The 51,776-nt window shown below is 69.7% G+C and carries 19 protein-coding genes, 1 tRNA gene and 1 pseudogene; 8 read left to right on the top strand and 13 right to left on the bottom strand.

What is annotated here, in order from left to right:
• Window positions 1-116 precede the first annotated feature (116 nt).
• The 6 genes and pseudogenes from NM1_RS16540 to NM1_RS16515 form a co-directional block, all read right to left on the bottom strand.
• Entirely contained in the window at window positions 117-1,142 is a 1,026-nt protein-coding gene (locus NM1_RS16540; RefSeq protein ID WP_373864047.1) for an alpha/beta hydrolase, read from the bottom strand.
• A 199-nt stretch (window positions 1,143-1,341) separates the two neighbouring features.
• Complete coding sequence (locus tag NM1_RS44025) at window positions 1,342-15,570, bottom strand: non-ribosomal peptide synthetase (RefSeq protein ID WP_444980089.1); 14,229 nt, start codon at window positions 15,568-15,570, stop codon at window positions 1,342-1,344.
• A gap of 347 nt (window positions 15,571-15,917) precedes the next feature.
• Window positions 15,918-28,334 (bottom strand): annotated as a pseudogene (locus NM1_RS16530) (amino acid adenylation domain-containing protein); the annotation flags it as partial.
• A gap of 229 nt (window positions 28,335-28,563) precedes the next feature.
• Window positions 28,564-35,967 carry a non-ribosomal peptide synthetase gene (locus NM1_RS16525; RefSeq protein WP_068020495.1) on the bottom strand — a complete coding sequence of 2,468 codons (7,404 nt, stop codon included), beginning with the start codon at window positions 35,965-35,967 and terminating at the stop codon, window positions 28,564-28,566.
• A 263-nt stretch (window positions 35,968-36,230) separates the two neighbouring features.
• Window positions 36,231-37,190: a helix-turn-helix transcriptional regulator gene (locus NM1_RS16520; protein WP_246011572.1), complete on the bottom strand. Its 960-nt coding sequence runs from the start codon at window positions 37,188-37,190 to the stop codon at window positions 36,231-36,233.
• A 77-nt stretch (window positions 37,191-37,267) separates the two neighbouring features.
• Window positions 37,268-38,017, bottom strand: coding sequence for a M23 family metallopeptidase (locus NM1_RS16515; protein WP_084519699.1), 750 nt, complete (start codon window positions 38,015-38,017; stop codon window positions 37,268-37,270).
• A gap of 300 nt (window positions 38,018-38,317) precedes the next feature.
• Between NM1_RS16515 and NM1_RS16510 the strand changes: the two genes are divergently transcribed.
• A complete protein-coding gene (locus NM1_RS16510) occupies window positions 38,318-39,379 on the top strand; it encodes a nitronate monooxygenase (protein WP_174556881.1) in 1,062 nt (353 codons plus the stop codon).
• 57 nt (window positions 39,380-39,436) lie between these two features.
• Window positions 39,437-39,829 carry an SCO5389 family protein gene (locus tag NM1_RS16505; RefSeq protein WP_068020491.1) on the top strand — a complete coding sequence of 131 codons (393 nt, stop codon included), beginning with the start codon at window positions 39,437-39,439 and terminating at the stop codon, window positions 39,827-39,829.
• A 108-nt stretch (window positions 39,830-39,937) separates the two neighbouring features.
• Here NM1_RS16505 and NM1_RS16500 read toward each other — a convergent pair whose 3' ends face one another.
• Complete coding sequence (locus NM1_RS16500; RefSeq protein WP_068020490.1) at window positions 39,938-40,315, bottom strand: DUF2255 family protein; 378 nt, start codon at window positions 40,313-40,315, stop codon at window positions 39,938-39,940.
• A gap of 92 nt (window positions 40,316-40,407) precedes the next feature.
• Window positions 40,408-40,599 carry a hypothetical protein gene (locus NM1_RS16495; RefSeq protein ID WP_068020488.1) on the bottom strand — a complete coding sequence of 64 codons (192 nt, stop codon included), beginning with the start codon at window positions 40,597-40,599 and terminating at the stop codon, window positions 40,408-40,410.
• Window positions 40,600-40,737: 138 nt separating this feature from the next.
• Here NM1_RS16495 and NM1_RS16490 point away from each other — a divergent pair, with 138 nt between their 5' ends.
• Together NM1_RS16490 and NM1_RS42285 are read left to right on the top strand one after the other, a co-directional pair.
• Window positions 40,738-41,310, top strand: coding sequence for an ADP-ribosyltransferase (locus NM1_RS16490; RefSeq protein WP_068020486.1), 573 nt, complete (start codon window positions 40,738-40,740; stop codon window positions 41,308-41,310).
• On the top strand, window positions 41,310-41,459 hold the full coding sequence (locus NM1_RS42285) for a hypothetical protein (RefSeq protein ID WP_157123933.1): 150 nt from the start codon (window positions 41,310-41,312) through the stop codon (window positions 41,457-41,459). The genes NM1_RS16490 and NM1_RS42285 overlap by 1 nt, the downstream gene beginning before the upstream one ends.
• A gap of 21 nt (window positions 41,460-41,480) precedes the next feature.
• Here the strand turns inward: NM1_RS42285 and NM1_RS16485 are convergent, their stop codons facing one another.
• From NM1_RS16485 to NM1_RS16465, 5 genes are all read right to left on the bottom strand, one after another.
• Window positions 41,481-43,097 carry an acyl-CoA synthetase gene (locus NM1_RS16485; protein WP_068020485.1) on the bottom strand — a complete coding sequence of 539 codons (1,617 nt, stop codon included), beginning with the start codon at window positions 43,095-43,097 and terminating at the stop codon, window positions 41,481-41,483.
• 146 nt (window positions 43,098-43,243) lie between these two features.
• On the bottom strand, window positions 43,244-43,714 hold the full coding sequence (locus tag NM1_RS16480) for a YiiD C-terminal domain-containing protein (RefSeq protein ID WP_068020484.1): 471 nt from the start codon (window positions 43,712-43,714) through the stop codon (window positions 43,244-43,246).
• A 108-nt stretch (window positions 43,715-43,822) separates the two neighbouring features.
• Complete coding sequence (locus NM1_RS16475) at window positions 43,823-45,457, bottom strand: long-chain fatty acid--CoA ligase (RefSeq protein ID WP_068020482.1); 1,635 nt, start codon at window positions 45,455-45,457, stop codon at window positions 43,823-43,825.
• 147 nt (window positions 45,458-45,604) lie between these two features.
• Window positions 45,605-46,669, bottom strand: coding sequence for a cation diffusion facilitator family transporter (locus NM1_RS16470; RefSeq protein WP_084519696.1), 1,065 nt, complete (start codon window positions 46,667-46,669; stop codon window positions 45,605-45,607).
• On the bottom strand, window positions 46,666-47,055 hold the full coding sequence (locus NM1_RS16465; protein ID WP_068020480.1) for an ArsR/SmtB family transcription factor: 390 nt from the start codon (window positions 47,053-47,055) through the stop codon (window positions 46,666-46,668). The genes NM1_RS16470 and NM1_RS16465 overlap by 4 nt, the downstream gene beginning before the upstream one ends.
• 465 nt (window positions 47,056-47,520) lie before the next feature.
• Here NM1_RS16465 and NM1_RS16460 point away from each other — a divergent pair, with 465 nt between their 5' ends.
• The 4 genes from NM1_RS16460 to NM1_RS16445 all read left to right on the top strand — a co-directional run.
• On the top strand, window positions 47,521-49,134 hold the full coding sequence (locus NM1_RS16460; RefSeq protein ID WP_068020479.1) for a flavin-containing monooxygenase: 1,614 nt from the start codon (window positions 47,521-47,523) through the stop codon (window positions 49,132-49,134).
• A gap of 94 nt (window positions 49,135-49,228) precedes the next feature.
• Window positions 49,229-50,698 (top strand): flavin-containing monooxygenase, encoded by a 1,470-nt coding sequence (locus NM1_RS16455; RefSeq protein ID WP_068020476.1) that lies wholly within the window; start codon window positions 49,229-49,231, stop codon window positions 50,696-50,698.
• Between the two features lie 100 nt (window positions 50,699-50,798).
• Window positions 50,799-50,871, top strand: a tRNA-Arg gene (locus NM1_RS16450).
• Window positions 50,872-51,487: 616 nt separating this feature from the next.
• A partial coding sequence (locus NM1_RS16445) for an NAD-dependent epimerase/dehydratase family protein (protein WP_157123930.1) occupies window positions 51,488-51,776 on the top strand: 289 nt, incomplete at its 3' end.

The raw sequence follows: 51,776 nt of genomic DNA, 5'->3' as shown, positions 1-51,776 counted from the left end.
CGATCGCCCCTAGGCGATCGGGCGCAGGGTCAGGAAGTCGCGGCGACAGGTGATGGCGGGGAACGACGAAGGCCGCAGCCCGGAGGCTGCGGCCTTGTCTCGAGGCTCGGGCGGGATTACACGCCCAGGCCGCGGGCGAGGACCGGCCACGAGTCGATGAAGTCGTCGTGCCAGTAGCCCCAGGAGTGGGTGCCCGAGTTGCGGAAGTTGTAGGTCGCGGGGATGCCGAGGCCGTCCAGCTTCGTCTTCAGCTGCTGGGTGCAGTAGTTGGTGCCGGCCTCGATGACGCCGCCGATCAGGATCTGGTTGCCCAGGCCGTAGGCGCCGGGCAGCGCGTAGGGGCCGTTCATGGTGTCGTGCATGCCGGGCAGGCCGTTGCCGGTGGAGACGTACATGTCCAGGCCGCGCAGCTGGTCCGCGTGCACGTACGGGTCGTTCTCGACCCAGGCCGGGCCGTTGTCCGGGCCGTACATGTTCTCGACGTCGCCGCCGCCCCACGTGTTGACCGTGAGCTTCACGAATTCACGGCCGGTCGGGTCGCTGGTCATCGCGCAGCCGGAGTAGGCGGCGACGGCCTTGTACAGGCCCGGCTTGTGAATCGGCAGGTTCAGCACGGTGGTGCCCGAGGTGGACAGGCCCGCAACGGCATTCACGCCGTTGGTGCCCAGCGCGCCGTCGATCAGCGGGGGCAGTTCCTCGGTGAAGAACGTCGTCCACTTGTTGCGGCCCAGCGTCGGGTCGTCCTTGATCCAGTCGGTGTAGTAGCTCCACTTGCCACCGATCGGCTGCACCACGTTGACGTTCTTGTCGCCGAGGAAGCCGTTGACGATATCGGTCTTGCGCTGCCACGAGGCATCGTCCTGGCCGCCGCCCGCGCCGTTGAGCAGGTAGAGCGTCGGCCGCGGCTCCGAGGTGTCGGCCGGGCGCTGCACATCGACCGGGAAGGTCTGGTCCATCGCGGCCGAGTACACGTACAGCCGGATGCTGCGGTCGTCCTTGTAGGTCGCCTTGGAGATATAGGACCCGTCGGGCGCCTTCGGATCGCCCAGCAGGGTCTTCGAGGCGATGATCGGGTCTTCCGCCGAGGCGGTGGGTGCGCCGACTCCGGCAACAACGCCAGCGAGAACTCCGGTGGCCGCAATTGCGGCGGCGGCACGCAGACCGCTACGCCGGAAGTGTCGACGAATCAATGTTTACACCTTCGCTATCTGATCGATTTTCGGTCCAGCGATTCCCGTCGGCGCCCCGTGCCGACACCCGTGGGCCGGTCGGCGCCGCGCCCGACCCTACGGCCTTTCTAGTCGTCCGACCAGAGGACATCGTTACGTCACGACCGCCTCATCATGCCCGATCCGTGTCCGCCGCAGCGTCATCGGCCCCGGTCGAGAGCAGAATTCTCAGTCGCGGGCCGATTTGTGCCAGGGCCTGCGGGGTGGTCATCTCCTCGTGCACGGCGTTCACCGGGTAGTCGGCGATCTCACCGTCGACGTAGGGGTACCAGTTCTCGGCGCCGGACGGGCGGCCCTGCGCCGAGAAGTAGTCGACCCGGCCGCGGAACACCGCCGGGCGATGCTCGACGATCAGCTCGGCCGAGCGGACGGCGCCGCGATAGATGCGGCGCAGCCGTTCCGGGGTGAGCGCGGCCAGCTCCGGCGGGATGGCGGCGTGCAGGGTGGCCAGCGCCTCGTCGTCGAGGTCGTAGACGTCGCGGTGGGTTTCCGCGGAGCCGTCGCCGATCAGCGCCTCGGCGCCGATCCCGATCTCGGCCAGGACCTCGCGGATCGCGGCGCCGAAATCGGTCAGGTCGATGTCGAGGCGGCTGTCGAGCATGGCCAGGAGTTCCACCCGCTCGCCGTCGGCCTGCAGCACGGCGGCGATCTCGTGCGCCAGCACGCCGCCGAGCGACCAGCCCAGCAGGTGGTACGGGCCGTGCGGCCGGACCCGCCGTATTTCGTCGACATAGCGAGCGGCCATGTCCCGCACGGACTCCGGCAGGGCACCGTCCTCCGTCAGCACGGGCGACTGCAGGCCGAGGATCGGCCGGTCGCCGGCGAAACGCACCAATCCGGCGTAGCACCAGGCCAATCCGTACATCGGATGGATACAGAACAGCGGGGCGCCCGCGCCGTCGGCGCGGATCGGCAGCAGTACCTCGAGGGCGGCGTCGGCGGCCGGGGCGGCGTCCTGCGCAGCCAGGATGCGCTGTGCCAGTCCCGCGACGGTGGATCCGGTGAAGAACCACTGCACCCGCACCTCGGCGCCGGTGGCCGCGCGCAGGCGGCCGACGGCACGGGTGGCGCTGAGCGAATTGCCGCCCAGCTCGAAGAAGTCGTCGTCCAGGCCGACCTGCGCAATCCCCAGGACCTCGCCGAATACGTCGGCGACGGCCTGTTGCAGCGGCGTCGACGGGGCTCGGTACGGGCGGGCGGCGAGCCGCGGCATCGGCAGCGCCGCGCGGTCCAGCTTGCCGCTGGCGTTGAGCGGCAGCTCGTCGAGCACCACCAGCGCGGCCGGAATCATGTAGCCGGGCAGCGACTCCCGCGCATGCTCGAACAGCGCGGCCTCATCGATACTCTCGGCAGCGGGTACGACGTGCGCGACGAGGCGGTCGCCGGAACCACCGCGCACCAGCGAGACCACCGCATGCCGCACACTCGCGTGCCCCGCGAGCACAGCCTCGATCTCACCCAGCTCGATGCGCTGGCCGCGCAGCTTGATCTGGAAGTCGCTGCGGCCCAGGTACTCCAGGGCACCGGCTTCGGGACCGGCCGCTGGATCGGCCACCCAGCGGACGATATCGCCCGTCCGGTACAGGCGTTCGCCGCCCTCGTGCGCCACGAACCGCTCGGCGGTCAGGGCGGGCGCACCGAGGTAGCCGCGGGCCAGCTGCACCCCGGCCACGTACAGTTCGCCCGGCGCTCCCGGCGGCACCGGCCGCAGGTGGCGGTCCAGCACGTGCACCCGGGTGTTGGCGACCGGCGCGCCGATCGGAACGGCCACGGCGGCAGCGCGATTCGCCGGATGGGCGGTGACGACGGTGGCCTCGGCCGGGCCGTACCAGTTCACCAGCTCGGCGTGCTCGAGCAGTGCCGCACAGGTTGTCGCGGTCTCGCCCGACAGCGCCTCGCCCGCGGCGAACACTCGCCGCAGCGACGGATACCCCTGGGCAACAGCGGGGTTCGCGTCCGGGTCCAGGAACGTGTCCAGCATCGACGGCACGAAATGCACGGTGCTGACCGACCGCTCGTCGATCAGCCGGGACAGGTAGGCCGGGTCGCGGTGGCCGCCGGGTTCGGCGATCACGAGCGCCGCCCCGGTCTGCAGCGGCCAGAACAGCTCCCAGGTGGAGATGTCGAAGGTGATCGGGGTCTTGTGCAGCACCACGTCGCCGGTGTCGTGCGGATAGGTGCGCTGCGCCCAGCGGAATTGGTGGGCCATCTGGCGGTGCGTGGTCGCCACGCCCTTCGGCCGCCCGGTGGAGCCGGAGGTGTAGATGGTGTAGGCGATGCCGTCCGGGCGAACCGCCGGGAATTCCCACATCGCGTCGACGCCGGGCAGATACAGCCCGTCCACCTCGACGATCGTTGTGGCCGTACCGGTTTCGAAGGCGTCGCGGCTGGTGGTCAGGACGCACACCGGATCGGCGTGGTTCAGCACGAATTCATTGCGTTCGGCCGGATGATCGGGATCGACCGGGACGTAGCCGCCACCGGCCCGCAGCACGGCGTAGACGGCGATGACGAGGTCGAGGGAGCGCCGCATGGCCACGGCCACCAGCGTTTCCGGTTCGACACCGCGCTCGATCAGGTTCCGGGCCAGCGCCCGGGAGCGGGTGTCCAGCTCGCGGTAGGTCAGCGTTTCGTCGCCGAAGTGCAGCGCCGGAGCATGGGGTGTCCGGGCTACCTGGGCGTCGAACAGCGACAGCAGCGTCGAGTCGTCCAGCAGGTCGGGCGACGCCGTGGCATTGCGGGCGTCCAGGGCGCCCCGCTCGCCGGCGAGCAGCGCATCCACGGCGGCGACACGGGCCTGCGGAGCGAACGCGAAGTGGCCGATGAGCATCGAAAGCCGTTGTGCCAGCGCCTCGGCGGCCGATTCGTCGAAGACGTCGCGCAGGTACTGCAGCGAGATCCGCAGCCGATCGTCCAGCGAGGCCAGCACGGTCACCGGATAGTGCGTGCCGGTGATCGAGCCGATGCCGGTGACGCGCATGCCGTCGATGGAACTCGCCCGGTCCAGCGCCACGCGATCGATCGGGTACGACTCGAATACCACCAGCGAGTCGAAAAGTCCCTCCACCCCGAGGGTTTCCTGAATATCGCTCAGGCCCAGATAGTGGACGTCGAGCAGGTCGGCCTGCTCGGCCTGCAGCCGATGCAGCAGCGCGCCCAGGGTCTCGGTGGGATCCAGGCGCACGCGGACCGGGATCGCGTTGACGAACAGGCCCACCATCGTTTCGACGCCGGGCAGCACGGGCGGGCGGCCCGAGACCGTGGCGCCGAAGACCACGTCGTCGCGATCGATGCTGCGGCCGATCAGCAGTCCCCACGCCGCCTGCACCACCGTATTCACGGTGACGCCGAGGTCCGCCGCCAGCCGGGTCAGCTCCGCGGTGTCGGCGATCGACAGCTCGAAGCCGGTTTCGCCGGTGCCGGAGGCGATTTCACGGCCCGGATCGACCGGGGCCAGCGGGGTCGGCTCGGTGACCCCGGCCAGCGCCCGCCGCCAGGTCTCGCGGGCGGCGCCCGGGTCCTGGGCGACGAGCCACCTCAGGTACTCGGCGTAGGAGCGGACCGGGCCCAGGTGTTCGGACCGCGGGCCGAGCGCGTACAGGGTCAGCAGGTCCTGCATGAGCAGCGGTGTCGACCAGCCGTCGATGAGGATGTGGTGGCTGGTGACGAGCAGCTGATAGGACTCGTGCTCGATGCGGATCAGGGTGAAGCGCAGCAGCGGCGCCGTGCGCATATCGAAGCCGTCGGCATAGTCGGTGTACTCGATCCGGGCCAGCTCCGCCTCCAGCGCCTCGTCGTCGAGGTCACCGAGATCGACGGTGCGCCAAGGCACCTCGACCCGATCGAGGACCACCTGCACCGGCTTGCCGTCGGCATCCTCGGCGAAGGCCACCCGCAGGTTGGCGTGCCGATCCAGCACGGCCTGCGCGGCCTCGCGCAGCCGCGGGCCGTCCACCGCACCGGCCAGATCGACAGTGAACTGGGTGGTGTAGGCGTCGACCGAGGCGTCGGCGAGCAGGGCGTGGAACAGCATTCCCGACTGCAGCGGGGTCACCGGCCAGACGTCGGACAGGTCCGGATAGCCGCGGTGCAGCCGGTCGATATCGGCCTGCGCCAACCGAACCAGCGGGAAATCGGACGGTGTGAACCCGCCCGCGGGGGCGCGGGTGCCGTGCTCGGCCAGGCCGCCCAGCGCCCGCACCCAGTGTCCGGCAAGCTCTTTCACCTGCTCGACGGCCAGTGCGGCGGCCGCGTAGTCGAATCGGGCCAGCAGTCCGTCGGCGGTGGCCTCGACGGTGATGTCGAGAAGCAGATCGGGGGCCGCGATATCCGGGAGGGCGCGGGCGGGCCGCAGGTCCCGGTACCGGAACGCGGTGCGGCCCTGGGCGAGTGCGGCCAGTTCGGCGGCCGCACCGGGGTTCAGGTAGCGCAGCAGTCCGTAGCCGACACCCTGTGCGGGGACGTCCCGGCGCTGCTCCTTGATCCGGGCGATCACGCTCCCCGCGGCGGGCCCGCCGAGCAGGGCGTCGTCCACATCGATGCCGTCCAGCCCCAGCACGAACGGGTGCGCGGCGGTGAATCCGCCGACGGCGGTGGCGGACTCGGGCTCGGCGAGCACGCGACCGTCGGCGAACAACTGCACCACCGGGCCGAGAACATCGGCGGCCGAGGCGCCCTCGATCGTGCGCGGGAGCAGCGGGGTGCCCTCGTCATCGGTCCGATCGCCCGCCCGCTGCCTGCGACCGGGCTCCAGGGCCAGCGCCAAAGCGGCGAGCAGCACGTCCTCGAGCGGAGCGCGATAGGCCGACGCCACGGCGGCCACCGCGGCGGCGCCCTCGCCGGTGATCGTCAGCGATACCCGGCCGCGCGCGGTCAGGTCCATGCCGTCCAGTGCGGTTTCGCCCGGCACGTCGGACAGGGTCCGCTGCCACCAATCGATTTCGTCCACGGTGGCGGGTTCGGTCGCGCGGGCGGCCAGCGCGCGGGCCACGCTCGCCGCACCGGCGTCCGGCGCCGCAGGGGCGGTGTGATCGCCGGACCACGCGGCGGACAGTTCGTCGATGATCGTGCACCAGGAGGTGTCGTCGACGACCAGGCCGTTCGCCACGATCACCAGGCCGTTCGGAATATCCTGTGTCGCATCGGCTTCGGTGGGATCGGTCGGCGCGATCAGGCCGAACGCCATGTTGCGTCCCGCCGTCGGATCCAGGTCGGCGGACAGCGCGCGCACGGCGACCTCGGTGGCGTTCGCGGACGGCACGAATTGCCGCAGCGAAACCTCGGGCACCGCATCGGGGACGACCAGGCATCGGGCGAGCGCGTCCACCGGCGCCGCCGACCCCGCACCCGGGTCCCGCTCCCCCGGTTCGTTCCGGGTCGCGAGGACGGGAAGGAATTCGGTGGCCGCCTCGAATGCGGTGCCCGTCAGGAACTCCGGGCCGCCGCCCGCCGTCGCGACGGGCAGGAACTCCGTCGGAGGATCGGCCCAGGTGTCGAGGTCCACCTCGGTCTCCCCGGCGGCCGCGTAGGCGGGGATCTGCACGCCCACCGGCGGGCCGAACGGGCTCCCCGCCGTGGCGGTCGCGAGAGCCGCTCCGGGAAGTTCTGCACCGTCGGCGGTTTCGAGACTCGCGGACAGCATCGGGTGCCGGTCCAGCACGGCCTGCACGGCGGCGCGGACCCGGTCCGGTTCGCTGTCGGCGGGAAGGTCCACGACGATGGCGCGGCGATCACCACCCGTGGGATCGCCCTGCAGCAGCCGAACCGCCATCGGAGGCAACGGAACCGGGCCGGTCAGCGGTTCTTCCGCGGCGACCGGCGCCACGGTGGCGACCGCGGCCAGCGCCTCGACGGTCCGGAATCCGAAGACGTCGCGCGGCGTGAACGTCACCCCCCGCGCATGCGCCCGCGACACCAGCTGGATCGACATGATGCTGTCGCCGCCGAGGGCGAAGAAGTCGTCGTCCAGGCCGACCCGGTCCAGGCCGAGTATCTCGCCGACCACCTCGGCGATCACCTGTTCGGCCGGCGTCTGCGCGGGCCGGTACGCCGTGACCTCCGGGGCCGGTTCGGGCAGCGCCCGGCGATCGAGCTTGCCGTTGGTGTTGAGCGGCAACGCATCCAGCACCACGAACGCGGCGGGAATCATGTAGTTGGGCAGCGCGCCGCCCAGCGCCGACTTCACTCGTGTCGTATCGATGTCACCGGCCGCGGGGACCACGTAGGCCACCAGCCGGGCACCGGCCCGCCGATCCTCCCGGGCGAGCACCGCGGCCTGCGCGACCTCGGGCAACGCCAGCAGCGCGGCCTCGATCTCCCCGAGTTCGATCCGGAATCCGCGGACCTTCACCTGGAAGTCCGTGCGGCCCCGGTACTCCAGCTCGCCCGCCGCGTTCCGCGCCGCCAGGTCGCCGGTGCGATACATGCGCCCGCCACCGGCCCCCCTATCCGCGAAGGGGTCGGCGACGAAACGGTCCGCGGTCAGGTCCGGGCGGCCGAGATAGCCGCGCGCCAGCTGCACGCCCGCCAGATACAACTCGCCGGTGACGCCCGCCGGGACCGGGTGCAGCCGCGAATCCAGCACGTACACCTGGGAATTCCACTCCGGCACGCCGATCGGCACCGACGCCTGATCGGCATCGGTCACCCGGTGGCTGGTGATCGAGACCGCGGCCTCGGTCGGGCCGTAGAGGTTGAACAGATCCACGTCCGGATGAGTGGTCCGGAATCGCTGCGCCAGCGCGGCGGGCAGCGCCTCGCCGATCGCGAGCACGCGCCGCAGGGCGTTCGGGGCGCGGCCGTCCCCGCGCGCGGAGGCCTCGGTGAGCAGCGTGTCCAGCATCGACGGGACCACGTGCAGGGTGGTCACGTTCTCGCGGGCCAGCAGACCGTTCAGATAGGCGGGATCGCGGTGACTGTCCGGCATCGAGATCACCAGTCGGCCACCCGAGACCGCGGCGGACCAGAACTCCCACACCGACAGGTCGAAGGTCGCGGCGGTTTTCAGCAGCACCGCGTCATCGACGCCCAGGCCGAATTCGGCCGTCTTCCACAGCAACTGATTGACGACCGCCGCGTGCGGAACCGCCACGCCCTTCGGTCGGCCCGTCGAACCCGAGGTGAAGATGACGTAGGCCGTGTGCTCCGGGCGCAGTGGCGCAATGCGATCCGCGTCGGTCACGGGCGCATCCGACAGGTCCGACAGATCGAGGCGGTCGAGCAGTATCGGACCGCCCGTCGTGGACGCGCTTCCCCTCGTTCCGGCGGACGTGCCACCCGTCATTCCAGCGGATGCACCTCCCGTCATTCCGGCGGATGCCGGAACCGCACCTCGGCGCGGAAGCCCCGACTCGATCCCGGCGTCCGCCGGGAGGACGGGTGAATCCGCAGGGGTGTGGGGTGAATCCGCGGAGATGGCAGGGGAGTTCGCTGCAGCGACGGCGGCGTTACCCGAATCCGATTGGGCGACAGCGAAAGCCGGGATGGATTCGGAGCGACCGCGCCAGTCGAGAGTCCCACCGTTCCCGGCCGGAACCGGATGGGACGCCGCGACGGCGGGCTCGGCGGAGGTCGAGCGCCCGGCCCCGACCAGCCACCCGAGGGCGCCGTTGGTGAGCACGCACACGGGGTCGGCGGTCCGCAGGATGTAGTCGATGCGGTCGGCGGGCTGATCCGGATCGATCGGAACGTACGCACCGCCCGCCTTGGCGACCGCGTACATCGCCACCACCAGATCCACCGAACGCGGCAAGGCCAGCGCCACCCGCGACTCGGGACCGACGCCCTGCGAGATCAGATGTCGCGCAAGGCGGTTCACCCGGGCATCGAGTTCGGCGTAGCTGAGCTGGTCGCGTCCGGTCTCGGCGTCCGGCAGGTCCGCCACCAGCGCCACCGCCCCGGGTGCGGCCGCGACCGAGCGGTCCAGCAGCGACACCAGCGTCGCCACGTCGCCCACGGGATGCGCGGTGCCGCTGCGCCCGGCGAACTCCGGAGTGCGCTCGGCCGGGGTGAGAATCTCGATGTCCCCCACCGGTTTCGCGCCGTCCACGATCACCGCGGAAAGGATGCGCGACAGCCGGTCCGCGAAGCTCGCCACCGTCGCCGCGTCGAAAAGATCCGTGGCATAGGTGAAATACCCGCCGATACCGGCGGGGTGGCCGTCCTCGTCGTACCCGTCGGCGATGATCAGGTGCAGATCGAACTGCGACACATTGAGATCCGCGGGCACCCCGTCCACGCTCAGCCCGGGCAGCTCCAGCGCGGTGCGCGCCAGATTCTGGAACGACAACCCGACCTGGAACAGCGGATGATGTGCCGTGGACCGCGGCGGATTCAGTACCTCCACCAACCGCTCGAACGGAATATCGGCGTTCGCGAAGGCCTGCAGGTCCGTCTCCCGCTGCCGCGCAAGCAGATCCGCGAACGACTCGCCACGATCCAGCCGCGTCCGGAACACCACCGTGTTCACGAACATCCCGATCAGATCATCGAGTTCCGCCTCGCCACGGCCCGCGACCGGCGTGCCCACCGCGACGTCGTCGCTCCCGGACAGCCGCGCCAGCAGCACCGCCAGCGCGGTGTGCACAACCATGAACAGGGTCGCGCCGTGCGCACGCGCCAACTCGCTCAGCCCGTGGTGCGTGGCGGCGTCGATGCGGAAGTCGACCCGGCCACCCCGCAGGGTGGCGACCGCGGGCCGCGGCCGGTCGGTCGGCAGCTCCAGCAGATCCGGCAGCCCGGCCAGCTCCCGGCGCCAATACGCGATCTGCTGCGCCGCAATGGAACCCGGATCCGATTCCACGCCCAGCACCGCACGCTGCCACACCGCGTAGTCGGCGTACTGCACCGGCAGCGGCGCCCATTCCGGCGCGGCGCCCGAGGTCCGCGCCGCGTAGGCGGTCATCACGTCCCGCACCAGCGGGCCCATCGACGATCCGTCCGCCGCGATGTGGTGCACCACGACGGCCAGCACGTACTTGCGCGAACCCGGCAGACCCGCGATATCGAACAGCCGCACTCGGATCGGCACCTCGGCGGTCACGTCGAACGGGGTCTGGGCGAGTTCGTACACCGCCGCCACGATGTCGGCGGCCGCCACCTCCTCGGGCGTCACGCCGAGCCGCGAATCGGCGGGAAGCACCACCTGCACCGGGCCCTCCGGCGTCTCCGGGTAGACGGTGCGCAATACCTCGTGCCGCGCCACCACGTCGTCCAGTGCCTCCGACAGCGCCCGCACATCCAGCTCACCGGTCAATCGCAGTGCGAAGGGCAGGTTGTACGCCGACAATCCGGCCGTCGCCGCGCCGTCCGCCTGATCGAAGCGGTTGAGGAACCACATCCGCTGCTGCGCGAGCGACAGCGGCAGCGGCTCCGGGCGGGTCAGGGTGCCCAGCTCCACGCTGTGCCGGGTGTGGGCCTGCGATTCCACGGTGGCGGCCAGAGCGGCGACCGCCGGGGTCTCGAACAGCGCCCGCACCGGCACGCGGCCGCCGATGGCGGCGCCCAACCGGGCCACCACCTGGGTGGCGATCAGCGAGTTGCCGCCGAGGGCGAAGAAGTCGTCGTCGGCGCCGACGCGTTCGAGGCCGAGTACGTCGCCGTAGATTCCGGCGACGATCTCCTCGACCGGCGTTGCGGGAGCCCGGAATTCGCGACCGGTGTAGGTCGGTTCGGGCAGCGCCCTGCGGTCGAGCTTGCCGCTGGCGTTCAGCGGGAAGGCGTCGAGCGCCACCACGGTCGCCGGAACCATGTACGCCGGAAGGGTGTCCGCGAGCGTGGACCGGAGCCACTCCGGATCGATCTCGTTGCCCGGTGTCGGTACGGCATAGGCGACCAGCTGGTCCCCCAGCGCCGAACCCCTCACCAGCGCCACCGCCTGGCTCACCATTGGCAGTGCCAGCAGCGCCGCCTCGATCTCGCCCAGCTCGATCCGCTGCCCGCGGAACTTCACCTGAAAATCCGTGCGCCCCACATACTCCAACCGTGCGGGCAGCTCCCCCTCGGCACCGCGCCACACCACGAGGTCGCCGGTGCGATACATCCGGCCGCCTCCGGCTCCGCCCGCGCCTTCTGCGGCTCCGCCCGCGCCAATATTCCCGAAGGGATTGGCGACGAACCGATCCGCCGTCAGGTCGGGGCGGCGCACGTAACCGCGCGCGAGCTGATCACCGGCCAGGTACAGCTCGCCCGGGACCCCGGCGGGCACCGGATGCAGTCTGCCGTCGAGCACGTAGACCTGGGTGTTCCACTGCGGCAGCCCGATCGGCACACTCGGCCGCTCCGTCCCCTGCACCGGCCAGTAGGTCACCGAGACCGCGGCCTCGGTCGGGCCGTACAGGTTGTGCACCCGCGCATCCGAGACCGCACGCACCGCGTCCACCGTCTCCGGCGGCAACGCCTCACCGATCACGAAGATGTCCTGCAGCGTCGGGCAGGTTCCGGCCGCGGTGTGCGCGGCGAAGACGGAAAGCATCGACGGGACGAAGTCGGTAACCGTAACACCCTGTGCGGCAATGGTTTCCGCGACATAGACCGGATCTCGGTGCCCGTCGTGGGTGCCGATCACGAGCTGTGCGCCGGTGCGCAGCGGGAGGAAGTAGCCCCACAGCGACACGTCGAACGTCGTCGCGGTCTTCTGCAGATACACGTCGCCGGTGCCGAGCGGGTAGGCGGCGAGCATCCAGGTGATCTGGTTGTGGATGGCCGCATGCGAGACGGCCACGCCCTTCGGGCGACCGGTGGAGCCGGATGTGAATATCACGTAGGCGGGGTGCTCGGGACGCAGCGGGCGCAGCAGTTCCCCGGGCCGTACCGGGGTGGGGTCGAAGCCGCCGAGATCCATGGTGTCCAGGCGCAGCACCGTCGTTTCGACCGGTACCGCAACGGCGTCGGCGACCGTGGTCACGACGCACGCGGGACGGGCGGTGCCGAGAATGTGGGCGATCCGCTCGGCCGGATGGTCGGGATCCAGCGGGACGTACGCGCCGCCCGCGGTGACGATCGCGTACATGCCCACGACCAGATCCAGCGACCGTCGAATCGCCAGCCCGACCAGCGATTCGGGGCCTACCTCGCGCGAAATCAGCAGCCGTGCCAGCCGATTCACCCGGGCGTCGAATTCGGCGTAGGTCAGTTCGGCGCCCTCGTAGGACACCGCGACCACATCCGGATACTGCTCGACCGCGCGCCGGTAGCCGTCGAGGAGCAGCTCCGGCGCGATCGGGTAGCGGGTGTCGTTCCAGTCCCGCAGGATTCGCGCGCGCTCGTCGGAGCGCAGCAGGTCGATGTCGCCGACGGGGCGATCCGGAGCGGCGGTGACCGCGTCCAGGATCCGCGTCAGGCGGTCGGCGAATCCGGCTATCGTCGACTCGTCGAAAAGATCTGCGGCATAGGTGAACTGGGCCGCCAGGCCGCCGCGCTCGTCGCGCGGGACGATCGTCAGCTGCAGGTCGAATTTGGCGACCGCACCGTCGAACTCGACCGCGGCGGCGCTGAGTCCGGGCAGTTGCAGTCGCGGCTTGTCCATGTTCTGGAAGAACAACGCCACCTGAAACAACGGATGATGCGCCTGCGAACGCACCGGATCCAACACCTCGACCAACCGCTCGAACGGCAACTCCGCATGCGAAAACGCACCCAGATCCGTCTCCCGCACCACAGCAACCAAATCCACGAACGACACCGACGAATCCACCCGCGTCCGCAACACCAACGTATTGACGAACATCCCGATCAAATCGTCCAGCTCACGCTCACCACGACCCGCCACCGGCGTCCCCACGGCGATATCGTCGGTCCCGGAAAGCCGGGCCAGCAACACGGTCAGCGCCGCGTGCACGACCATGAACAGCGACGCTCCCGAGGCCTGCGCCAGTCCCACCAACCGGGCATGCACCGCGGCATCGATGTCGAACGAGTACAGCCCGCCGAGCCCGGAGGCCACCGCGGGCCGGGGCCGGTCCGCCGGGAGGTCCAGGCGATCGGGCAGTTCCGCGAGAGCCGCACGCCAGTAGGCCAATTGGGTCGCCGCGATCGAATCGGGATCGGCCTCGTCGCCGAGCACCGCCCGCTGCCGCAGCGTGTAGTCGGCGTACTGCACGGGCAGCGGCGACCAGGCGGGTTTGGCGTGATTGCGGCGAGCGAGGAAGGCCACCAGCAGATCTCGCATGAACGGTGCGATGGACGCGCCGTCGGCGGCGATGTGGTGCACCACCACCGCGACCACGTGGTCGCCGGCGCCCAGTCGCGCCACGGCGATCCGCAGCGGCACCTCGGCGGCGACATCGAATCCGCGCAGCGCCAGCTCGGCCAGCCAGCCGGGGATCTCGTTCTCGGCGAGCGACTGCGGCTCCAGGTCCACCACGGTCTCGTCCATCGACAGGACGACCTGGTATCCGGTGCCGTCGACGGCCGGGTAGACCGTGCGCAGGGTCTCGTGCCGCTCGATCACGTCGGCGATCGCGGCCTGCAGCGCGGCCACGTCGAGGCGCCCGGTGAGCCGGATGGCGAACGGGATGTTGTTGGCGGCGGAGTCCGGATCGAACTGGTTGAGGAACCACATCCGCTGCTGCGCGAGCGAGAGCGGGATATTGTCCGGCCGCGGCAGGGGCACCAGGGGCGGCCGCCCGTCCCCACCCTCCAGAGATTCGAGGCGTTGTGCCAGGGCGGCCACGGTGGGCGCCTCGAACAGCAGCCGGGCCGGGACGCGGGCGGAGAGTTGCGCGCCGAGGCGGGCCGCGACCCGGGTGGCGATCAGCGAGTTGCCGCCCAGGTCGAAGAAGTCGTCGTCGGCGCCGATCGGGGTCGCGGGACCGAGCAGCTCGGCGAAGACGGTCGCCACCAGCTCCTCCCGCGCGCCCGACGGCGCCCGGAACTCGCGGGTGTGCAGGACGGGCTCGGGCAGTGCCGACCGGTCCAGCTTGCCGACCGGGGTCAGCGGGATCTCGTCCAGCACCACCAGGGACGTCGGCACCATATGCGACGGCAGGCTGCGACCGGCCGCGGCGACGATCTCGTCGGTGTCGATCGTCGCACCGGGCGCGGCGTGTACGTAGGAGGCGAGAATCGTTGCGCCACCGTCCAGCCGGTGTCCGATCGTGACCGCGAAATCGACCGACTCGTGAGCCGCCAGCACCGCATCGATCTCACCCAGCTCGATCCGGAAGCCACGAATCTTCACCTGAAAATCGTTGCGGCCCAGATACTCCAGATCACCCGACGCCGTCCAGCGCACCAGGTCGCCCGTGCGATACAGCCGGGAACCATGGGGATCGAAGGGATTTGCCACGAATCGCAGTGCGGTCAGGCCGGGTCGTTCGTGGTACCCGCGAGCCAATTGCGCGCCGGTGATGTACAACTCGCCGACGGCACCGTTCGTCACAGGTGCCAGCCGTTCATCGAGCACGTACTCGGTAACCCCGCGAATGGGCCCGCCGATGGTGACCGTATCCCCCGCGGCCAGCGGCGAGCTGATATTGGTCATGATCGTGGTCTCGGTCGGACCGTAACCGTTGAAGAACTCCCGGATGCCGTAGTCGACCGGAATCACCCAGCGCCGCACCAGATCCGGCGGACACGCCTCACCACCGGCCACCACCACCCGCAGATCGTCGAGCCCGGCGGGATCGACCGACGCGAGCGCGGCCGGAGTGATGAACGCATGGGTGACCTCCTCCCGGACCATCAGCGCCGCGAGCTCGTCACCCCCGTACACCGACGGCGCGACCACCACCATCGTCGCCGCACCACCCACCGCCAACAACAACTCCAACACCGACGCATCGAACGACGGCGACGCGAAATGCAAAGTCCGAGAATCATTCCCGACCCGATAACGCTCACGCTGCTCATCACAAAAACCCGACAAACCCGCCTGCGTGACGACAACACCCTTCGGCAACCCCGTCGAACCCGACGTATAGATCACATACGCCGGATGCTCGGCACGCAGCGGACGGAGGCGGTCGGCATAGGTGACCGGATCGGCGGGGAACCGCGCGAGTTCCGCGGTGACCTCGGCGGCGTCGATGGCCAGCCATTCCACCTCGCCGGGCAGATCGGCGCGCACCTCGTCGACGGTCAGCCCGAGCACCGCGTGCGCGTCGGCGACCATATGCGCCACGCGCTCGGCGGGGTACTGCGGATCGACCGGCACGAATCCGGCGCCGGCCTTCGCCACCGCCCACACCGCGACCACCGAATCCACCGACCGCGGAATACCGACCGCGACCAGATCCTCCGGCCCCACCCCACGCTCGATCAACAAACGAGCCAACCGCGTCGACCGCTCATCCAGCTCCGCGTAACTCAACTCCGCCAGCGTCGCCGACGCATCGGCGAACACCACGGCGGTAGCGGTCGGGTCGACCTCCACGGCGGTCGCCAGCAGCTGAGGCAGCGTCGTGACGCGCGGACGGCGGGTGCGGACCGGGCGAACTCGGGCCGGGCGGGTCATGCCGTAACCGCTTCCGAAGCCGCTTCGTGCTGCCCGACCACCCGAAACACGTCTATCTCACCCTGCCTGCTGTTGCTCATGCGCCTGCGCGGCGCCACCCCCTTCATCCATCGAACGCGGCCTGGGCGTGTTACGCGACCACGGGAAACTCCGGGACGATGGGGGCGAGCCGCACCGGAATTAGACCATTGTCCGGTACCGGAGCGATACCGGCACGGTGGGGCGCGGGCCCCCGGTCAATGACCGTCCGGGGCCAGCAGCGCGGCCAGCGCCGGGCCGATCTCGGCCATCGCGGCAGGGCCCGCCAGTTCCTCGTGGCGCGCCGGGACCGGGCGGTCGACGACCGCGCCGTCCACGTACGGCTCCCAGTCCGCGGCGGCCAGGCCGCGGGCGGCATTGCTCGCGTCGGCCGCGGCGCGGAAGAACTGGACGGTGCCGCGGAAGACCGCCGGGCGATGTTCGGCCACCAGCTCGGCCGAACGCACCGCGCTGCGATAGATCCGGCGCACCCGCTCGGGCGTCAACGCGACCAGGTCGGCGGGAATGGTGGCGTGCAGCGCGGCCAGCGCCTCGTCGCCGAGATCGCGCAGCTCGCCCGGCGGCAGCGCGTCGGCGCCGATGCCGAGCTCCGCGAGGGCATCGCGCACCGCGGTGTGGAAGTCGGCCACATCCAGACCCGGATAGCCGTCCAGGATGGCCAGCAGCGACACCTGTTCACCGGCCGCCTGCAGTTCGGTGGCGACGATATGTGCCAGGACCCCGCCCAGCGACCATCCCAATAGACGGTACGGGCCGTGCGGCCGCACCGACCGGATCTCCTCGACGTAGCGGACGGCCATATCCCGCAGCGATTCCGGAACGTAGTCCTCGGCCAGCGCGGGCGACTGCAGGCCCCACAGCGGCGCCGAGACGTGCTGGGCCAGACCGGAATAGGCCCAGGCGAGTCCGTACATCGGGTGGATGCAGAACACCGGATCGCCCTCGCCGGAGCGCAACGGAAGCAGCACCCCGAAGGCCGAATCGTCCTGGCCGCCGGCGGTTTGCGTATCGATGCGACGGGCGATCCCGGCCACCGACGCGTCGGTGAAGAACCACGCCACCTCGGCCCGCGCTCCCGTGGCATCGCGCAATCGCGCGACCGCCCGGGTGGCGAGCAGGGAATTGCCGCCGAGCGCGAAGAATTCGTCGTCGGCCCCGACCGCGTCCACGCCCAGCAGTTCCGCGAATACGTCCGCCACCGCCTGTTCGGTGGCGGTCGCCGGCGCGCGGAAGGTGGTGCCGCCGTGGAATTCCGGGGCGGGCAGGGCGCGGCGGTCGAGCTTGCCGTTCGGGGTGAGCGGCAGCGTGTCCAGCACGGTGATCGCGTCGGGGACCATGTACCCGGTCACGAAGTCGGCGACCTCGGCGCGCAGGCCGGTGGGGTCCGGCCGCGAATCGCCGTCGCCCACCACGTATCCCACCAGCCGGTCACCGGCCTGTGGATCGGTGTGCACAACGACGACCGCCTGTCCGACACCGGTGCAGCGCAGCAGCGCCGCCTCGATCTCACCCGGCTCGATGCGGAATCCGCGCAACTGCACCTGCTGGTCGCTGCGCCCGGCATACTCCAGGTTCGGGGTAGCGCCGGATCGGCGACGTCCCATGTCACCGGTCCGGTACAGCCGGGATCCGGGCGGTCCGAACGGATTCGCGACGAACCGGGTCGCGGTGAGCCCGGGTCGGCCGAGGTAGCCGCGCGAGAGCTGGTCACCGGCCACGTACAGCTCGCCCGGCACCCGCTCGAGGACCGGGTGCAGGCGCTCGTCGAGCACGTACGCTTCCAGGCCGGGCAGCGGACGACCGATGACTCCGGCCGATTCGCCCAGCGCGTCGTCGTCCAGCTCGAGGTACGAGACGTGCACCGTGGTCTCGGTGATGCCGTACATGTTGACCAGCCGCGCCTCGCGATGCCGCTCGCACCAGGGCGCGAGCCGCCGCGCGTCCAGCGCCTCACCGCCGAAGACGATGTGGCGCAGCGCGAATGGCTCCGGCGGCGCGGCCCGGTCGGCGGCGATCAGCTGATAGAACGCCGACGGCGTCTGATTGAGCACCGTGACGCCCTCGCGGATCAGCAACTCCCGGAACCGCTCCGGCGAGCGCGAGGTCAGGTAGTCGATCACGACCACGCCGCCGCCGGAACTCAGCGCACCCCACAGTTCCCACACCGAGAAGTCGAAGGCGAAGGAGTGGAACAGCGTCCACACGTCGGATTCGCCGTAGCCGAACAGCGGCCGCGCGTTGGCCAGCAGCTGCAGGACATTTCGATGCGCGACGCCCACGCCCTTGGGCGTGCCGGTGGACCCGGAGGTGTAGATGACGTAGGCGAGGTGGTCCGGCCGCAGCGGTGCGAGGCGGTCGCGGTCGGTCACCGGAGAGTCGTCGAGATCCGGCAGCTCGTCGAGCGCTACCTGCGGGATTTCGGTGTCCGGCAGCGTCTTCCGTTCATGCCCGGTGGTGATCAGGCAGGCCGGTGCCGCGTCGGACAGCAGGAACCGCAGGCGCTGTGCCGGATAGGCCGTATCGATCGGCAGGTAGGCCGCCCCGGCCTTCAGCACGCCCAGCAGCGCGATCGGAAGGTGCTCGGTGCGCGGAACCGCGACGGCCACCAGCGATTCCGGGCCCACCCCCTGTGCGATGAGCGCCCGGGCGACGCGGTTGGCGCACCGGTCCAGCTCGCCGTAGGTCAGCGTGGTGTCACCGGCACGGATCGCCGTCGCCTCGGGGCGGTGGCGCACCTGCTCATCGATCAGCGCGACGAGAGTCGGTTCCGTCGCCGTGCGCGGTGCGGCGAGGGGCGTGTTCCACCGGCGCAGCGCCCGATCCCGGTCCTCGCCGGTCAGCAGCTCGATATCGCCCACGGCCGTGGCGGAGTCGGCCAGCGCGGCGAGGACGCGCCGGAAGTGTTCGGCGAACTCCTGCACGGTTTCCGCGTCGAACAGATCGGTGGCATAGGTCAGCGCGGCGGAGATACCCTGTGCCGCACCGGAATCGCCGATGCGCTCGGCGAGGGTCACCTGCAGGTCGAACTTCGCCGGCGGTGCCGCCGCGGGTACCCCGGAAACCGTCAGCCCCGGCAGGCGCAGGTCGGTCGGCGCCAGATTCTGGAACGTGAGCATCACCTGGAACAGCGGGTGCCGACCGGCCGAGCGCACCGGATCCAGCAGTTCCACCAGTCGCTCGAACGGCACGTCCGCGTGGGCGAAGGCGGCGACATCGGTGCGGCGCACGGCGCCCAGCAGCTCCCCGACGGTGGCGGCCGGATCGACCTCGGTGCGCAGCACCAGGGTGTTGACGAACATGCCGATCAGATCGTCCAGCGCGGCGTGGCCGCGACCGGCGACGGGGGTGCCGATCGCGATATCCCTGGTGCCGGACAACCGCGCGAGTACCACGGCCAGTGCGGTGTGCACGACCATGAACAGCGTCGAATGATGGTCGCGGGCAACCCGGTTCAGCTCCGCGTGCAGCTCTGAATCGATCTCGAACTCCAGCGTGGCGCCACGGTAGGAGGCCGTGTCCGGACGCGGACGATCGGCCGGAAGATCCAGCTGCTCGGGCAGGGCCGCCAGCTCGCGCCGCCAGTGCGCCACCTGCTGTGCGAGCAGCGAGTCCGGATCGTCCTCGGAGCCGAGGGCGCGGCGCTGCCAGAGCGCGTAGTCGGCGTACTGCACCGGAAGCGGCGCCCAGGCCGGTGCCTCGCCACCGCTGCGGGAGGCGTAGGCCAGCATCAGGTCCCGGGTCAGCGGTCCCATCGACCAGCCGTCGGTGGCGATGTGGTGGGCGACGAAGACCAGCACGTACTCGTCGGGAACATCCTGTGCCGCAGACTCTTCCGGCTCCGGGTGCAGCAGGGCGATCCGGAACGGCACCTCGGCGGTGACATCGAAACCCCGAGTCATCACCCGCTCCACCGCCGCGGCGAGATCGGCCGCGGGCACCGGCGTCGGCGTCACGTCGATATCGATCGCGTGTACCGGCCGGATCTCCTGCACCGGCCCGTCGCCGGTCAGGGGGTAGACGGTGCGCAGGATCTCGTGGCGCGCCGCCAGATCCGCGACCGCTTCCCGCAGCGCGGCCGGGTGCAGGGTCCCCGACAACCGGATGGCCGCCGGGATGTTGTACACGGCCGCGGCCGTGTCGAACTGGTTGAGCACCCACATGCGCTGCTGCGCGAACGACAGCGGGATGTGGTCGGGGCGCGGCTGCGCGGTCAGTGGCGGCAATGCCGTTCCCGCGGACTGTTCGGCGGCGACGGCCAGGGCCGCCACGGTCGGCGCCTCGAACAGGCTGCGCACCGAGACCCGGGAATCCAGGGCCGCACCGATGCGGGCGGCGACCTGGGTGGCCAGCAGCGAATTGCCGCCGAGCGCGAAGAAATCGTCGTCGACGCCGACGCGCTCCTTGCCGAGGACCTCGGCGAACGTGCCCGCCACGATCTCCTCGATCGGAGTCGACGGCGCCCGGTAGACCGCGGTGTCGAACTCCGGATCCGGCAACGCCTTACGGTCCAGCTTGCCGTTCACCGTCAGCGGCAGCGCCTCCAGCACCACGAAGGCCGACGGCACCATGTAGGACGGCAGCCCGGCGCTCAGGGCCGACTTCGCCTGCGCCACATCGAGTTCGCCGGTGCTCGCGACCAGGTAGGCCACCAGGCGATCGCCGATCCTCCGGTCGCGCTTGGCCAGCACCGCCGCCTGCCCGACCTCCGGCAGCGCCAGCAGCGCGGCCTCGATCTCGCCCAGCTCGATGCGGAAGCCGCGGACCTTCACCTGGAAATCCGTGCGGCCCCGGTACTCCAGCTCCCCGCCCGCATTCCAGGCCGCCAGGTCGCCGGTGCGATACATCCGCGCGCCGGGGACGCCGAACGGGTTGGCCACGAAGCGATCCGAGGTCAGGTCCGGGCGACCGAAGTAGCCGCGGGCCAGCTGCGCTCCCGCCAGATACACCTCGCCGGAGACCCCCATGGGCACCGGGTGCAGGCGCGAGTCCAGCACGTACACCTGGGAATTCCACTCCGGCACGCCGATCGGCACCGACGCCTGGTCGGCGTCGGTCACCGGGTGGTTGGTGATCGAGACCGCGGCCTCGGTGGGGCCGTACAGGTTGAACAGGTCGATATCCGGATGCGCCGACCGGAATCGCTGCGCCAGCGCGCCCGGCAACGCCTCGCCGATCGCCAGCACTCGCCGCAGCGACTTCCACAGCGCCACTACGGAATCGGAGATGCCCAGCCGTTCCGTCGCCTGCCGGGCGCCGGGCACGCGGTAGGCGTCGCCGGGTCCGCGGGCGGCCGCATCGGCCAGCAGCGCGTCGAGCATCGACGGCACCACGTGCAGCGTGGTCACCGATTCCCGGGCCATCAATTCGTTCAGGTAGGCGGGGTCGCGGTGGCCGTCCGCCGCGGCGATCACCAGGCGCGCACCGGACACCGCGGCGGACCAGAACTCCCAGACCGACAGGTCGAAGGTCGCGGCGGTCTTCAGCAGCACGGCGTCGTCGGGGTGCAGGCCGAATTCGGCCTTCTTCCAGAGCAACTGGTTGACGATCGCGCCGTGCGGCACCGCCACACCCTTCGGGCGACCGGTCGAACCCGACGTGAAGATCACGTAGGCGGTGTTCGAAGGACGCAGCGGGGCAGTGCGATCCGCATCCGTCAGTGGGGCGGCGGACAGGCCCGGCAGGTCCAGCTCGTCGAGCAGGACGACCGGCGCCGTCGTCCCGGAAAGATCGGCGACGGCGGACGTCGACAGGACGCACACCGGATCGGCCGTCTCGAGGATGTAGCCCACGCGCTCCGGCGCCTGATCCGGATCCACCGGCACGTACGCACCGCCCGCGACCGAGACGGCGTACATGGCGACCACCAGGTCCACGGAGCGGCGCAGCGCCAGCGCCACCCGCGTCTCCGGGCCGACACCCAGTGAGATCAGGTGCCGGGCAAGGCGATTCACTCGCTCGCCGAGCTCGGCGTAGGTGAGGGTGACCGGTTCGCCGGAGTCGGCGACCAGCGCTACCGCATCCGGATACGCCGTGACGCTGGCGGCGAGCAGCGCGTCCAGGGTGTGCAGGGCGCCGCCGTCGGCCCCGATCGCGCTCAGCGCACCCGAATTCAGCGGGTACCCCGTGGCATTCGGGGCGACGAGGACGCGGTTGCGCTCGTCGCGGTCGAGCAGCGGCAGGTCACCGACCGCGGTGGTCGCATCGGCGATCACCGCGGACAGGATGCGGGACAGCCGATCCGCGAAGCTCGCGACGGTGGCCGCGTCGAAGAGATCCGCGGCGTAGGTGAAGAACCCGCCGATTCCGGCCGGATGGCCGTGCTCGTCGTAGCCGTCGGCGACGATCAGATGCAGGTCGAACTGCGACACATCGAGGTCCGCGTCGACGCCCGCGACGCTCAGGCCCGGCAGCTCCACCGCGGTACGCGCCAGATTCTGGAACGACAACCCGACCTGGAACAGCGGATGGTGCGCGGTCGACCGCGGCGGGTTGAGCACCTCGACCAGTCGCTCGAACGGAATGTCGGCGTGGGCGAACGCCTGGAGATCGGTCTCTCGCTGCCGCGCGAGCAGATTCACGAACGACTCGCCACGATCGACCCGAGACCGGAATACGACGGTATTGACGAACATCCCGATCAGATCATCGAGCTCGGCCTCGCCACGGCCCGCGACCGGCGTGCCCACCGCGATGTCGTCGCTTCCGGACAGCCGCGCCAGCAATACCGCCAGCGCCGTATGCACCACCATGAACAGCGTCGCCCCGTGCGCACGCGCCAGCTCACTCAGCCCGGCATGTGCCGCCGCGTCGATACGGAAGTCGACCCGCCCGCCCCGCAGCGAAGCGACCGCGGGCCGCGGCCGATCCGTCGGCAGCTCCAGCAGATCCGGCAGTCCCGACAGTTCCTGGCGCCAGTACGCAATCTGCTGTGCCGCAATCGAATCCGCATCCGATTCCACGCCCAGCACCGCACGCTGCCAGAGCGCGTAGTCGGCGTACTGCACCCGCAGCGGCGCCCATCCCGGCGCCGCACCGGCGGACCGCGCCGCGTAGGCGGTCATGACATCGCGCACCAGCGGAGCCATCGACGAACCGTCCGCCGCGATGTGGTGGACGACGACCGCCAGCACATACTCGGGCGGCGCACCGGCCGCGGTATCCGCGATATCGAACAGCCGCACCCGGATCGGCACGTCGGCGGTCACATCGAACGGCGTCCCCGCCAGCTCGTACACCGCCGCGGCCACCTCCGCGGCGGCGATCGGCTCCGGTGCCACGGACATCCAGCCGCGCCGCACCGCGGCCGTATCTTCGTGGTGAGCGAAGTCCGACACGGGCAGTACCACCTGAACCGGCCCGTCCGGCGTTTCCGGATAGACGGTGCGCAACACCTCGTGCCGCATCACCACGTCGTCCAGCGCCGCCGACAGCGCCCGCACATCCAGCTCACCGGTCAACCGCAACGCGAACGGCAGGTTGTACGCGGCGGATCCGGCCGTGGCCGCATCCTGATCGAAACGGTTGAGGAACCACATCCGCTGCTGCGCCAGCGACAGCGGCAACCGTTCCGGGCGCGCGAGGGTGCCCAGCCGGACGCCGCGGCGGTCGTGGGTGCGGGATTCGATCGCGGCCGCCAGCGCGGTGACCGTGGGCGTCTCGAACAGTGCCCGGACGGGGATCCGGCCGTCGACCGCCGCGCCCAGTCGCGCCGCCACCTGGGTGGCGACCAGCGAATTGCCGCCGAGGGCGAAGAAGTCGTCATCGGCGCCGACGCGCTCCGCACCGAGCACATCGGCGAAGATCTCCGCCACGATCTCTTCGATCGGTGTTGCGGGAGCGCGGAATTCGCGACCCACGTATTCCGGCGCCGGAAGCGCCCTGCGGTCGAGTTTTCCGCTGGCATTGAGCGGGAAGGCATCCAGCGCCACGATCGTGCCGGGGACCATGTAGGAGGGCAGGATCTTCGCCACCGCCGCAAGCAGATCCGCCTGCTCGATCGACTCGCCCGGCGCGGGCACGGCGTAGGCCACCAGCTGATCGCCGAGCGCCGACGGCACCACCGCGGCCACCGCCTGGCTCACCGTCGGCTGCCCCAGCAGCGCCGCTTCGATCTCCCCGAGCTCGATCCGCTGTCCACGGAACTTCACCTGGAAATCCGTACGCCCCAGGTAGTCCAACCGTGCGGGCAACTCGCCCTCGGCGGCCCGCCAGACCGCCAGGTCGCCGGTGCGGTACATGCGGGAACCGGTGGACCCGAAGGGGTTGGCCACGAACCGATCCGCCGTCAAATCCGGGCGCTCCACATACCCGCGCGCGAGCTGATCACCCGCCAGGTACAGCTCGCCGGGCACACCCGCGGGCACCGGGCGCAGCCGTCCGTCCAGAACGTACGCCTGGGTGTTCCACTGCGGCAACCCGATCGGGACGGTCGGGCGGTCCGCGCCGTCCGCGGGCCAGTAGGTCACCGAGACCGCGGCCTCGGTCGGACCGTACAGGTTGTGCACCCGCGCATCCGAGACCGCACGCACCGCATCCACCGTCTCCGGCGGCAACGCCTCACCGATCACGAAGATGTCCCGCAGCGTCGGGCACGCACCGGAAGCGAGCTGGGTCGCGAACACCGTCAGCATGGACGGCACGAAGTCGGTGACCGTGACGCGTTCGGCCGCAATGGTTTCCGCCACGTACAGCGGATCCCGATGCCCGTCGTGGGTGGCCACCACCAGCCGGGCTCCGGCCCGCAGGGGCAGGAAGTAGCCCCACAGCGAGACGTCGAACGTCGTCGCCGTCTTCTGCAGATACACGTCGCCGCCGCCGAGCGGATACTGTGCGAGCATCCACTCGATCTGGTTATGGATGGCCGCATGCGAGACGGCCACGCCCTTCGGGCGACCGGTGGACCCGGACGTGAAGATCACATAGGCGGGGTTGGTAGCGCGCAGCGGCGCATGGCGCTCGGCGTCGGTCACCGGAGCATCGGAGAACTCGGACACGTCCAGCTCGTCGAGCAGGACCACGCCCTCCGTCGTTCCGGCGGACGCACTCGTGTTCGCGGGAGCCACATCGAGAACACCGGCGATCGGCGCCGTCGTCAACACGCACACGGGGTCGGCGGTGTCCAGGACGTGCCGGATTCGCTCGGCCGGATGATCCGGGTCCAGTGGCACATACGCACCACCGGCCGTGATCACCGCGTACATGCCGACCACCAGGTCCAGCGAACGCCGGACCGCGAGGCCGACCAGGGATTCCGGACCGACACCCTGCGAGATCAGGTGCCGCGCCAGCCGGTTCACCCGGCCGTCGAACTCGGCGTAGGTGAGCGTGGCGCCCTCGTAGGTCACGGCCACCGCATCCGGTTGCCGCGCCACGGTGCGGCGGTAGCCGTCCAGCAGCAGCTCGGGCGCGACCGGATGCCGAGTGTCGTTCCAGGCGTTCAGGATTCGATCCCGCTCGGTGTCGAGCAACAGCTCGATGGCGCCGATCGGCCGGTGCGCGTCCGCGGCGGCCGCCGCCAGCACCCGCGTCAGGCGTTCGGCGAACACCTCGACGGTCGCCGCGTCGAACAGGTCGGCCGCGTAGGTGAACAGCGCCGAAAACCCTTCCGGCACACCATCGTTCTCGCGCGGCACGATCGTGAGCTGGAGGTCGAACTTGGCGATCGCGCCACCGGCCTCCACAGCGGTCGCGGTCAGGCCGGGCAGCTCCAGCGGTGGCTTGTCCATGTTCTGGAAGAACAACGCCACCTGAAACAACGGATGATGCGCCTGCGAACGCACCGGATCCAACACCTCGACCAACCGCTCGAACGGCAACTCCGCATGCGAAAACGCACCCAGATCCGTCTCCCGCACCACAGCAACCAAATCCACGAACGACACCGACGAATCCACGCGTGTGCGCAGCACCAAGGTGTTGACGAACATGCCGATCAAATCGTCCAGCTCACGCTCACCACGGCCCGCCATGGGCGTGCCGACAGCGATGTCATCGGTGGCCGACAACCGCGCCAGCAACACCGCCAATGCGGCGTGCACCACCATGAACAGCGAAGCACCCGAATCCTGGGCGAGTTCGACCAGTCGGCCGTGCGTCTCGGCGTCGATCTCGAACGCGTACTGACCGCCGCGACCGGACGCGACCGCGGGCCGCGGGTGATCGATAGGCAGGTCCAGACGCTCCGGCAGGCCGGTGAGCGCCGAACGCCAATAGGCCAGTTGGGCAGCGGCTTCCGAGGCGGGATCGTCCTCCGCGCCCAGCATGGCGCGCTGCCACAGCGTGTAGTCGGCGTACTGCACCGGCAACGGATCCCACCCGGGCGCGGCGCCGCCGCAGCGGGACAGGTAGGCGGTCATGAGGTCGCGGACCAGCGGAGCCATCGAGGCGCCGTCGGCGGCGATGTGGTGGATCGCGATGGCGAGGATGTGGTCGGTGGCGGGCTCGCCCGGGGTGCCGGAATCCAGTGCCAGCAGCACGATTCGCAGCGGCACCTCCGCCGCGACGTCGAATCCCGCGAACGCGAACGCGGTCAGCCGGTCCTCGAGTTCCTCCGGCGCAACGGGTTTCGGCTCCAAATCGGGCACCGCGCGCTCGGTCGGCACGATCACCTGGTGCCCGGTGCCGTCCTCGGACGGGTACACGGTGCGCAGCGTCTCGTGCCGCTCGATCACGTCGGCGACCGCGGCCTGCAGCGCCGCGATATCGAGCTCCCCCGACAGCCGCACGGCGAACGGAATGTTGTTGGCCGCCGACGCTGTGTCGAATTGGTTGAGGAACCACATCCGCTGCTGCGCGGGGGACAGCGGTATGCGATCGGGCCGCGGCATCGGAGCCAGCGGCACCCGTCCGCCCGCGTCGGCGAGCGGCTCGATTCCGGCCGCCAACCCGGCCACGGTCGGCGCCTCGAACAGCAGCCGGGCCGGAATGCGGGCGCCGAGGGCGGCGCCCAGCCGGGCCGCGGCCTGGGTGGCGATCAGCGAGTTGCCGCCCAGATCGAAGAAGTCGTCGTCGGCTCCGATGGCCTCGGTCGCGTGCAGCAGCTCGGCGAAGGTCTCGGCCACCAGAATCTCGAGCCGACCGGACGGCGCGCGAAACTCCTTGGCCTGCAGCACAGGTGCGGGCAGCGCGGCGCGGTCCAGCTTGCCGACCGGGGTCAGCGGGATCTCGTCCAGCACCACCACACTCGTCGGCACCATATGCCCGGGCAGGCTGCGGCCCGCCCAGGTGAGCAGTTCCCCGGTGTCGACCGCGCCGTTCGCCGCATGTACGTAGGACGCGAGAATCGTTGCGCCGCTGTCCAGCCGGTGGCCGATCGTGACCGCGAAATCGACCGAATCGTGAGCCGCCAGCACCGCATCGATCTCACCCAGCTCGATCCGGAAGCCACGAATCTTCACCTGAAAATCGTTGCGGCCCAGATACTCCAGATCACCGGCGACGGTCCGGCGCACCAGATCTCCGGTGCGATAGAGGCGAGAGCCCTCCGGATCCATCGGGTTCGCGACGAACCGCGCGGCCGTCAGCGCGGGTCGTTGGTGATATCCGCGAGCCAATTGCGCGCCGGTGATGTACAACTCGCCGACGGCGCCATTGGCCACAGGTGCCAGCCGTTCATCGAGGACATATTCGGTAACCGCCCGGACCGGCCCCCCGATGGTCACGATCTCGCCCGGCACCAGCGGCGAGCTGATGTTGGTCATGATCGTGGTCTCGGTGGGACCGTAACCGTTGCAGAACTCCCGAGTGCCGTCACCGATGGGAATCACCCAGCGCCGCACCAGATCCGGCGGACACGCCTCACCACCGGCCACCACCACCCGCAGATCATCCAGGCCCGCGGGGTCCACCGAAGCCAATGCGGCCGGAGTAATGAAGGCGTGCGTCACCCGCTCCCGCCGCAGCAGCGCCGCGAGCTCGTCACCCCCGTACACCGACGGCGCGACCACCACCATCGCCGCCGCACCACCCACCGCCAACAACAACTCCAACACCGACGCATCGAACGACGGCGACGCGAAATGCAAAGTCCGAGAATCATTCCCGACCCGATAACGCTCACGCTGCTCATCACAAAAACCCGACAAACCCGCCTGCGTGACAACAACACCCTTCGGCAACCCCGTCGAACCCGACGTATAGATCACATACGCCGGATGCTCGGCACGCAGCGGACGCACCCGATCGGCGTTCGTGATCGGCTCCACCGACCGCTGCTCCAGCCGCGGCCGGTCATCGCCGTCGAGCACGAGCCAGTCGATACCGCCGGGCAGCCCGTCGCGCACCGCGGATACCGTGAGCCCGAGCGCAGCACCGGAATCCGCGACCATGTGCGCCACGCGCTCCGCGGGATAGTTCGGATCCACCGGCACGAAACCGGCACCCGACTTCGCCACCGCCCACACCGCGACCACCGAATCCACCGACCGCGGAATACCGACCGCGACCAGATCCTCCGGCCCCACCCCACGCTCGATCAACAAACGAGCCAACCGCGTCGACCGCTCATCCAGCTCCGCGTAACTCAACTCCGCCAACGTCGCCGACGCATCGGCGAACACCAGGGCGACGCCGTCCGGGTTCGTCTCGACGGCCGTCGTCAGCAGCCTCGGCAGCGTGGTGACGCGTGCGCGCCGGGCACGGGTGGGCCGCCGGCGTTCCGGACGGTTCACGCAGACACCCGGCCCTGTCTCCGGGACCTACCGTCCCGCGTGCTCGCAACGCTGCCGAACATCACCATGCAACCTTTTCCGTGCTCACGCCGAATCTCACCGATCATGCCTGGTTCGCGCACCTATCGCATCTTCCCTGGTTGTGCACGCCCCCGAGTTCGGGGGCACGAGAACTTCAGGGCCGTTCGCTATGACCGGGCAACAGTTCGTCCAGCACCACCACGACCTCGGCGGCGCCGAAGGCGGACGGTGCCGGGCCCCGCTCGACCACCACGGCCCGCAGGTCCTCCATGGGCTCCGGATCCAGTTCTCCGAGCTCGGAGGCATCGCCGAACAGGTGTGTCACCCACTCGTCCGCCAGCGCCTCGCTCGTGACCGCACTCGGCAGCACGATCGACGCGCCCGCGACGCCCGCGGCCGCCAGCTCCAGCAGCATGCCGAAGCCGTCCGCGGTCCCCTGCCGGAACGTCCGGGACTCGAACGTCAGGTCCGTGCGCGTGCGCAGCCGGTCGACGGCCGTCGCCAGCTGGTCGTAGGTCACGGTGCCGTCGGCGGTCGCGCGGGCCGGATCCGCACCGCGCAGCGGCCGCGTCCGGTGGGCGTAGGTGACCGGGCGCGCCGATTCCCCGGCGATCTCGGCGGCCACGGCCGGATCGTCGAGCAGCAGCCAGTCGATGCCGTCACTCCCGGGAGCCGACCCGGTGGTGAGCCCGACCTTGATCTCCAGCGACGCCGGCAGCGCCGCACCGTCACCGACCGGTATCACGGCGGCCCCGGCCTTCAGCACGGCCCAACCGGCCACGGCCGATTCGACGCCGCGGTCGAGCCGCACCGCCACTCCGGTTCCCGGCCCGCAGCCCCGGCCGATCAGCACCCGCGCCAGCCGCGACGACCGCGCATCGAGTTCCTGATAGGTCACCGCGTCATCGCCGAAAGCCAGTGCGGGACCGTCGGGATCGTCCTCCACCACCGCCGTGAGCGCCTGCGGTAGCGCGGTGCCGTTCGCCGACACCCGCTCCACGGGTTCGGCCCGAGCCACGTCGGCCTGCGCCCGCTCCCGCTCGTCCAGCAGGTCGATATCGCCGACGAGCACCTGCGGATCGGCGGCCACCGCGGCCAGGATCCGCTCGAAACGGCCGCCCAGCGCCCGCATCGTCGACTCGTCGAAAAGATCGGCGGCATAGGTGAATACGGTGATCAGCTCGGCGGGTGACCCCGTCTGGTCGTGCCGCGGCTCCACGATCACCTGCAGGTCGAACTTGGCCATCACCGCATCGGTGTCCAGCGCCGCGACGGTCAGGTCCGGCAGCTCCAGCGTCGGCTGCTCGGTGTTCTGGAACGACAGCATCACCTGGAACAGGCTCTGCTCGCCCGAGCGGCCCGGGGAGACGACCTCGGCCACCCGCTCGAACGGGATATCGGAGTTGCCGAACGCGGAAAGATCCGTCTCGCGCGCCTTTTCGACCAGCGCGTCGAAGGTGTCGGCGGTGCTCACCCCCGTGCGCAGCGCGAGCGTGTTGACGAACATGCCGACCAGATCGTCGAGCGCGCGCTCGCCACGGCCCGCGATCGGCGTGCCGACCGTGATGTCGGCGCTGCCCGACTGCCGGGCCAGCAGCGCCGCCAGCGCCGCGTGCACCACCATGAACAGCGACGAATTGTGTTCGCGCGCAATGCGAAGCAGTCCCTCGTGCACCACTGCGGGCAGCTCGAATCCCACCTGGCCGCCGCGCATCGACGGCGTCTGCGGTCGCGGGCGGTCCGGCGGCAGCAGTGCGGTGCCGGAGATTCCGGCGAGCTGCGCCCGCCAGTAGTCCAGCTGCCGGGCGGCGATCGAATCGGCCTCGTCGTCGGTGCCGATCACGCCGCGCTGCCACACGGCGAAGTCGGCATACTGCACTTCCAGTGGCGCCCAACCCGGTTCGCGCCCCTCGAGGCGGGCGAGATACGCGGTCATCACGTCTCGGGCCAGCGGAGCCAGGGAGGCGCCGTCACCGGCGATGTGGTGCAGCACCAGCGCCAGCAGGTGGTCCCCGCCCTGCTCCAGCAGCACCGCGCGCACCGGAACCTGCTGTGTCACATCGAATCCCGCAGACATCAGCGAGGTGATGTGGCCGACCGGGTCGGTGGTGGTCTCCACCGGCAGCCCGTCCGGCAGCGCCTCGGCGGCCGACAGGATCTCCTGATACGGCAGCCCGCCCGGACCCCCGGCCGGGTAGCGGGTGCGCAGCACCTCATGCCGCTCCAGCACGTCGGTGACCGCCCGGCGCAGCGCCGCCACGTCCAGCGCGCCGGTCAGGCGGACCGCCAACGGGATGTTGTAGGACGGTGATTCGGGGTCGAGCTGGTTGATGACCCACATCCGCTGCTGCGCGAGCGACAGCGGAATCCGGTCGACGCGCGGCACGGGCGCCAGTTTCGGCCGCACCGCCCCGGCGGCCGCGCCCGGCACGATCCGCGCCGCCAGCGCGGCGACGGTCGGTGCCTCGAAGACCTCACGGACCACGACGTTCGAGTCCAGCGCCTCGTTGATCCGCGCCACCGCGCGGGTGGCGAGCAGGGAGTTGCCGCCCAGCGTGAAGAAGTCGTCGTCCAGGCCGACCTCACCGGCGCCGAGCAGCCCGGCGAACACATCGGCGACCGCCTGCTCGATCGGGGTGCCCGGCGCCCGGTACGCGGCCGACCCGAGGAACTCCGGCGCGGGCAGCGCCTTGCGATCGAGCTTCCCGTTCGCCGTGAGCGGCAGCACGTCCAGCACCACGACGGCATCCGGAACCATGTAGGCGGTGAGGAATTCGGCGACACGCGTCCGCAGCGCGGCCGAGTCGAGCTGCGAACCAGCTTCCGGCACAACGTATCCGACGAGCCGGTCACCGGCCTGCTCGTCCGCACGCACCAGCACCACGGCCTGACTCACCCCGTCACACCGCAGCAACGCCGCCTCGATCTCCCCCAACTCGATCCGGAACCCGCGCAACTGCACCTGCTGATCACCACGCCCGGCATACTCCAGATTCGCCTCCCCACCGAAACCCGCCCACCGGCCGATATCACCCGTGCGATACATCCGAGACCCCGCCCCACCGAACGGATTCGCCACGAACCGGCACGCGGTCAACCCCGGACGGCCCAGATACCCGCGCGACACCTGCACACCACTGATATGCAACTCCCCCGCGACCCCCACCGGCGCCGGATGCAACCGATCATCGAGCACATACGCATCCAGACCCGGCAGCGCACGACCGATCACACTGGCCGGAATATCGGCCAACCGCTCGTCCACCGCCAAGAACGACACATGCACCGTCGTCTCGGTGATCCCGTACATGTTCACCAACTGCGGCGCATCCGACGCATGCCGCTCGTACCAGCGCTGCAACTGCCGCAGATCCAGCGCCTCACCACCGAAGACGACATAGCGCAGCGCGAACTTGCCCGACCCGCCCGCGTGCGCCGCCCGGTCCGCCTCCGCCAACTGGTAGAACGCCGACGGCGTCTGATTCAGCACCGTGACCTGCTCGCGAATCAGCAACTCGCGGAACAACTCCGGCGACCGCGAGGTCAGGAAGTCGACCACCACGACCGCGCCGCCGTTGGCCAGCGCACACCACAGCTCCCACACCGAGAAGTCGAAGGCGGAGGAGTGGAACAGCGTCCACACGTCGGTCTCGTCGAAATCGAACAGCAGCTGGGTGTTGGCGAACAGCTCCAGCACGTTGCCGTGCGCGACGCCCACGCCCTTCGGCACACCGGTGGAGCCGGAGGTGTAGATGACGTACGCCAGATTCTCCGGCCGCAGCGGCGCGACCCGATCGGCGTCGGCCACCGGGGAGCCGGGGAACTCCACGCTCTCCTCGAACAGAACCACGCGAATATCGCTCGCGGGCAGCGCTTCTCGCTCCGACGCGGTGGTCAGGATGCAGGCTGGCGCGGCGTCGGAGAGCATGAACTCCAGCCGCTGCGCCGGATAGGCGGTATCGATCGGCAGGTATCCGGCACCCGCGATCAACACGCCGAGCAGCGCCACCGGAAGCTCCTCGGTGCGCGGCATGGCCACCGCCACCAGCGATTCCGGGCCGACGCCCCGGTCGATCAGGGCCCGTGCGACCCGGTTCGCCCGCCGCTGCAGCTCGCCGAAGGACAGCGTGGCGTCGCCGAAGCGAATCGCGGTCGCATCCGGACGCCGATGTGCCTGTGCGGCAATCAGATCCACCAGTGTGACCGGCGGCACCTGAGCACCGGACGAATTCCATTCGTGCAGCACCAGTTCCCGCTCGCCGGGCGCCAGCACGTCGATATCGCCCACGACCGCACCGGCATCGGCGGCGACCGCGCCCAGCATGCGCTGGAACCGGTCGGTGAAGTCCTGCACGGTGGCCTCGTCGAACAGGTCGGTGGCATAGGTGAAGGCCGCCGAGATGCCCTGCGGCACACCGCGTTCATCGGTGCGCTCGGCCAGCGCCAGCTGCAGGTCGAACTTGGCCAGCGGCACCGCCAGATCCACGCCGGATACCGCCAGGCCGGGCAGCTCCAGATCGGTCTGTGCCAGATTCTGGAACGTCAACATCACCTGGAACAGCGGGTGCCGCGCCGCCGACCGCGCCGGATCCAGCAGCTCCACCAGCCGCTCGAACGGCACGTCCGCGTGACCGAACGCGGCCACATCCGTGCCGCGGACCGCGGACAGCAGTTCGGCGAACGGCACGCCCGGATCGATCTCGGTGCGCAACACCAGCGTGTTGACGAACATCCCGATCAGGTCGTCGAGCTCGGCCTCGCCGCGGCCCGCGATCGGGGTGCCGATCGCGATGTCGCGGGTGCCCGACAGCCGCGCCAGCAGTGCCGCCAGCGCCGCGTGCACGACCATGAACAGCGTCGAATTATTTTCGTGCGCAAGCTCGTTCAGTGCGGCGTGCACCTGCGCGTCGATCTCGAATCCGACGGTCGCACCGCGGTAGGTCGCGGCGAGCGGCCGGGGTCGGTCGGCCGGGAGATCGAGCTGCTCGGGCAGCGCCGCCAGCTGCCGCCGCCAGTACTCGATCTGTTGCGCCAGGAGTGATTCCGGCTCGTCCTCGGCGCCGAGTGTCTCGCGCTGCCACAGCGCGTAGTCGGCGTACTGCACCGGAAGCGGCGCCCAGCCCGGCCGTTCGCCCCGCACCCGATCCAGGTAGGCGGTCATCAGGTCGCGCGTCAGCGGGCCCATCGAGAAGCCGTCACCCGCGATGTGGTGGACCACGCACACCAGCACGTGCTCCTCCGCCGCGAGCCGCAGCACGCGCAGCCGGACCGGCGGGGCGGCGGTGGCGTCGAATCCGCCCGTCACCGTCTCGGCGACGAGCGCGGGCACCCGCGACTCCTCCGCGTCGATCACCGAAAGCTCCGGTACGGCAAGGGCATCCGAGACCGGAAGCACCAGCTGATACCCCTCGCCGTCGAGCTCCGGATAGACAGTGCGCAGCACCTCGTGCCGCTCCACCAGATCACGCACCGCGGCGCGCAGGGCCTCGATATCCAAGGCACCCGTCAGCCGGACCGCGACGGGGATGTTGTTGACCGCACTCGCCGGGTCGAAGCGGTTGAGGAACCACATCCGCTGCTGTGCGTACGACAGCGGGATGCGTTCCGGGCGCGGCATCGGCCGCAGCTGCTGCCCGGCCGCCGAACCGGCGTGGCGCTCGACGCGTTCGGCCAGCGCGGCCACCGTCGGCGCCTCGAAAAGCAGCTGTACCGGCACCCGCACATCGAGCGCGGATCCGATGCGGGCCGCGGCCTGCGCGGCCAGCAGCGAATTGCCGCCCAGCGCGAAGAAATCGTCGTCGGCACCGACCCGGCCCGGCCCGGTGCCCGCCGCGGCCCCGGCGCGGTCCTGCGCCGCCGCCTGTGCGGCCTCTCCCGGACCCACCTGTTCCATCGGGGTCCCGGGGCCCAGCAGCGCCGCGAACACGTCCGCGACGATCTGCTCCACCGGGGTGGACGGCGCGCGGAATGCCCTTGCGGCGAACGTCGGTTCGGGCAGCCGCGCGCGGTCCAGCTTGCCGATGGGTGTCAGCGGGATCTCGTCCAGCACCATGATCAATGCCGGAATCATGTACGCGGGCAAGGAGTTCGAGAGGAACTCCTCGAGCTCGCCGGTATCGAGCGTCGACCCGGCGCGCGGCAGCACGTACGACACCATGGTGGTGCCACCGGCGGGCAGCGGGCGCCCGAGCGTGGCCGCGAAGTCCACGTCCGGATGTTCGGTCAGCGCGTTGTCGATCTCGCCCAGTTCGATCCGGAAGCCGCGCACCTTCACCTGGAAGTCCGAGCGGCCCAGGAACTCGATCCCGCCGTCGGATTCGTTGCGCCGCACCAGGTCTCCCGTGCGGTACAGCCGAGCGCCGGGGCTGCCGGTCTCCGCTCCGAACGGGCTGGCGACGAAGCGCCCCGCCGTCAGCGCCGGGCGGCCCAGGTACCCCTGCGCCAGGGCCGGACCCGCCAGGTAGAGCTCGCCCACCACCCCGGCGGGCACCGGCCGCAACCGCGAATCCAGTACGAACACACCGACACCCGGGATCGCGGGGCCGATCGTGATCGGCTCGCCCGGGGTCAGCGCGATGGAGGTCACCAGGATCGTGGCCTCGGTCGGGCCGTAGCCGTTGACGAACGTCCGCCCGTCCCGCGCCCACCGGCCCACCAGCTCCGGACCGAACCGGTCGCCGATGACCATCACGGTCTCGATATCGTCCAGGCCCGTCGGATCCACCGATTCCAGCGCGCCCGGCGTGATCAGCATGTGCGTGGCCCGCTCGCGGCGCAGCAGATCCGCCAGCTCGTACCCGCCGAACACCTCCGGCGGCGACACCACCAGCGTCGCGCCGGTGGAGAAGGTGAGCATCAGCTCCAGCACCGAGACGTCGAAGTTCGGCGAGCAGACGTGCATCACCCGCGAATCCTCGGCCACCCCGTAGTGTTCGCGCTCCGCGGCCACCAGCGCGCCCAGCCCGACGTGGGTGACGACGACGCCCTTCGGCCGGCCGGTGGATCCCGAGGTGTAGATGACGTAGGCCGGGTGCAGCTCGGTGAGCGGGCGCACGCGGTCGGTGTAGGAGATCGGATGCGACGGCCGTGCCGCCACCCGATCGCGCACCACCGGATCGTCCAGCTCCAGCCAGTACACGCCGGTGCCGAGCGCGGGCCGGTGCGCGGAGAGGGTCAGGCCGATCACGGCGCCGGAATCCGAGACCATGTGCGCGATGCGCTCCGCCGGATAGGTCGGATCCACCGGGACGTAGGCGGCGCCGGTCTTGGCGATCGCCCAGACCGACAGCACCGACTCGATCGAGCGGGTGATGCCGATGGCGACCACGTCGCCCGCCCCGACGCCGCGGTCGATCAGTTCCCGGGCCAGCCGCGAGGAGGCCTCGTCCAGTTCCCGGTAGGTGAGCTCACGCGCGTCGGCGGGATCATCGGCCGGGGCGAACCGGATCGCCACCGAATCGGCTGCGGACTCCACCGCGGCGGTGAGCAGCTGTCCGAACAGCGGGCCACCCGACCGGCGGCGACGGCCACCACGAGCGGATCGGCGGGCAGTTTCCATTCGAGTGCATTCACCTCTCGCGTCCAGCGGGTCCGCACGGCCGCATCAAGGCAGCCCCTCGCGCGGTCCGAGCAATCATATCGGGGTTACGGTGCACCGCGGTGGCTACGCGAGCTCCTCTAACTCATCGGTACAAGGGTGCTCGGATGTTGCGCGGGAAGGCGGATTCAGTGGCCTGCATCACAGCGCATCCGGGTCGGACGCCGAGAGGTGAGCATTCGCGGCCGACTACGAGCAGGACCGCTCACGCCGGAGCAGCAAGCTCACAGCCAGCCGCGCCGGATGGCCTGCACGCCCGCCTGGAAGCGGGTGCTCGCACCGAGCCGCTCCAGCAGGCTCGCCGTGCGGCGCACGACGGTCCGCCGGGACATGCCCAGCCGGCGCGCGATGGTGTCGTCGGTGGCGCCCAGCCCCATCAGGGTGAGAATGGCGCGGTCGCGCTCGTCCAGCGGTTCGCTCGGATTCACCGAGATCGGGGCCGCCAGCGACCACAGCACGTCGAAGGTCCGCACCAGCAGGTCCAGCGTCGGCGACGGACCGATCCGCAGGCCCATCGGATCGCCGCGCCGCTCGTCGCTGTGCAGCATCAGGCTGGCCCGCTCGCCGTCGACGATCATCACCTTCAGCGGCGGATCGGGCAGGGTGCGCGCCAGGGCACCGGCGGAATTGGTGGCGAGGGCGTGCCGCAGCCGATCCGGGTCCTGATAGACGGTGTCCTGGTACAGGGTCTGATAGCGGATCCCGGCGTCGATGCGGGCCGATTTCAGCTCGAACATCCGCTCGGCCTTGTCGGCGTCACAGATGTAGGGCCCGCGCTCGACCAGCCGCACGCTGTTGCGGGCCGCTCGCTGCAGATCCTCGAATTCGGCGACCAGCTCCCGGGTTTCGTACATCGGCACGATGGTGCCGCCGCCGCGCACAGTGCGCCGCACCGATCGGAACGTCTCGCCCAGCCGGGCCGCCGCCGCGTGCATCCGCGCGGTCTCGCCCTGCCGCCGCCGGGATTCGGCCTCCGACAACGCTTCCGGGGCATGGGCGTCCCATACGGTGCGGCCGTTGGTATCGATGCGCACGGCCGCCTGCAGCTCGCACAGCCGGTCCAGCGATGCCTCCGCGACCTCCAGGGGGCATTCCAGATAGGACGCCAACTCGATCAGGCTGGACCGCGGATGTTGCACCAGGGCCGCGTACGCGCGCCCCTGCAGAGACCTGGAATCGAACAATTCGTGTAAACCTGTCACATCACCAGCCCCCGCAACCGCCGGCCGCGACAGCGCGCGACCGTTGACACCCGCGACGATTACTCGGGTCCCCACGACTGCTGCGACAGGATGACACCCTTGCTGGCCAGGTAGGGCGTGGGATCGATCTTCACGTCGCTGGGATCCCAGATCTCGAGGTGCAGGTGCGGACCGGTGGAGTTGCCGCGGTTGCCGACGGTGGCGATGACATCACCGGCGTTCACGCGCTGGCCGACGTTGGTCAGGATGTCGTTGACGTGGCCGTAGACCGCGGTGGCGCCGTCGTCGTGCCGGACGCGGACCCACAGGCCGAAGCCCGACGCCGGGCCCGCCTCGATCACCGTGCCGCTGGCCACCGAGCGAATCGGGGCGCCGAGCGTATCGGCGAAGTCGACACCGTAGTGGAAGGCGCCCCACCGGGATCCGAAGTCGGAGCTCACGACACCGGCGACCGGGCGGACCGCGGGAGCCGGGGCGACCTGGTTCTGCAGGCCCTTGATCACCTGCTCGGCCTGCGACAGCGGACCGGCGACCTCCGGCGGTAGATTCTGTAGCCCGAACGGCGCGGGAGGCGCGGGGGCGGCGATGGGCGCCGCCTCCACCGGGGCCGGGGCGGGTTCCTCGGCGGCCACGGGGGCGGCGGTGGCCGCCCGCGCCGGCTCGACCGGCTCGGAGGCCGGCTCCAGCGCGACGTCGTCGGTGCTGGTGCTGTCGTGACTCACCGGAAGCAGCGGCGCGGCATGGGCGAGCTGAGCGGCGGTGCCGACGATGGCACCGGCCGCGACCGCGGCGCTGGCCGCCAGTTTCATCCGGTCGGCGGTACGCGGCTCGGCACGATGCCGGTTCGGCCGACCGGCGGCACCATCTCCGAGCAGGTCCTGAACAGATACGGAACTGGAGGTCTCACGGTGCTGCGGCAAGGCTCGTCCTAGCGTCGATCAACTTCGGATGCGGAGCCGGGTCGAAACCCCATTTTCGGTAACGATTCGGCATCTGCTGTGACGCAAACTGTACTCCGCCGTGACCTTTTCGCAACCTTCCGGCGAAAAAGTCCAGGTGAGAGGGGTATCACCGTCCTGCGCGACCGTTACATACGCCAGACTGGAGGGGTGATCATCGACGAGCTGCGAACCCCGATCGTGCTGGCGCCGATGGCGGGCGGACCCTCCACACCCGAACTCGCCGCCGCGGTGTCGGCCGCGGGCGGGCTCGGCTTCCTCGCCGCCGGCTACCTGAGCGCGGGTGACACCGCCGACCGCATCGTGCGAACCCGGGCCCTGCTGTCGGAGACCGGCGCGAATGCCGTCCCGTTCGGCGTGAACCTGTTCGTTCCGAGCGCGCCGACGCCCGCCGAGCGGTTCGACCGCTATCTGGAACAGGTCGGGCGCAACTTCCCGCTCGGCGAGGCGCGATTCGATACCGACGACTGGGAGGCCAAGCTGGACGCGCTGGTCACCGATCCGGTGGCGGTCGTGTCCTTCACCTTCGGCTGCCCGTCGGCGGCCGAGATCGCCCGGCTGCGTGCGGTCGGTTCGGAGGTGTGGGTGACGGTCACCTCGGTCGGTGAGGCGCGCATCGCGGCCGAGGCGGGCGCGGACGTCCTGATCGCCCAGGGCGCCGAGGCGGGCGGGCACCGGGCGACGTTCGTGGACCGGCCCGAAGACGACACGGCCGATCCGCTGTCGACGCTGGCGCTGCTGCAGTTGCTCGCGGGCACGACCGACCTGCCGGTGGTGGCGGCGGGCGGCATCGCCACGGGCGCGGCCGCCGCCGCGGCGCTGGTCGCCGGTGCGGCGGCCGTACAGCTGGGCACGGCCTTCCTGAACTGCCCCGAGGCCGGGACGGCGCAGCTGCATCGCGACGCCCTGACCATCGACACCCCGACGATGCTCACCCGCGCCTTCAGCGGCCGCCGAGCCCGCGGACTGCGCAACCGGTTCATCCTCGACCACCCCGACGCGCCCGCCGCCTACCCCGAAATCCATTACGCCACCGGGCCGTTGCGCAAGCAGGCGCGGGCCGACGGCAACGCCGATGCGGTGAACCTCTGGGCAGGTCAAACACATGCGCTGACCGGCGAGTTACCCGCCGAGGATCTGGTGCGCACCTTGTCGGCTGATATGAAAAGTGCTCTGAAACTAGGACTTTCGCGCACAATCCAGGATTGTTGACAACCTTTTTCGTTTAGAATCAGATGACATCATCCGCCATCCCATGAGGAGAGCGTTATGTCACTCGACGTACCTACCGCACTGCTCGAACGCGCCGAACGCGGTGAGGTCTCCGACGACGAGTTCGTCGAATGCGTCCGCAACTCGCTGCCCTACGCCTACGAGGTGGTCAGCAGGGTGGCAGCCGATCTGCGTTCCGGCACAGCCGAATTCGCCGACAATCAGGTACCCCCGCCGGACGAGACGGCCCGCGGCCAGCTGCTGCGCGCCATGGCGTCCGACTCCATCCGCGGCGGCCTGGAGCGGCACTTCGGGATCAAGATCGCGTTCCAGAACTGCCACCGGGTAGCGGCGTTCCCGCTGTCGGAGGTCGGTGGCGAGACGTACACGCGGTTCATCTCGACCCGCGCTCAGCTGCTCAACCAGAGCCCGGAACTGCGTAACTGCTAACCGAATACGCGACCGGCGCAGGCGGACCCCTTCCGCCCGCGCCGGTTTCGCATGCTCACACCGTTCCGGCCGAGACCATGCCGGGAAGACGACGGTAGCCGGTGCGCGCTAGCCCTGCGGAAGCAGCTTGAGCGTTGTGGATCGTGCTCTGGCGCCGGTGATTTCGGCGATGATACTGGCGGCGTAGCGCTGGTACTTCGCGGCGTACTCGGTATCGATATCGTCGTTGCGGGCGGGGTCGGCGTCGACGAAGGTGATGTCCTGGTCGATACTGCCGGCCCGGATCCGGCCGCGCCCGCTGTCCACCGCCGTCCGGTACCACGCCGCGTCCGGCCCGTTCACCGAGCGCACGTAGAGGTCGCGGCCGTGCCGCACCACCCAGATCGTCACCGGCATGCGCAGCGTGCCGTCCCGCCCCGCCGCCGCCAGTTGCAGTTCTTCGGTTTCCGCGATCCTGTTGAGCTCATCGGCTGTCCACTTCGCCATCGGCGTCTCCTTCCGGGTCCCGGTGGTGAGCTGGAAAGCATCTTTCCCTCTCATCACCCCAGGTCCCGGCTGCGACACCGCCGCGTCGGCAATCAGTACCGGAAGGTCACCGGAGACGCGGCACCCCCGGCGTAGGGCAGCAGCGCCGTCGGCTGCAGCCCCGGCTCGAACCGGGCGGGGGCCTGCGACCACTGCGAGCGGCCGGGCGCCGCGGTCGCGTCCAGGCGCGCCAGCCGGTGACGCCGGACCGAATCCGCGCCGACGGCTTTGTCGACCTTTGCCAACCGGCTCGGAGTAGCGGTCCGAGAAGCGCAGCTTCACCACATGCCACTGCGCCCTTGCGTGGGGTCGGTCCTGGACGGCGGGTGGGCTACACGGCACGCGTACCCGGGGGCGAACCGGCGATGCTGAACAATGCGTGTGTGGCGGATGCGGACGATGATGTTTTCGCGAATACTCGGCCAGGCGAGGTAGCCCTCGCAGGTCAGGACCTAACCCTCCTCACTTCGGAGGAAAGCGGAGCGATCCGCGCCTATGCCCTGAACTTCTTTCAACTGATCAACGACGCTTTATGGGGGCATGCCCCGATGACGCCTGTCCTGAAGCGGCACATCAACCTGATCCGATCCGGCCTCGCGAAATACCCGCTGAGCGAGTCCGTGCGCGTAACCCGCGAGTCCGAGGCTGCGCTTTACGGCATCGTGGACGAAACTTCGGCGTACGCGCTGGTCGAGGAGCAATTCACGCACAGGGGTTTCCTGTCGACGTGTGGTCTGGTCGACCCGCCCCGGTCGATGCTCCATCGCGATCCGGTGATTCTGGACTTGATCGTGCCTGCAGGCACCCCGGCCCTGCGCCTGGGCGAGCTGGCCACCGTGCCTGCAGAGCGGGAAGTGTTACTTATTGACGCGCGCAGCTACTTCATCGTTGGTGTTGATTGGGATACAGCGCGTAGCATGTGGCGTATTCAGGCATTCGTGACAGGAGGCGTGTGATGGGTGCATTGACGCAGGAAGCGATGCGTGCAACCCGCGTTCGGTTGACGCCGGAGCAGCGCGAGGCGCGCCGTCGCGAAGCCGAGAAGCTGGGCATCAAGATCCGTCGCTACCGCACAACCACTGCGGTCGACAAGAGCGACAAGTAGTCGAGGCGCATTTGCCGTCTATTACAGCTCGCGCAGCTTGCGCTTGAGGATCTTGCCCGTGGGGTTGCGGGGCAGCTCCTCCAGGAAGACCACCTCGCGGGGGACCTTGTAGCGCGCGAGGTTCGCCTTGACGTGCGATCGGATGTCGTCGACCGTCAGCGCCTCCTCGTCGCGGACGACGTAGGCCGCCAGGCGGGCGCCGAACTCGTCGTCGGGGACACCGATCACGGCGGCCTCTCGAATCCCGTTGTGCGCGTTGAGGAGTTCCTCGACCTCGCCGGGGAAGACGTTCTCGCCGCCGGAGACGATCATGTCGTCGTCGCGTCCGTCGATGAAAAGCCTACCGGCGGAATCGAAGTGGCCGACGTCGCCGGAGGACATCAGGCCGCGGACCCGCTCCTTGCCGCCACCGCCGGTGTAGCCCTCGAACTGCGCGGCATTGGCGACGAAGATGCGGCCCGTGACTCCGACGGGAACCTCGGCACCGGAGTCGTCCAGGATCTTCACCACCGCGCCGAGCACCGGCTTGCCCACGCAGCCGGGCTCCGCGGCGAGATCGGCGGGCGTGGCGATGCTGGCGTAGGCAACCTCGGTGGAGCCGTACAGGTTGTAGACCACCGGCCCGAACAGGGCCGTCACCCGGCGGCACAGATCGGCGCCGAGCTGCGACCCGGCCACGAAAACGATTCGCAGCCTTGACAAGTCGCGACCGGTCAGCGCCTGCGGGCCGAGTTCGACGATGCGGGACAGCATCACCGGCACCGTGATCAGCGCGGTGGCACGGTGGCGGGACATGCTGTCGATCACCTGCTGCGGATCGAAGCGGCGGCGGATCACCAGCGTGGAGCCGAAGCCGATGGCCAGCAACGACATTGCGAAGCCCAGGGTATGAAACAGCGGTGCCGGGCATTCGGTCACCTCGCGGGTGCGGAACGGCACCCGGCTCAGCACCGCCCCGAGCGGCTCCAGCGAGCGCGGTTCCGACCGCGGCGCCCCCTTCGGGGTGCCGGTGGTGCCGCTGGTCAGCAGGATGATCTTGGAGCTCGGCCCGGATGCGGGCGGCGCCTCGGACGAGCCCGCGGCGATGAGCGATTCGAGGCTGCTCGGATGGCTGGAATCCGTCCAGGCGCGATACGCGCCCCGGCGCGGGCTCAGGTCGCCGAGGATCGGCTCGTACTCCTCGTCGTAGACCAGCAGGTCGACCCCCTCGCGGGCGGCGACGTCGCGCAGCTGCGGGCCCGCGAAATCGGTGTTCAGCAGGATGATCCGGGCACCACACTTGGCGGCGGCGAATACCGCGTCCAGCAGCCCGCGGTGGTTGCGGGCCAGGATCGCCACGCCCTCGCCCGACCGCAGCCCGCGCTTGCGCCACTCGTTGGCCAGCCGGTTGCTGCGCTCGTCGAGGGCGCGATAGCTCAGGGCGCCCAGCTCGTCGAGCACCGCGGTGCGGTCGCCGTAGCGGGCCGCCGAAAGTGTCAGCAGCGCAGGCAGACCGCCGTATCGCAGGAACGCCGAGCCCGCCGACAGCAGCGTCAGCGGCGACTCGATGCCGACCAGCCCGCTGCCCACACACACCCGCAGGTACTCCAGCTCGGTCCACGCCCGGGTGCCCAACGTCCGCAGCAGCGATAATGTCATCGCCCAACCCCCTTGCCGCGCCGAATATCTCGCGCAATCCCAGCACGCAACGCAACCATGCCGGACCTCCTCGTCCACCCGCCTTTTGGCATGCGCCCCCAGGTTAACCCGGAGCGCGCCACCCCGCCCAGCAGCAGATGCGGCCGCTATTTCCCGTGCGTGCGCAGCTGATACAGGCCCTGCGTCTCGGCGACCACGACGCCGTCGGCATCGGTCACCGTAGCCTTCAGGGTGAAGTCGGCCTTGCCGTTGGCCTCGGCATCGGCCGTGATGCGGGCGATCTCCTCCTCCGAGATCGACGCCTCGGCGCGCACATCGGTCTTGGCGGGCTTGCGGAAGAAGATCTGCAGATCCTTGACCAGCGGGTAGTACTTCGCACTGTCGAAGGTGGCGATAGGGATTGCGCCACCGAGGATTTCGGCGACGGTGAACAGCACGCCCGCGTACATGACACCGAAGTGGTTTCCGTTGCCCTCGATCGGCACCGTGGTCGCGGCGAAGCCCGGCCGCACCTCGAGCGCCTGCACACCCATCTTGTGCGCGATCGGAATCGTGAACTCCAGCGCCCCGTTCACCATGTCCGCGAACGCCGGAGCGTCGCTGTTCGTCTCGGCCATGAAGCATCCTTCCTGCGCACCACTGCGTGCCCGGTCACCGGACCGGGCACGCTCAGGGTACATCCTGTTGACAGTCTGCCAACAGCACCCGGGCACGCCGGGGCGGACCTACAGCGTGGCCACCTTCAGGTCCCCGTCGGCGTACCGCGCCCGCAGCCGCTTCTTGTCGAACTTGCCGACGCTGGTCTTGGGAATCTCGTCGATGAAGGCCCAATGGTCGGGCAGCTGCCACTTGGCGAACTTGTCGGCGAGGAAGTCGCGGAGGTCGGCGGGATCGGCGGCGCCGCCCTCCTTGAGCACGACCGCCACCAGGGGGCGCTCGTCCCATTTCTCGTCGGGGATGCCGATCACCGACGCCTCGGCGACGGCCGGGTGGCCCATGATCGCGTTCTCCAGATCGACCGAGGAGATCCACTCGCCGCCGGACTTGATCACGTCCTTGGACCGGTCGACCAGCGTCAGGTAGCCGTCGGGGCTGATCTTGCCGACGTCTCCGGTGCGCAGCCAGCCGTCGTGGAACTTGTCCGGATCCACCTCCGACCCCTGGGGCGAATAGTACGAGCCGGTGATCCACGGACCGCGAACCTCCAACTCCCCCAGCGACTCTCCGTCATTGGGCTGCACCGAGCCGTCGTCGCCGACCAGCCGCGCCTGCACCGACGCCGGGAAACGCCCCTGGGTGAAGCGGTAGGCCCATTCGTCCTCGCCCTCGGCGCCGCGGGGCGGGTGGCCGACACTGCCCAGCGGAGAGGTCTCGGTCATACCCCAGGCGTGCAGCAGCCGCACGCCGTACTTCTCCTGGAAGGCCCGCATCATGGCGGGCGGCACCGCCGAGCCGCCGACCACGCAGGTCCGCAGGTGCGAAATGTCCTGGGGCTGCGCGTCCAGCCCCGCCAGCACCCCGCCCCAGATGGTCGGCACCGCCGCGGCGAAGGTCGGCCGCACCGCGGCCATCATCTGCAGCAGCGGCGCCGGCTGCAGGAACCGGTCGGGCATCAGCAGGCTCGCGCCCGCCATCATGGCCGCGTACGGGATGCCCCACGAGTTGGCGTGGAACAGCGGGACGATCGTGAGCACGGTGTCCTGGGCGGTGAAACCCATGCTGTTGGGCGAGATCACCTGCATGGCGTGCAGCCAGTTCGAGCGGTGCGAGTAGACGACGCCCTTCGGATCGCCGGTGGTGCCGGAGGTGTAGCACATACCGGCCGCCGAACGTTCGTCGATCACCGGGTAGTCGAAGGTATCCGGTTGCGCGGCAAGCAGTTCCGCGTACGAATGCACCTGCACGCCCGCGGGCGCGGTCAGGCTGGCCGGGTCGCCGTCGGCGACGAGTACGTGGCGCACCGTCTTCAGGTTCGGCAGGTACTGGGCGAACATCGGCACCAGCGAGCCGTCCACGATCACGACCTGGTCCTCGGCGTGGTTGGCCACATAGACCAATTGCTCCGGGAACAACCGGATGTTGAGCGCGTGCAGCACCGCCCCCATCGCGGGCACCGCGGCGTAAGCCGCCATGTGCTCGGTGTTGTTCCACATGAACGTGCCGACCCGGTCACCGTCGCCGATGCCCAGACTGCGCAGGGCATTCGCCAGCCGGGCGCATTCGACGCCCAGTTCGCGATAGGTCGTGGTGCGCACGCCGTCGCCGGTCCACGTGGACACCGTGGCGTCGCCGTGGAACGTTGTCGCGTACCGCAGCAAAGTCGCCAGCGACAGCTGCTCGTCCTGCATCGTGCTCAACATCTGAAACGCCACTCCTCACCAGTGAACGAGGTCACACTGCCGCGAGGATAGCCGAATTCGGACACCGTGGGAGGGGGCTCGACTGAAGTCGGCCGCCCGCACAAGAGCCCTCGCTAGCAGCGAAAACATGGGACGACCCGGCGAAGATCACGTGTGCGCAGGGTAGGCGTGCACCAGCGCCCGGTCCAGCTTCGGCACCACATGCGCAAGGGTGTGCTCGGCGCCGTGCGCGATGCGGTGCGCCTCGTGCAGGCTCGTCGCCGGGTCCACGTCGAGTTCCGCATCGGCCTGCAGGCGGTGGCCCACCCAGCGCATCCGCACGCTGCGCACCCGCAGCACCCCGGGTTCGGCCGACAGCGCGTGCTCCGCGGTCGCCACCAGCCCCGGATCGACGCCGTCCAGCAGTCGCCCGAACACGTCGCGCGCGGCCGAGCGCAGCACGCCCAGGATGGCGATCGTGATCAGCAGGCCGACGATCGGATCGGCGAGCGGGAAGCCCAGCGCCACCCCCGCGGCACCGAGAACGACTGCGAGAGAGGTGAACCCGTCCACGCGCGCGTGCAGCCCGTCGGCCACCAGCGCGGCCGACCCGATGCGCCGCCCGACCCGGATGCGGTAGAGCGCGACGACCTCGTTGCCGGCGAAGCCGACCAGGCCCGCGGCCGCGACCCAGCCCAGATGACCGATCGGAATCGGATGGATCAGCCGCAGCACCGCCTCGTAGCCCGCGATCAGGGCGGACAGCGTGATCATCGCGATGACGAACAGCCCCGCCAGATCCTCGGCGCGGCCGAACCCGTAGGTGTAGCGCCGGGTCGCCGCGCGGCGGCCGAGCGCGAAGGCGATCCACAGCGGTATCGCCGTCAGCGCATCGGAGAAGTTGTGGATCGTATCGGCCGCCAGCGCCACCGACCCCGACCACGCGACGATCGAAATCTGCAGCGCCGCGGTGATTCCCAGCACCGCCAGGCCGATCTTCACCGCGCGGATCCCGATCGCACTGGACTCCAGCACGTCATCGATGCTGTCGGCGGGATCGTGCGAGTGCGGGACGAACAGCTCGCGCAGGACGCCGAGCAGGCCGTGGTGGTGCGAGTGGTCGTGCCCATGAGCCGGGGCGGGCGCACCGGAATGCTGATGACCATGCCGACGGGCATCACTGTTCTCGCGGTCCGGAGGGCCTTGGAGCGCAGTGCGTTTCGGGTCGTTCATCTGCCCGTCTCCTGCCGCGGCAGCTCCCGCACCGCCGCCTCCCGGCGATGATGGGCGGGCACCCCGGGCCCGGCGTGCTCCGCATTGTGGACCGCATCCACGACCAGTTGCCGCACGTGGTCGTTCTCGAGGGCGTAGTGAATGGTGGTGCCCTCCCGGCGGGTGCGGACCAGGCGGGCCATGCGCAGCTTCGCCAGATGCTGGGAGACCGAGGGCGCCGGCTTGCCCACATGGGCGGCGAGGTCGTTGACCGACAGTTCGCGATCGACCAGCGCCCACAGCACCTGCACCCGGGTGGCGTCGGCCAGCATGCGGAACACCTCGACCACCAGCCGCACCTGATCCTCCTCGATCGGCGAGCGAGGTGCCTGGCTACCTGCATTCATACGCAGATAATAAAACACCGGTGCGGGCCGCCACCATGGCTATTGATGGGCGATCGAGAGAAAAGGCGGCTGCACGCGACGAACCCCACCTTCGCCGCACGCAGCCGCCCTCTGCCGATCGTCACACCCGACGCGAGTTACCGATCGGCAGACCGTCCGATGTGCGCCCGGTCTTGCGACGACACCCCCTGCGGCACCGCCGAATCACCAAACCCACACCAGGACAGGCTATTTCGAGCAACTTCCTAGTGGAAAATAGTAAGGAGCCGAGCGGTCGCCTGTCCAGTCGAAACGCCGGGCCCGCCGTCGTCCACCCGGCCGCGCACGCCCCGCCGCTCGCGGCGACGACCGGCAATCGTCCTGATGACCGGGACACGACCTCCCACGGAGCACATCCGGGCAGATATTTCTAGAAGAAATATGGCGATACGAAACTTCTTCGCGCCACCCGTCGGAGAGGGACCTATGCAGGACCGTGTTGAGCAGGATATTCGCGACGTGATCATCGTCGGAGCCGGATTCGCCGGACTCTACGGCGTGCACCGGGCGGTGTGCTCCGGGCTGGACGTGATCGGGATCGAGGCGGCGCCGGGCGTCGGCGGCACCTGGTATTGGAACCGCTACCCGGGCGCCCGCTGCGACGTGGAGAGCATCGACTACTCCTACTCCTTCGACGAGGATCTGCAGAGCAGCTGGCGCTGGAGCGAGAAGTTCGCGGCGCAGCCGGAGATTCTCGCCTATCTCGAGCACGTGGCGCGGCGCTTCGATCTGTTGCGGCACTTCCGCTTCGGGCGCACGGTCACCGCGGCGCGGTTCGACGAGGACACCGCGACCTGGACGCTGCGCACCGACGACGGCGCCCGGCACCGCGCGCGATTCGTCGTCTTCGCCACCGGATGCCTGTCCGCGCCGATCCGGCCGGACATCCCGGGCGTCGACACCTTCGCGGGCGAGGAGCTGTTCACCTCGCGCTGGCCCGAACGGGGAGTGTCGTTCGAGGGCAAGCGGGTCGGGGTGATCGGCACCGGATCCTCCGGCATCCAGATCACGCCGATCATCGCCCGCGAATGCGCGCGGCTGACCGTATTCCAGCGCACCGCCAATTACAGTGTGCCGTGCCCGAATCGGCCGCTCACGGCCAGCGACCATCGGCGCATCCGCGCGGAATACGTTGCGCGACGGCAGAAGTCGGCATACGCACCGGCCGCCACCCCGCACGAAGGGCATCCGCGCAAGGCACTGGACTGCACCGACGACGAGCGCACCGCCGCGCTGGAGGAGCGCTGGAACGGCGGGGGCGTGCTGTTCAACAAGGTATTCCCGGACCAGAACAGCGATCCGGTGGCCAACGACATCGTGCGCGAGTTCGCCGAGGCCAAGATCCGCGCCCGCATCGACGATCCGCGGGTCGCCGCCGACCTGATCCCGGACGACCACCCGATCGGCACCAAGCGCATCTGCACCGATACCGGCTACTACGAGACGTTCAACCGGCCCAACGTGCATCTGGTGAATCTGCGGCGGGAGCCTATCGAGGAGATCACCCCGGGCGGGATCCGCACCGCGGACGGGTTCATCGAGCTCGACACGCTCGTCTATGCCACCGGTTTCGACGCGATGACCGGAGCCCTGCTGCGCATCGACATCCGGGGCGCGGCCGGGGCGAACATTCGCGATGCGCTCGGCGACGGACCGGTGACCTATCTGGGCTTCGGGCTGCCCGGATCCCCGAATATGTTCAGTATCAACAGCATCGGCACGCCGTCGGTGCTGGCGAATATGGTGCTGCACTCCGAGCAGCAGATCGACTGGGTCTTCGATCTCATCGAACACGCCCGGCGGACCGGCATCACCCGGGCCGAGGCCCGCGCCGACGCCGCGGCCCGGTGGACCGACCACCTGGGCGAGGTGGCCGCGGGCACGCTGTTCGTGCGGGCGAACTCCTGGTATCTGGGCGCCAACGTCAGCGGCAAGAAGCGGGTGTTCATGCCCTACCTGGGCGGCTTCGGCAACTACCGGCGGCACTGCGACGCCGAACGCGACGGCGGATACCCCGGATTCCAGCTTCAGGCGCGATGACCTGCACGAATATCCTTTCGGTCATGGCCGAAAATATGGATCTGCTGGCCGTTGATCTCTTCGCGCCGAGGGTGGGAACACTTAACCTCATGGTATGACTCGCACCCCGTCCATCCTCATCATCGGCGCCGGATTCGCCGGACTCGGCATGGCGCTGGAGCTGCAGCGCGCCGGGCTGGACAACTACACGATCCTGGAGAAGGCCGACGATCTCGGCGGCGTGTGGCGCGAGAACACCTACCCGAACGCCGCCTGCGACGTGCCGTCGCCGCTGTACTCGTGGTCCTACGAGCCGAAATCCGATTGGCCGCGGCGGTTTTCGCAGCAGGCCGATATCCACGCCTACATGCGATCGGTGGCGGAGAAGTACGGACTGCCCGCGAAGATCCGTTTCGGGACCGAGGTCACCGACGCGGAATTCGATGAACGGCAGGGAGTCTGGCAGGTCCGGACCAAGGACGGCGCGACCCTGACCGCCGACATCCTGATGCCCGCCGTGGGTCAGCTGTCGCGCCCGGCGATGCCGAACATCCCGGGCGTCGACACCTTCACCGGGGCCGCGTTCCACTCCGCCGAATGGGACCACGGCGTCGACCTCACCGGTAAGCGGGTCGCCTGCATCGGCACGGGAGCCAGTGCGATTCAATACATTCCGGCGATCCAGCCGAGGGTCGAGCACCTCACGCTATTCCAGCGCTCGGCCGCGTGGGTGCTGCCGAAGTTCGATACCGAGTACACCGCAACGCATCACGCGCTGTTCAAGTACTTCCCGCCGAGCCGCCTCGCCGAGCGCTTCGCGATCTGGACCTTCTTCGAGGTGATGTCGCTGGCGCTCACCGACATCCCCGCTATCAAGAAGCCCGTCATCGCGATCGCGGATCGCCATCGCGCCCAACAGGTTCCGGATCCGGAGCTGCGTCGCAAGCTGACCCCCGACTACGCGGCGGGCTGCAAGCGCGGACTGTTCTCCAACGACTACTTCCCGGCGCTCGGGCAGCCGAACGTCACGGTGGAGACCACCGCCATCGAGGCGATCACCCCGACCGGCATCCGCACCGCCGACGGCGTCGAGCACGAGGTCGACGTGATCGTCTACGGCACCGGTTTCAAGGGCACCGAGTTCCTGGCGCCGATGAACATCTACGGCGTCGGCGGGCGCAAGCTCGCCGACGAGTGGTCCCCCGAGGGCGCCCGCGCCTACCTGGGCATGTCCGTGCCCGGCTTCCCGAACCTGTTCCTCATGTACGGCCCGAACACCAACGTCGGCGCCGGTTCGATCATCTACATGCTGGAATCGCAGGCCCGCTACATCCGCCAGGCCGTGCAGTACCTGGCCCGGCGCCCCGGCCACTTCCTCGCGGCCCGCCCCGCGGCCGAACAATCCTGGGACGACTGGCTGCAGAAGCGCCTGAAGGACACCCCCTGGAACTTCTGCTCCAGCTGGTACCGCTACGCCTCCGGCCGCATCACCAACAACTGGCCCGGCGCCACCGTCCTGTTCCGCTGGAAGACCCGCCGCTTCGACCCCACCGCCTACGACGAGGCCACCACCCCCGCCCCCTGACCCGCCCCGCCACCCCCGACCGCCACGATGCCGTCGATCATTGACCCACCGGGTAAACTCCGCCCAAGCCCGGAACCCGGTTCGCACCACGAACCGATCCGCCCTCGTAGCTCAGGGGATAGAGCACCGCTCTCCTAAAGCGGGTGTCGCAGGTTCGAATCCTGCCGGGGGCACTGAACTGCAACACCGTTTTCGCTGTCCAGGGCGGTTCTTGGCGTTTGCAGGTTCGGTTCCTCGAGGGCACTGTTCGTCGTTCATACGCTATTCGTCGCGCACTGAAACGCGCAGAGCGATCAACTGCGCTGGTGCAAACCTCTAGCAGCACGAGATCCGGAACTGAATCGGCGGCGCGGGAGGCTCAGCGGCTGTCGACGTCGCTGGCCACAACGACCTACGGCAACCGCATCGCTACCGTCTCCACCCGCGGCGTTCACCACGCCGTGACTCACCGCCACGTCTGACCCAGATATCACCAAGTCAGCAGGATCGACCTGCCTATCGCCGGCCACGCGAGAGATTCTCGACCAGCTCACACCCGGTTCCGGTAGGCGCGCGAGCAAACAACCGACAGCCGACGCGCTGAATGTGGATTGAAGCGGGCATTCGAAAAGCGCCGCCGCAGGATACCGAGCGAGTGTATCGAATACGTTTCGAGTCGCAGACCGAGGCCCATCGGACTCAGACGAACAACCGACGCGCTGACCACGCGTGGCGGCAACGGGCGCGCCGCGCTCCATCGTTCGTCTCAGCTACCATCGGGAGAACTTGTCCAAGAGGAGGATTCGAACGGTGAAGTTGCTCGTAACCGGCGCCGCCGGATACATCGGTTCGGTAGTCGCACACCAACTGATCGAAGCCGGTCATCAGGTCGAGATCATCGACAACTTGTCCACCGGCTTTCATGAGAATCTTCCGACCGAAGCCACTTTTCATCACATGTCGGTCCATCGAGCAGCCGATGTCATCACCCCGGAGGCCGGATTCGACGGAGTCTTACACTTCGCTGCTTCCATCGAGGTCGCCGAATCGGTTCGCAATCCTGAAAAATACTGGCACAACAATATCGAAGGCTCGCTAG

The organism is Nocardia mexicana NBRC 108244 (assembly GCF_001613165.1).
Taxonomy (GTDB): domain Bacteria; phylum Actinomycetota; class Actinomycetes; order Mycobacteriales; family Mycobacteriaceae; genus Nocardia; species Nocardia mexicana.
The sequence above is the reverse complement of the archived record's forward strand: the minus strand, read 5'-3'. Positions and strand labels throughout refer to the sequence as shown.

Coding starts and splice junctions, on each gene's coding strand:
- NM1_RS16525 (WP_068020495.1), bottom strand. CDS start 35,967: ATGGAAACTGCCCGCCGATCCGCTCGTGGTGGCCGTCGCCGCCGGTCG.
- NM1_RS16515 (WP_084519699.1), bottom strand. CDS start 38,017: ATGAAACTGGCGGCCAGCGCCGCGGTCGCGGCCGGTGCCATCGTCGGC.
- NM1_RS16505 (WP_068020491.1), top strand. CDS start 39,437: ATGTCACTCGACGTACCTACCGCACTGCTCGAACGCGCCGAACGCGGT.
- NM1_RS16500 (WP_068020490.1), bottom strand. CDS start 40,315: ATGGCGAAGTGGACAGCCGATGAGCTCAACAGGATCGCGGAAACCGAA.
- NM1_RS42285 (WP_157123933.1), top strand. CDS start 41,310: ATGGGTGCATTGACGCAGGAAGCGATGCGTGCAACCCGCGTTCGGTTG.
- NM1_RS16485 (WP_068020485.1), bottom strand. CDS start 43,097: ATGACATTATCGCTGCTGCGGACGTTGGGCACCCGGGCGTGGACCGAG.
- NM1_RS16480 (WP_068020484.1), bottom strand. CDS start 43,714: ATGGCCGAGACGAACAGCGACGCTCCGGCGTTCGCGGACATGGTGAAC.
- NM1_RS16475 (WP_068020482.1), bottom strand. CDS start 45,457: ATGTTGAGCACGATGCAGGACGAGCAGCTGTCGCTGGCGACTTTGCTG.
- NM1_RS16470 (WP_084519696.1), bottom strand. CDS start 46,669: ATGAACGACCCGAAACGCACTGCGCTCCAAGGCCCTCCGGACCGCGAG.
- NM1_RS16465 (WP_068020480.1), bottom strand. CDS start 47,055: ATGAATGCAGGTAGCCAGGCACCTCGCTCGCCGATCGAGGAGGATCAG.
- NM1_RS16460 (WP_068020479.1), top strand. CDS start 47,521: ATGCAGGACCGTGTTGAGCAGGATATTCGCGACGTGATCATCGTCGGA.
- NM1_RS16455 (WP_068020476.1), top strand. CDS start 49,229: ATGACTCGCACCCCGTCCATCCTCATCATCGGCGCCGGATTCGCCGGA.